The 41,059-nt window shown below is 58.3% G+C and carries 39 protein-coding genes; 21 read left to right on the forward strand and 18 right to left on the reverse strand.

Annotation, left to right across the window (positions count from 1 at the left end; genetic code table 11):
- Positions 1–79: 79 nt before the first annotated feature.
- The 4 genes from ytfR (at position 80) to LDK53_RS08950 (ending at position 5,271) form a co-directional block, all read left to right on the forward strand.
- Positions 80–1,582 carry a galactofuranose ABC transporter, ATP-binding protein YtfR gene (gene ytfR / locus LDK53_RS08935; protein ID WP_225285561.1) on the forward strand — a complete coding sequence of 501 codons (1,503 nt, stop codon included), beginning with the start codon at positions 80–82 and terminating at the stop codon, positions 1,580–1,582.
- 10 nt (positions 1,583–1,592) lie between these two features.
- Positions 1,593–2,618 (forward strand): galactofuranose ABC transporter, ATP-binding protein YtfT, encoded by a 1,026-nt coding sequence (gene ytfT, locus LDK53_RS08940; RefSeq protein WP_225285562.1) that lies wholly within the window; start codon positions 1,593–1,595, stop codon positions 2,616–2,618.
- Positions 2,605–3,606: a galactofuranose ABC transporter, permease protein YjfF gene (gene yjfF, locus LDK53_RS08945; RefSeq protein ID WP_021240694.1), complete on the forward strand. Its 1,002-nt coding sequence runs from the start codon at positions 2,605–2,607 to the stop codon at positions 3,604–3,606. Before ytfT ends, yjfF begins: the two co-directional genes overlap by 14 nt.
- 93 nt (positions 3,607–3,699) lie before the next feature.
- On the forward strand, positions 3,700–5,271 hold the full coding sequence (locus LDK53_RS08950; protein ID WP_225285565.1) for a methyl-accepting chemotaxis protein: 1,572 nt from the start codon (positions 3,700–3,702) through the stop codon (positions 5,269–5,271).
- Here the strand turns inward: LDK53_RS08950 and LDK53_RS08955 are convergent.
- Both LDK53_RS08955 and fbp read right to left on the reverse strand, forming a co-directional pair.
- Positions 5,243–5,599: a helix-turn-helix domain-containing protein gene (locus tag LDK53_RS08955; protein WP_059385672.1), complete on the reverse strand. Its 357-nt coding sequence runs from the start codon at positions 5,597–5,599 to the stop codon at positions 5,243–5,245. The two genes, LDK53_RS08950 and LDK53_RS08955, sit on opposite strands and share 29 nt — an antisense overlap.
- Before the next feature lie 150 nt (positions 5,600–5,749).
- Positions 5,750–6,748: a class 1 fructose-bisphosphatase gene (gene fbp, locus LDK53_RS08960; RefSeq protein WP_025759072.1), complete on the reverse strand. Its 999-nt coding sequence runs from the start codon at positions 6,746–6,748 to the stop codon at positions 5,750–5,752.
- Between the two features lie 197 nt (positions 6,749–6,945).
- Here fbp and mpl point away from each other — a divergent pair, with 197 nt between their 5' ends.
- On the forward strand, positions 6,946–8,325 hold the full coding sequence (gene mpl, locus LDK53_RS08965) for a UDP-N-acetylmuramate:L-alanyl-gamma-D-glutamyl-meso-diaminopimelate ligase (protein ID WP_045284444.1): 1,380 nt from the start codon (positions 6,946–6,948) through the stop codon (positions 8,323–8,325).
- A gap of 101 nt (positions 8,326–8,426) precedes the next feature.
- Here mpl and yjgA read toward each other — a convergent pair whose 3' ends face one another.
- A complete protein-coding gene (yjgA, locus tag LDK53_RS08970; RefSeq protein ID WP_008501414.1) occupies positions 8,427–8,978 on the reverse strand; it encodes a ribosome biogenesis factor YjgA in 552 nt (183 codons plus the stop codon).
- A gap of 95 nt (positions 8,979–9,073) precedes the next feature.
- On the opposite strand from yjgA, the gene pmbA reads away from it, so the two are divergent.
- Positions 9,074–10,426, forward strand: coding sequence for a metalloprotease PmbA (pmbA, locus tag LDK53_RS08975; RefSeq protein WP_225285567.1), 1,353 nt, complete (start codon positions 9,074–9,076; stop codon positions 10,424–10,426).
- A gap of 38 nt (positions 10,427–10,464) precedes the next feature.
- Complete coding sequence (cybC, locus tag LDK53_RS08980; protein WP_025759075.1) at positions 10,465–10,851, forward strand: cytochrome b562; 387 nt, start codon at positions 10,465–10,467, stop codon at positions 10,849–10,851.
- 70 nt (positions 10,852–10,921) lie between these two features.
- Here cybC and LDK53_RS08985 read toward each other — a convergent pair whose 3' ends face one another.
- On the reverse strand, positions 10,922–11,077 hold the full coding sequence (locus tag LDK53_RS08985; RefSeq protein ID WP_017383916.1) for a Hok/Gef family protein: 156 nt from the start codon (positions 11,075–11,077) through the stop codon (positions 10,922–10,924).
- Positions 11,078–11,495: 418 nt separating this feature from the next.
- Here LDK53_RS08985 and LDK53_RS08990 point away from each other — a divergent pair, with 418 nt between their 5' ends.
- The 12 genes from LDK53_RS08990 (at position 11,496) to LDK53_RS09045 (ending at position 20,658) form a co-directional block, all read left to right on the forward strand.
- Positions 11,496–11,834 (forward strand): glycine dehydrogenase, encoded by a 339-nt coding sequence (locus LDK53_RS08990; RefSeq protein WP_095441974.1) that lies wholly within the window; start codon positions 11,496–11,498, stop codon positions 11,832–11,834.
- A 10-nt stretch (positions 11,835–11,844) separates the two neighbouring features.
- Positions 11,845–12,207: an SFCGS family glycine-rich protein gene (locus tag LDK53_RS08995; protein WP_006810339.1), complete on the forward strand. Its 363-nt coding sequence runs from the start codon at positions 11,845–11,847 to the stop codon at positions 12,205–12,207.
- A 2-nt stretch (positions 12,208–12,209) separates the two neighbouring features.
- Positions 12,210–12,509, forward strand: a complete 300-nt coding sequence (locus LDK53_RS09000; protein WP_006810338.1) for a DUF4312 family protein — start codon at positions 12,210–12,212, stop codon at positions 12,507–12,509.
- A gap of 22 nt (positions 12,510–12,531) precedes the next feature.
- Positions 12,532–13,308, forward strand: a complete 777-nt coding sequence (locus tag LDK53_RS09005; RefSeq protein ID WP_025759080.1) for a DUF4311 domain-containing protein — start codon at positions 12,532–12,534, stop codon at positions 13,306–13,308.
- A gap of 12 nt (positions 13,309–13,320) precedes the next feature.
- A complete protein-coding gene (locus LDK53_RS09010) occupies positions 13,321–13,962 on the forward strand; it encodes a DUF4310 family protein (RefSeq protein ID WP_008501407.1) in 642 nt (213 codons plus the stop codon).
- A gap of 42 nt (positions 13,963–14,004) precedes the next feature.
- Positions 14,005–15,138: an amidohydrolase/deacetylase family metallohydrolase gene (locus LDK53_RS09015; protein WP_225285568.1), complete on the forward strand. Its 1,134-nt coding sequence runs from the start codon at positions 14,005–14,007 to the stop codon at positions 15,136–15,138.
- On the forward strand, positions 15,122–16,240 hold the full coding sequence (locus LDK53_RS09020) for a DgaE family pyridoxal phosphate-dependent ammonia lyase (protein ID WP_095450375.1): 1,119 nt from the start codon (positions 15,122–15,124) through the stop codon (positions 16,238–16,240). Before LDK53_RS09015 ends, LDK53_RS09020 begins: the two co-directional genes overlap by 17 nt.
- Entirely contained in the window at positions 16,237–16,977 is a 741-nt protein-coding gene (dagF, locus tag LDK53_RS09025; protein WP_059385677.1) for a 2-dehydro-3-deoxy-phosphogluconate aldolase, read from the forward strand. The genes LDK53_RS09020 and dagF overlap by 4 nt, the downstream gene beginning before the upstream one ends.
- A gap of 20 nt (positions 16,978–16,997) precedes the next feature.
- The gene (locus LDK53_RS09030) at positions 16,998–18,134 is read left to right on the forward strand and encodes a lactonase family protein (protein WP_225285569.1); all 1,137 of its coding nucleotides are present in this window, start codon (positions 16,998–17,000) and stop codon (positions 18,132–18,134) included.
- A 19-nt stretch (positions 18,135–18,153) separates the two neighbouring features.
- On the forward strand, positions 18,154–20,064 hold the full coding sequence (locus LDK53_RS09035) for a BglG family transcription antiterminator (protein WP_045284450.1): 1,911 nt from the start codon (positions 18,154–18,156) through the stop codon (positions 20,062–20,064).
- A 77-nt stretch (positions 20,065–20,141) separates the two neighbouring features.
- Positions 20,142–20,384 carry a type II toxin-antitoxin system RelB/DinJ family antitoxin gene (locus LDK53_RS09040; RefSeq protein WP_025759087.1) on the forward strand — a complete coding sequence of 81 codons (243 nt, stop codon included), beginning with the start codon at positions 20,142–20,144 and terminating at the stop codon, positions 20,382–20,384.
- Positions 20,374–20,658: a type II toxin-antitoxin system RelE family toxin gene (locus LDK53_RS09045; RefSeq protein ID WP_025759089.1), complete on the forward strand. Its 285-nt coding sequence runs from the start codon at positions 20,374–20,376 to the stop codon at positions 20,656–20,658. Before LDK53_RS09040 ends, LDK53_RS09045 begins: the two co-directional genes overlap by 11 nt.
- Positions 20,659–20,661: 3 nt before the next feature.
- Here the strand turns inward: LDK53_RS09045 and nrdG are convergent, their stop codons facing one another.
- The 5 genes from nrdG to treR form a co-directional block, all read right to left on the reverse strand.
- Positions 20,662–21,126 carry an anaerobic ribonucleoside-triphosphate reductase-activating protein gene (nrdG, locus tag LDK53_RS09050; RefSeq protein ID WP_225285580.1) on the reverse strand — a complete coding sequence of 155 codons (465 nt, stop codon included), beginning with the start codon at positions 21,124–21,126 and terminating at the stop codon, positions 20,662–20,664.
- Positions 21,127–21,231: 105 nt separating this feature from the next.
- Complete coding sequence (gene nrdD / locus LDK53_RS09055; RefSeq protein WP_025759092.1) at positions 21,232–23,370, reverse strand: anaerobic ribonucleoside-triphosphate reductase; 2,139 nt, start codon at positions 23,368–23,370, stop codon at positions 21,232–21,234.
- A 376-nt stretch (positions 23,371–23,746) separates the two neighbouring features.
- Complete coding sequence (treC, locus tag LDK53_RS09060; protein WP_225285582.1) at positions 23,747–25,390, reverse strand: alpha,alpha-phosphotrehalase; 1,644 nt, start codon at positions 25,388–25,390, stop codon at positions 23,747–23,749.
- 51 nt (positions 25,391–25,441) lie between these two features.
- A complete protein-coding gene (treB, locus tag LDK53_RS09065; protein ID WP_095449670.1) occupies positions 25,442–26,860 on the reverse strand; it encodes a PTS trehalose transporter subunit IIBC in 1,419 nt (472 codons plus the stop codon).
- 127 nt (positions 26,861–26,987) lie between these two features.
- Positions 26,988–27,935: a trehalose operon repressor TreR gene (gene treR / locus LDK53_RS09070; protein ID WP_225285592.1), complete on the reverse strand. Its 948-nt coding sequence runs from the start codon at positions 27,933–27,935 to the stop codon at positions 26,988–26,990.
- 391 nt (positions 27,936–28,326) lie between these two features.
- On the opposite strand from treR, the gene mgtA reads away from it, so the two are divergent.
- Positions 28,327–31,035: a magnesium-translocating P-type ATPase gene (gene mgtA, locus LDK53_RS09075; protein ID WP_225285603.1), complete on the forward strand. Its 2,709-nt coding sequence runs from the start codon at positions 28,327–28,329 to the stop codon at positions 31,033–31,035.
- 199 nt (positions 31,036–31,234) lie between these two features.
- Positions 31,235–33,619 carry a beta-N-acetylhexosaminidase gene (locus tag LDK53_RS09080; RefSeq protein ID WP_225285613.1) on the forward strand — a complete coding sequence of 795 codons (2,385 nt, stop codon included), beginning with the start codon at positions 31,235–31,237 and terminating at the stop codon, positions 33,617–33,619.
- A 52-nt stretch (positions 33,620–33,671) separates the two neighbouring features.
- On the opposite strand, the gene ridA is transcribed toward LDK53_RS09080, so the two are convergent.
- The 9 genes from ridA to arcA all read right to left on the reverse strand — a co-directional run bounded on the left by ridA (position 33,672) and on the right by arcA (position 40,956).
- On the reverse strand, positions 33,672–34,058 hold the full coding sequence (ridA, locus tag LDK53_RS09085; protein ID WP_008501391.1) for a 2-iminobutanoate/2-iminopropanoate deaminase: 387 nt from the start codon (positions 34,056–34,058) through the stop codon (positions 33,672–33,674).
- A gap of 73 nt (positions 34,059–34,131) precedes the next feature.
- A complete protein-coding gene (gene pyrI, locus LDK53_RS09090; RefSeq protein WP_025759901.1) occupies positions 34,132–34,593 on the reverse strand; it encodes an aspartate carbamoyltransferase regulatory subunit in 462 nt (153 codons plus the stop codon).
- A gap of 12 nt (positions 34,594–34,605) precedes the next feature.
- Entirely contained in the window at positions 34,606–35,538 is a 933-nt protein-coding gene (gene pyrB, locus LDK53_RS09095; RefSeq protein WP_025759900.1) for an aspartate carbamoyltransferase, read from the reverse strand.
- 34 nt (positions 35,539–35,572) lie between these two features.
- Entirely contained in the window at positions 35,573–35,677 is a 105-nt protein-coding gene (locus LDK53_RS09100) for a pyrBI operon leader peptide (RefSeq protein WP_022646880.1), read from the reverse strand.
- Positions 35,678–35,777: 100 nt separating this feature from the next.
- Positions 35,778–36,257, reverse strand: coding sequence for an arginine repressor (locus tag LDK53_RS09105; protein WP_225285623.1), 480 nt, complete (start codon positions 36,255–36,257; stop codon positions 35,778–35,780).
- Positions 36,258–36,332: 75 nt separating this feature from the next.
- Positions 36,333–37,736 carry a YfcC family protein gene (locus LDK53_RS09110; RefSeq protein WP_025759898.1) on the reverse strand — a complete coding sequence of 468 codons (1,404 nt, stop codon included), beginning with the start codon at positions 37,734–37,736 and terminating at the stop codon, positions 36,333–36,335.
- Between the two features lie 47 nt (positions 37,737–37,783).
- On the reverse strand, positions 37,784–38,788 hold the full coding sequence (gene argF, locus LDK53_RS09115; RefSeq protein WP_095449569.1) for an ornithine carbamoyltransferase: 1,005 nt from the start codon (positions 38,786–38,788) through the stop codon (positions 37,784–37,786).
- 26 nt (positions 38,789–38,814) lie between these two features.
- Complete coding sequence (gene arcC, locus LDK53_RS09120) at positions 38,815–39,726, reverse strand: carbamate kinase (protein WP_225285649.1); 912 nt, start codon at positions 39,724–39,726, stop codon at positions 38,815–38,817.
- A 9-nt stretch (positions 39,727–39,735) separates the two neighbouring features.
- Complete coding sequence (arcA, locus tag LDK53_RS09125; protein ID WP_050871229.1) at positions 39,736–40,956, reverse strand: arginine deiminase; 1,221 nt, start codon at positions 40,954–40,956, stop codon at positions 39,736–39,738.
- Positions 40,957–41,059: the final 103 nt, after the last annotated feature.

A 41,059-nucleotide genomic window follows, 5' to 3' on the forward strand; every position in this document is an offset into this window, starting at 1 on the left:
ACGCTTACCCGGCCTACGATACGCTCTTTTGTAGGCCGGGTAAGCGTAGCGCCATCCGGCTTGATGCAGGGGGAAAACCATGACCACTGAACAATACCAGGCAATCCTCCGCACAGAGGGCTTGAGTAAATTTTTTCCCGGCGTAAAAGCGCTGGATAATGTTGATTTCAGCCTGCGGCGCGGTGAAATCATGGCGCTGCTGGGGGAGAACGGGGCGGGAAAATCAACGCTGATTAAAGCCCTGACCGGTGTTTACCATGCCGATCGCGGCACCATCTGGCTGGAAGGTCACGCCATTTCACCGAAAAACACCGCTCATGCCCAACAGCTGGGGATCGGGACGGTGTACCAGGAGGTGAACCTGCTGCCGAATATGTCGGTGGCGGATAACCTGTTTATTGGCCGGGAGCCACGACGCTTTGGCCTGCTGCGCCGCAAAGAGATGGAGGCGCGTGCCACGAAGCTGATGGAATCATACGGCTTCTCCCTCGACGTTCGCGAGCCGCTGAACCGCTTTTCCGTGGCGATGCAGCAGATTGTCGCCATCTGTCGCGCCATCGATCTCTCCGCAAAAGTGCTGATCCTTGATGAACCCACCGCCAGCCTTGACACCCAGGAAGTGGAGATGCTCTTTACCCTGATGCGCCAGCTGCGCGATCAGGGGGTCAGCCTGATCTTCGTCACCCACTTCCTCGATCAGGTGTACGAGGTGAGCGATCGCATTACGGTGCTGCGTAACGGCAGCTTTGTCGGCTGCCGTGAAACCCGCGAGCTGCCGCAGATCGAACTGGTCAAAATGATGCTGGGGCGTGAACTTGAAACCAACGCCCTTCAGCGTGCAGGCCGCACGCTGCTGAGCGAAAAACCGGTCGCCGCGTTCAGCGATTATGGCAAAAAAGGGGTGATCTCGCCGTTTAACCTGGAAGTCCGCCCGGGCGAAATTGTCGGCCTGGCGGGCCTGCTGGGCTCCGGACGCACCGAAACCGCCGAAGTGATCTTCGGGATCAAACCTGCGGACAGCGGCACTGCGCTGATCAAGGGTAAACCGCAAACCCTGCGATCGCCGCATCAGGCCTCCTGTCTTGGCGTCGGTTTCTGCCCAGAAGACCGGAAAACGGATGGCATCATTGCCGCGGCCTCGGTGCGCGAAAATATCATTCTGGCCCTGCAGGCGCAGCGCGGCTGGCTGAGGCCAATCCCCCGCAAAGAGCAGAACGCGATTGCGGAGCGCTTTATCCGCCAGCTCGGCATCCGCACCCCGAGCGCGGAACAGCCCATTGAGTTTCTCTCCGGCGGCAACCAGCAAAAAGTACTGCTGTCACGCTGGCTGCTGACCAAACCGCAGTTCCTGATCCTCGATGAACCGACCCGCGGCATTGACGTGGGGGCGCACGCCGAAATTATCCGCCTTATCGAAACGCTGTGTGCGGACGGCCTGGCGCTGCTGGTCATTTCGTCTGAGCTGGAAGAGCTGGTGGGCTATGCCGATCGCGTCATTATCATGCGCGATCGCAAACAGGTGGCAGAGATCCCGCTGGATAAGCTGTCCGTTCCGGCGATCATGAATGCCATTGCGGCATAAGGAGTGAATCGTGATGTCCCGTTCGCTTTCGCAAACTGGCGCAACAAAGCGCCGCTTCAACTGGCCAACCGGCACGCCACAAATCGCGGCGCTGCTGGTGGTACTGCTGGTTGATAGCCTTGTCGCACCGCATTTCTTCCAGATTATTGTTCAGGATGGTCGCCTGTTTGGCAGCCCGATAGACATCCTGAACCGGGCTGCGCCCGTGGCGCTGCTGGCCATCGGGATGACGCTGGTCATTGCCACCGGCGGGATCGATCTCTCCGTCGGCGCGGTGAGGGCCATCGCCGGGGCCACGGCAGCCTCGATGACCGTGGCCGGGCACAGCCTGCCGGTCGTCCTGTTGGCGGCATTAGGCACTGGCGTGCTGGCAGGATTATGGAACGGCATTCTGGTGGCGGTGCTGAAGATTCAGCCCTTTGTCGCCACGCTCATTTTGATGGTCGCCGGGCGCGGTGTGGCACAGCTCATTACTTCCGGACAAATTGTCACCTTCAACTCGCCGAACCTGGCGTGGCTCGGCAGCGGCAAGCTGCTGTTCTTCCCCACGCCGGTGATCATTGCTCTGGTCACGCTGGTGGTGTTCTGGCTCTTCACCCGCAAAACGGCGCTGGGGATGTTCATTGAAGCCGTCGGGATCAATATTCGCGCGGCACGCAACGCCGGGGTCAATACGCGTCTGATGGTGATGCTGACCTACGTGCTTAGCGGTGTGTGCGCCGCCATCGCCGGGGTTATCGTCGCGGCAGATATTCGCGGGGCCGATGCCAACAACGCCGGACTCTGGCTGGAACTGGATGCGATCCTGGCAGTGGTGATCGGCGGCGGGTCGCTGATGGGCGGGCGCTTTAACCTGCTGCTCTCGGTGATTGGCGCGCTGATCATTCAGGGGATGAACACCGGCATCCTGCTCTCCGGTTTCCAGCCGGAACTCAACCAGGTGGTAAAAGCGGTGGTCGTGCTCTGCGTGCTGATCGTCCAGTCACCGCGCTTTGTCAGCATCATTAAGGGGATCCGTGGCCATGATAAAACGTAATTTACCGTTAATGATCACCCTGGGCGTGTTTGTGCTGGGGTATCTCTACTGCCTGACCCAGTTCCCGGGGTTTGCCTCGACGCGTGTGATTTGCAACATCCTGACTGATAACGCCTTTTTAGGGATTATCGCCGTCGGCATGACGTTTGTGATCCTCTCCGGTGGGATCGATCTCTCCGTCGGCTCGGTGATCGCCTTCACCGGCGTGTTCCTCGCGAAGGCGATTGGTTTCTGGGGGATCTCTCCTCTGGTGGCCTTCCCGCTGGTGCTGGTGATGGGCTGCGCGTTTGGTGCCTTTATGGGACTGTTGATCGACGCGTTAAAGATCCCGGCCTTTATCATTACCCTCGCAGGCATGTTCTTCCTGCGCGGGGTGAGCTATCTGGTGTCGGAAGAGTCAATTCCGATTAACCATCCGGTGTACGACACGCTCTCCAGCCTGGCGTGGAAAATCCCCGGCGGCGGTCGTCTGAGCGCGATGGGGCTTCTGATGCTGGGCGTGGTGGTCATTGGCATCTTCCTTGCCCACCGTACCCGGTTTGGCAACCAGGTTTACGCCATTGGCGGCAACGCCACCTCGGCAAACCTGATGGGGATCTCCACCCGCAGCACCACCATTCGCATCTATATGCTCTCGACCGGGCTGGCGACGCTGGCAGGCATTGTCTTCTCGGTTTATACCCAGGCGGGCTACGCGCTGGCAGGGGTAGGCGTCGAACTGGATGCCATTGCCTCGGTGGTCATCGGCGGCACGCTGCTCAGCGGTGGAGTGGGAACGGTCCTGGGAACGCTGTTCGGCGTGGCCATCCAGGGGCTGATTCAGACCTATATCAACTTTGACGGTACGCTCAGCTCCTGGTGGACGAAGATCGCCATCGGCATATTGCTGTTTATCTTTATTGCCCTGCAGCGCGGTCTGACGGTGCTCTGGGAGAACCGCCAAAGCTCACCTGTTACCCGCGTAAACACGTCGGTAACAGAGCGATAACATGCTGAATTTGCTTAAAGTCTAAACATTTTCCGGTAGCGGCCGATACTCTTTTTTTATGCCCAGAAATATCTCGCTACCGGAAATAATATCATGCTTAAAACGCTATCGATTCGTACCGGCTTGCTCTCTTTACTGGCCGTTATGACCCTTCTGCTGCTGATTGTCAGCGGCATTGGCATTTATGCCCTCACACAGAGTTCTTCTTCACTGCAGCGTATCAACCACCTTCAGGGTGAGCAGATGGTGCAGCTTAATTCTGGCTATACGCTGATCCTGCGTGCGCGCAATGAAGCGGGCCAGGCCGTCCGGATGATGGAAATCGGTATGCTGGACGATGCCTCCAGAGCGGTAAAAAATATCAATCAGGAAGTCGCCCTGGCCCAGAAAACGCTGAAAGGCGTGATCGACGGCGGCGTGGCTGACGAGCAGGGGCAACAGCTTCTCAATAACGTGGAGACCACGCTGGCGGCGTATAACCAGCAGGGGATCAACCCGATGCTGAAAGCCCTGAATGACCAGAGCGCTGACAATTACTACGATCTGCTGGAAAACGCCCTGATCCCGGTGGCGAAGCAATTTGATAACGCTATGCAGGCGTTTCAGAAATGGAGTGAAGCGCGAGGCCAGGCAGAAGTCAGTGCCGTGCAGGAGAGTAAAACCCGCGTACTGATCCTGATTATCGTCGCAGCGCTGCTGACGGCAGGCATTATCGTGCTGGCCTGGCTGGTGTTGCGCCATATGCTGCTCAAGCCGCTCTCGGCGTCAATCGCTCAGCTGGAGAACGTGGCGGCGGGTGATTTAACCCATACGCTAAATGCGCCCGCGAGCCAGGAATTTAACCGTCTCAATGCCGCCATAGAGGAGATGCGTCAGTCGCTGATGAACTCGGTGCTGCGGGTACGTGATGCCAGCGCGCAAATTGACACCGGCAGCCGCGAACTGACGGCGGGGAACCGGGATCTTGCCGAGCGCACTGAATCCACCGCCACGTCGCTGGAACAGACGGCCGCCAGTATGGAAGAGATCACCGCCACGGTGAAACTCAACGCCGATAACGCCGAGCAGGCGCACCAGCTGGCGAAATCGGTGTCTGATACTGCGGATCATGGCAGCGAAATGGTCTGCTATGTGATTGAGAAAATGCGGGATATCTCCGGCAGCTCGGCGCGTATCGCCGACATTCTGAGCGTGATTGACGGCATTGCCTTCCAGACCAATATTCTGGCGCTTAACGCCTCCGTGGAAGCGGCGCGCGCGGGCGAGCAGGGGCGCGGGTTTGCCGTCGTCGCGGGCGAAGTGCGAAACCTTGCAAGCCGTAGCGCCGACGCGGCGAAAGAGATCCGCTCACTTATCAGTGATTCGCAGACCCATGTTAACGAGGGCAGCGAGCTGGCTCAGCAGGCAGGTGAAACAATGGATGAGATCGCAACCGAAGTGCTGCGCATGACGAAACTGATGCGCGAAATTGCCACCGCGTCCCAGGAGCAGAGCCGCGGGATTGAGCAGGTGAATATTGCGGTGAATCAGATGGACGAAACCGCGCAGCAGAATGCGGCGCTGGTGCAGCAATCCTCCGCCGCGACCCGCTCCCTTGAGGAGCAGTCGCGTCAGCTGATGGACGCCATGTCCTCATTCAAAGTGACGACTCAGAACGCGGCATAATATTGCCCAGCCCCGGTACGTTTTGTGTCGGGGTTTTATTTCTTGCAGAATTGACTGCTGCGATATTATCGTGAATATCGCCCATTAATATTTCCAGTGAACTGGTTAGGGCTAATGCTTTTTCCGTCGGCTCGAGATATAAACCTTTGCGGAAAAATAGCGGCTCATCAAACAGTTGATTAAAACGTTTCAGGGCCAGACTCACCGCTGGGCGGGACATGTCGAGACGCACCGCCGCCTTTGCCATGCTGCCGCAGCGGACGATCTCAATAAAAACAGGGATAAGATTTAAATCAATACCGGTATTAGCACGAGAATAATTTTTCATTGCGATTCTGCTCCACGAAATATCTGTCAAACTGTTATGGAAATAATGCAGGAGCAGTGCTCAGGATTAAAGCGTGTTTTTTATAAACACTTATACGGTAAAATATATAAATGAGCAGGGGAGCCAGACGGGCTCCCCTGAAGAAAGGTATTACGCGTCCGGATACTCACGGATAAAACGTTCAACGTCTTCAACCATGTGGTTGTTGCCGACGAAGAATGAACGACGCTGGTGCAGGCTTTCCGGCACGATATCCAGAATACGCTCTTTACCGTCGCTCGCCTTGCCGCCCGCCTGTTCGGCCAGGAACGCCATCGGGTTGCATTCATACAGCAGACGCAGTTTCCCGTCCGGGTGGCTTGCGGTGCTTGGATAGAGGTAGATACCGCCTTTCAGCAGGTTACGGTGGAAGTCCGCAACCAGAGAGCCAATATAGCGGGACGTGTACGGGCGCTGCGTCGCTTTATCTTCTTCCTGGCAGAATTTGATGTACTTCTTCACACCGTTCGGGAACTTGATGTAGTTTCCTTCGTTGATGGAGTAGGTACTGCCCTTTTCCGGGAAGCGCATACGTTCCTGACACAGGCAGAAGACGCCCAGGGAAGGATCGTACGTAAAGGCGTGAACCCCGCACCCGGTGGTATACACCAGCATGGTGGAGGAGCCATACACGACGTAACCGGCAGCAACCTGCTTATTGCCCGGCTGCAGGAAATCTTCTTCGGTCACCGGCGTGCCAACAGGCGTGACGCGGCGGTAGATGGAGAAAATGGTACCGACAGAAACGTTAACGTCGATGTTGGAGGAGCCGTCGAGCGGATCCATCAGAACAACGTATTTCGCGTGTTCACACCCTTCGAAAACAACAATTTCATCTTCTTCTTCGGAGGCGATACCCGCAACGATGTCGCGCGCGCGCAGTGCAGCTTTCAGTTTTTCATTTGCGAACAGATCGAGTTTCTGCTGAACCTCGCCCTGAACGTTCTCGGCACCGCTGGCACCCAGGATATCGACCAGACCGGCCTTGTTGATATCACGGTGGATGATCTTAGCGCCCAGCTTTATTGCCGACAGCAAAGCAGTGAGTTCACCGGTAGCATGAGAGAACTCGTGCTGCTTTTCGACAATAAATTCACCTAACGTTTTCATAACACTTTCCCTGCATCTTTGTGAGTAAAGCGATTGTATGTTCACTAAAACGACTAAAGCCCAACAATCTTAACAAAGATTCAAATAGTAGCGCAGAGGTGAATCGCGCCAGCAGGATACGGATTTTCCTGAAATGCGTTTCACAGCCGCTAACATGTGAGTAAAATGTGCGCCACATTGAAGAAGGATAGTGACGTATGCGCATTCATATATTGGGGATTTGTGGCACTTTCATGGGCGGACTGGCAATGCTGGCGCGCTCGCTGGGCCATGAAGTGACAGGTTCGGACGCCAATGTGTATCCGCCAATGAGCACGCTTCTGGAGAAACAGGGCATCGCGTTGATTCAGGGCTACGATGCCAGCCAGCTGGATCCCGAGCCGGACCTGGTCATCATTGGCAACGCCATGACCCGCGGCAATCCGTGCGTTGAGGCGGTACTGGAACGCAATATTCCGTTCATGTCCGGCCCGCAGTGGCTGCATGATTTCGTGCTGCGTGACCGCTGGGTGGTTGCCGTTGCCGGGACCCACGGTAAAACGACTACCGCCGGGATGGCGACCTGGATCCTTGAAGCCTGTGGCTATAAACCGGGCTTCGTGATTGGCGGCGTACCGGGTAATTTCGACGTCTCTGCGCGCCTGGGTGACAGCCCGTTCTTTGTTATCGAAGCCGACGAGTATGACTGCGCCTTCTTCGACAAACGTTCCAAATTCGTCCATTACTGCCCGCGGACGCTGATCCTCAATAATCTTGAGTTCGACCATGCGGATATCTTTGACGATCTGAAAGCCATTCAGAAGCAGTTCCATCATCTGGTGCGCATCGTGCCGGGCCAGGGCCGTATCATCCTGCCGGAAAACGACATCAACCTGAAACAGACCCTGGCAATGGGCTGCTGGAGCGAGCAGGAGCTGGTGGGCGAGCAGGGCCACTGGCAGGCGAAGAAACTCAACGCGGATGCCTCGGAGTGGGAAGTGCTGCTCGACGGTGAAAAAGTGGGTGAGGTGAAGTGGGGCCTGGTGGGTGAACACAACATGCACAACGGCCTGATGGCGATCGCGGCCGCACGCCATGTGGGCGTTCAGCCTGCGGATGCGGCGAACGCACTGGGCTCGTTTATCAATGCCCGTCGCCGTCTGGAGCTGCGCGGTGAAGCCCACGGCGTCACGGTGTATGACGATTTCGCACACCATCCAACGGCGATTCTGGCGACGCTTGCGGCCCTGCGCGGCAAAGTCGGCGGTACCGCGCGCATTCTGGCGGTGCTGGAACCGCGTTCGAACACCATGAAGATGGGGATCTGCAAAGACGATCTCGCGCCCTCTTTAGGGCGTGCCGATGAGGTCTTCCTGCTGCAGCCGCAGCATATTCCGTGGCAGGTGGCGGAAGTGGCCGATGCCTGCATCCAGCCGGCGCACTGGAGCGCGGATGTGGATACGCTGGCGGAGATGGTGGTGAAAGCGGCCCAGCCGGGCGACCATATTCTGGTGATGAGTAACGGCGGTTTTGGTGGGATCCATCAGAAGCTGCTGGACGGTCTGGCGAAAAAAGCGGAAGTGGCCGCCGACGTGTAAAAAAAAGCCCGGTGGCGCTTGCGCTTACCGGGCCTGGATTTTGCAGGACCTTGTGGGCCGGATAAGGCGTTTACGCCGCCATCCGGCGCAAAACGCACGGATTACTCTTCGTTCTCAGACAGCTCGCGCAGATACTGGAAAATCAGGCGCGCAGACTTCGGCGGCTTATTCCCTTCTTTCTCTTTCTTCGCGTTACGGATCAGGGAGCGCAACTGCTGGCGGTCGGCATCCGGCCACAGGTTCAGGACTTCCGGTACGGCGTCATCACCCTGTTCAATCAGACGATCGCGGATCTGCTCCAGCTTATGGAACAGCGCAACCTGCTGGTTATGGCGGTTTTTCAGCTTGTCCAGCGCCTGGCGGATCGGATCAACGTCGCGCTGACGCAGCATTTTACCGATAAGCTGAAGCTGGCGACGACGGCCTTCTTTTTTGATTTTCTGTGCCAGTTCAATGGCATCACGCAGATCCTGGTCGAGCGGGATCTTGTCCAGCGCGTTTTTACCCAGTTCCACCATTTCTGCGCCAAGCTGTTTTAACTCTTCGGCGTCGCGTTTAATTTCACTTTTACTGACCCAGATGATCTCATCATCTTCGTCTTCGATGTCATCACCGGGAACGTCGTCGAGCCAGTCTTCGGGCTGCTTAGTCATGTCAGGCTCCTTAAAAAAAGAGGCTAATGTTACCAGTTAAGACGCGCACTGAAAAACGGTTCTCTGTTAGACTTCAGTTAACTCTCTCTTACAGTATGGCATTTGCGATGAAAGTAACCTCACAAGTTGAAGCGCAGCGTAAGATTCTGGAAGAAGCCGTCTCCACCGCGCTGACGCTCGCTTCAGGTAAATCAGATGGCGCCGAAGTGGCGGTCAGCAAAACCACCGGTATTAGCGTGAGTACCCGCTATGGCGAAGTGGAAAATGTAGAATTCAACAGCGATGGCGCGCTGGGGATCACGGTGTATCACCAGAATCGCAAAGGCAGTGCCTCCTCGACCGACCTCAGCCCGGATGCCATTGCCCGTACGGTGCAGGCGGCGCTGGATATCGCCCGTTATACCTCGCCAGACCCTTACGCTGGCGTGGCGGATAAAGAGCTGCTGGCCTTTGATGCCCCGGATCTCGACCTTTTCCACCCGGCGGACGTCACCCCGGACGAAGCCATTGAACTGGCTGCCCGCGCTGAGCAGGCTTCCCTGCAGGCCGATAAACGTATTACCAATACCGAAGGCGGCAGCTTCAACAGCCATTACGGCATCAAAGTGTTCGGCAACAGCCACGGCATGCTGCAGGGCTACTGCTCCACCCGTCATTCGCTCTCCAGCTGCGTGATCGCCGAAGAGAACGGCGACATGGAGCGCGACTACGCCTACACCATTGGCCGCGCGCTGGGGGATTTACAGTCTCCGGAGTGGGTCGGTAAAGAGTGCGCCGAACGCACGCTGTCGCGCCTGTCACCGCGTAAACTCTCCACCATGAAGGCCCCGGTCATTTTTGCCAATGAAGTGGCGACCGGACTGTTTGGCCATCTGGTGGGCGCTATCGCCGGGGGGTCCGTGTACCGTAAATCGACCTTCCTGCTCGACTCGCTGGGCAAGCAGATTCTGCCGGACTGGCTGACCATCGAAGAGCATCCGCACCTGCTGAAAGGCCTCGCCTCCACACCGTTCGACAGCGAAGGCGTGCGTACCGAACGTCGTGATATCGTCAAAGACGGCGTGCTGACCCAGTGGTTGCTGACCAACTACTCCGCGCGCAAGCTGGGGCTGAAAAGCACCGGGCACGCAGGCGGCATCCATAACTGGCGCATCGCCGGACAGGGTCTGAGCTTTGAGCAGATGCTGAAAGAGATGGGCACCGGGCTGATCGTCACAGAGCTGATGGGCCAGGGCGTGAGCGGCATCACCGGGGATTACTCTCGTGGTGCGGCGGGCTTCTGGGTGGAAAACGGCGAAATCCAGTATCCGGTGAGCGAAATTACCATTGCCGGCAACCTGAAGGACATGTGGCGCAACATCGTTACGGTCGGTAACGATATTGAAACACGCAGCAATATACAGTGTGGTTCTGTATTACTCCCGGAAATGAAAATCGCCGGACAATAGAGATAGCGTTTTGTTAATAATAAAAAAGGAAGTGAGCAATGCGTAAACATCTGTTAGCGATCGTCGCGGCTTCAACGCTGGTTCTTGGCTCTTCTGCGTTTGCTGCCGATCTTGAAGACGACATGGGCATCCTCGGGCAAAACCTGAAGGTGGTGCAGAAAACGGACAATGCGGCGGAAATGAAAGACGCGCTGACCAAAATGCGTGAAGCGGCGCTGGATGCCCAGAAAGCAACACCGCCTAAGCTTGAAAACAAAGCGGCAGACAGTGCCGAGATGAAAGACTACCGTCACGGCTTTGACGTGCTGGTAGGGCAAATCGACGGTGCGCTGAAGCTCGCCAACGAAGGCAAAGTGAAAGAAGCCCAGGCCGCGGCCGAGCAGTTTGTGACGACGCGCAACACGTATCATAAAAAGTACCGTTAATTGGGTGCCTGAGCTGTACGTCCTTCCTCCGTATGCGGAGGCGCACTGCGCGCCTCCACATCTTTGCTCCCTACTTGCCGGAGCGACAATCCATCCGCGCGGTCACTTCAAGCGAGCCGTTTCGAAAACGGATCTCGCACAGTGTTTTCCTCGTCACCAGCGTTAAGATGATTATCGTCAAAGAAATAATCATCAAAACCCCGATACTTGGGTTTCTGCGTTTCATGGATGCCTCCTTGCTGTAAAGCGGGCGAGGTAGCAAACATCACGTGGCTAGACGTGTCGTTTACAGCCCCGTCCTGATTTAAATTCAGGTAGGGGCTTTCCACTTTCCGTCCCTTGCCTGAGACGGTCAGTCTCAAGCACCCGTCGCCACTCTAGCGAATCCCCATAAGAAAACCTTATCCACATCACATTTCTACGAGCCGACTCGTAATCTTTTCCACTTCGCTGACCTGTTTCTTGCCGCGTAATAGCGTGATATTCATCACGTAAATACAGTGGTTTATCCAGATTCAGCGAATTTATGTGGCACAGATCACTGCTGCGGCCCGCCTTTCCACTTCGAAGTGGAAAACAACTCGCTACAAACCCTTTCCCCCCGCCGTTAGTTTACTTACAGAGCCATTAACGGGGTAAGACCAGTGAGTAACGGAGCGGTAATGAACGACATTGGGGAACAGGCAGTGCAAACAGAGCAGCTTGCGAACACGATGCTGCAGCAGGTTTATGCCCTGCTGGCCCGGCACAACATCATCCCCAATGCGGTACAGGAGCAGATGCTCACCTCCCACGTTCGTGCGATGGCGCACCGGTCCGTGACCGGCGAGCCGCTGCCGGAGGTTGAAGCGGAGCTGTTCGACGAAATTTCACCGGATTCAATGCGGCTGGCACGTGAAGTGGTGGCGCAGTTTGGCAACCTTCCTGATGAAGAGGCCTGGCTGCTCTCCGTTCACTTTGAAGTCGCGAAAGACAACCTTTAAGGAGCAACACATGGAACAGATTACAGTCGTGATTGGCGATCGCCTGGGTAAAGGTCAGAAAGTGGCCGCTGGTGTGGAAAAAGCGGGTGGACGCGCGGTGGTTGTGCCGGGCATGGCCGCGGATATGAAGCTGGGCGACGTGATGAAAGCGGAAAACGCCACCTTCGGTATCTCCTTCTGCGGCAGCGGCGGCGCGGGCGCCATCACCGCCCAGACCAAATATGGCTACAAAGCCAAATACGGTATGCGTTCCGTGGATGAAGGCGTGACTGCCATCAACGAAGGCTGCAACGTGCTGGGTTTTGGCTTTATGGATAAAGAAGAGCTGGGCGAGCGTCTGGTGCAGGCGTGGCAGAAAAAATACGGCGCATAAGCATGAAAGAACAGTTCACAACCACGGTGAGAGTGAAGGGCAAAGGCGACGCCAAAGCGCGCGCCTTTGCCGACGCGCTCAACCACGTTCAGGCCGCGGTGATGAAAGCCTCACCGCATATCTTACTGCGTATTGAGCCACAGGATGTGCAGGTCGTTCAGGCGCAAGAAGCGGTGCGAAAAGAAGCCTTTCTGTTCTTCTTTCTGCGCCGGGAAAGACGCACCTACAGCGTGGAGCTGGATGTGACCGTCAACGTGACCGCCATCAATCTTGACCAGGTGGATTTCGTCACGCAACGCTGATTATTCATAAAAGGGCAGACTGATGTTCTTAATTATATTAATAAAATCGCTCATCATCGGCGGCCTGGTAGGCGTCGGTGTCGGGGCCGGGGCTGCACGCATGTTTCATGCGCCTACCACACAGGGGATGGGCGCGTTTCGTACGTTGGGGGAGCTGAACTCCTGCGAAGGGGATCCGGCGTCTCACTTCTCCTTTGGGTTAGGTTTCTTCTTTAACGCCTGGGCCTCTTCCGTGGCTGCAGGGGCTTTCACACAGGACGTTGACCACCGCATCATCCCGAACTGGGGTGCGGCTGCACTGATGATCAAAAACCGTAACGTCGGCGAAACGCTGCACGACCCGCGCAAAATGGCGATTGCCTGCGGCGTGATCGGCATGGTCGTCGTGACCTTCCTGAACCTGACCGCCTCCTCGGTCCCTGCCGCACTGCAGGTCACCGCCGTGAAGGTGCTGGTACCAGCGGCGAACCTGCTGGTCAACACCGTGATGCCGGTGATTTTCTGGCTGGCGGCCATCGACGCAGGTAAAAAATCGGGCTTCTGGGCCACCATCTTCGGCGGCGCAGCGCAGCTGATTATGGGCAACGCCGTACCGGGCCTGGTACTGGGGATCCTGATCGGTAAAGGCGTGGAAGAGAGCGGCTGGAACCACGTCACCAAAGTGATGATGGCGGCGATCGTCCTGCTCTTCGTGCTGAGCGGCTTCTTCCGCGGCTTCGACATGAAGATGATCGAATCCTTCCATCTGACCGTGCCGAACTGGCTCGACATGATCCACAACTCGCTCAGCGGTAAATAACAGGAGCCTGCAATGGAACAGAATAAAGGTTTTTGGTATGCCGACTGGTCGTTCCCGATCTTCGTTGGCCTGCTCTCCTCCGGCGTGTTCGCCGGGACGCACATGTACTACCTCTATGGCATCGGCGCGTTTAACGAAGTGGCCTTCGTGGCGATGCTGAAAGCCGGGATTGATACCGGCGTCTACGGCGCGGTGGCGGCGTTTGGCGCGAGCTTCCTGTTCGCCCGTATTATCGAAGGGTCGCTGGTCGGTATTCTCGACATCGGCGGCGCCATCCAGACCGGCGTGGGGCTGGGGGTTCCGGCACTGCTGCTGGGGGCGGGCATCATGTTCCCGGTGACCAACTTTATTGCCGCGCTGATCACCGGCCTGGTGATTGGTCTGGCGATTGGCTACGTCATCATCCTGGCGCGTAAGTTCACCATCAACCAGAGCAACTCCACCTATGGCGCAGACGTCATGATGGGCGCAGGTAACGCCTCCGGCCGCTTCCTGGGGCCGTTGATTATCCTCAGCGCCATGACTGCCTCCATCCCGATTGGCGTGGGCTCCCTGCTGGGCGCGCTGCTGTTCTACATCTGGCAGAAGCCCATTACCGGTGGCGCCATTCTGGGTGCAATGATTTTAGGCTGGCTGTTCCCGGTCGCCCTTTAATACCTGCGGGCGCGCTGGCGCCCGCCTTATCAGGAGAACCCCATGTTTGATTTACTCCTGCGCCGCGCGCGCCTTGCCGACGATACCCTGACCGATATCGCCATTCAGGACGGTTCGATCGCGGCGCTGGGCGAGATTGATGCTCCCGCGCATAAGACGGTTGAGCTGAACGGTGACGTGTTCGTCAGCGCAGGCTGGATCGACTCGCACGTTCACTGCTACCCGAACTCCCCGATTTACCACGACGAACCGGACAGCGTCGGGATTGCCACCGGCGTCACCAGCGTGGTGGATGCGGGCAGTACCGGGGCAGACGACGTGGACGATTTCTATGAAATTACCCGCAAAGCCACCACCGAGGTGTTCGCGCTGTTGAACATCTCCCGCGTAGGGCTGATTGCCCAGAACGAGCTGGCCAATATGGCCAATGTTGACGCCGACGCGGTGAAACAGGCGGTAAAACGCCACCCTGATTTTATCGTCGGCCTGAAAGCGCGCATGAGCAGCAGCGTGGTCGGTGACAACGGCATTACGCCGCTTGCGCGTGCGAAAGCCATCCAGAAAGAGAACGGCGACCTGCCGCTGATGGTGCACATCGGCAATAACCCGCCAAACCTCGACGAAATCGCCGAATTGCTGAGCTCGGGCGACATCATCACCCACTGCTATAACGGCAAACCAAACCGCATTCTGACGCCTTCCGGCGAGCTGCGTGCGTCCATTACGTCTGCGCTGAAGCGCGGCGTACGGCTGGACGTTGGCCACGGTACGGCGAGCTTCAGCTTTGAGGTGGCAAAACGTGCCATCGCGATGGGCATTCTGCCCCACACCATCAGCTCGGATATCTACTGCCGCAACCGCATCAATGGCCCGGTCGGGTCGCTGGCGAGCGTGATGTCTAAATTCCTCGCCATCGGCATGTCATTGCCGCAGGTGATTGACTGCGTGACCGCGAACGCGGCTGATGGCCTGCGACTGGCGCGCAAAGGGCGCATTCAACCCGGCCTTGACGCCGACCTGACGCTGTTCACCGTTAAACGTCAGCCGACGGTGCTGACGGATGCCGAAAACGACAGCCTGCAGGCTGAACACATTCTGGTGCCGCTTGCCGCGATCCGCGCGGGCAAGGGCTACATGACCGAACAAGGGAGCACGGAACATGCCTTCGATTTATGAGAAATACAACTTAAAGCAGGTCATCAACACCTCCGGCCGCATGACGGCGCTGGGCGTCTCCACGCCGCGCCCGGAAGTGGTTCAGGCGGCGATGGACGGCATGAATCACTATTTCGAGATGAAGGATCTGGTTAACAAAACCGGGGAATACATCGCGAAGCTGCTGGACGTTGAAGGGGCGACGGTGGTCTCCTGCGCCTCGGCGGGCATTGCCCAGTCGGTGGCGGCGGTGCTGGTGAAAGACAGCGACTGGCTGCTGGAAAACCTGCACGTGACGCCCGTTGAAAACAACGAGATCGTCCTGCCGAAAGGGCACAACGTTAACTTCGGCGCGCCGGTGGGCACCATGGTGGCGCTGGGCGGCGGCAGGGTGGTGGAAGCGGGCTATGCCAACGAATGTTCCGCCGATCAGCTGGCGGCGGCAATCACCCCACGCACCGCGGCGATCCTGTACATCAAATCGCACCACTGCGTGCAGAAAAGCATGCTCAGCGTCGAGCAGGCGGCGGTGGTGGCGCGTAAACACGATCTTCCGCTGATCGTCGACGCGGCAGCGGAAGAAGATCTGCATACCTACTACCGATCCGGGGCCGATCTGGTGATCTACAGCGGCGCGAAGGCGATTGAAGGGCCTACCAGCGGGCTGGTGATCGGCAAGACCCGCTACGTCGAGTGGGTGAAGCGCCAGACGGCGGGCATTGGCCGCGCGATGAAGGTCGGCAAAGAGGGGATCCTCGGCCTGACCTGCGCCATCGAACACTACCTGACGGCGACCAAAGAGAGCGGTGCGGAAATGGTGGCGAAGATGACGCCGTTTATCGACGCACTCAATACCCTGAACGGCGTCACGGCGCGCGTGGTCTGGGACAGCGCGGGTCGCGATATCGCGCGCACCGAGATTAAGTTCGACGAAGCCATTACCGGCATCGGCACCGGCGAGCTGGTGAATGCCCTGAAGCAGGGCGAATACGCCATTTACTTCCGTGGCTACAAGGCCAACGAAGGGATCATCGAAGCGGACGTGCGCAGCGTGAATGCTGACCAGTTGAACATTGTGTACCGTCGCATTAGTGAAGTGTTAGGACAGGAGAATAAGGCATGAAACTGACCCCCAATTTTTACCGTGACCGCGTCTGTCTGAACGTGCTGGCAGGTTCGAAGGCTAACGCCAGCGCCATTTACGAGGCGGCGGAAGGTCATGTGCTGGTGGGCGTGCTCTCCAAAAATTATCCGGACGTAGCCAGCGCGGTCGCTGATATGCGTGAGTACGCGGCGCTGATTGACAACGCGCTCTCGGTAGGACTTGGCGCAGGCGACCCGAACCAGTCGGCGATGGTGAGCGAAATCGCCCGCCAGGTGCAACCGCAGCACGTCAATCAGGTCTTTACCGGCGTCGCCACCAGCCGCGCACTGCTGGGGCAGAACGACTCCGTGGTTAACGGTCTGGTCTCACCGACCGGCACCGTCGGCATGGTGAAAATCTCCACCGGCCCGCTGAGCAGCGCGGCACCGGACGGCATTGTGCCGGTGGAAACGGCGATTGCCCTGCTGAAAGATTTTGGCGGCAGCTCAATCAAATACTTCCCGATGGGCGGGCTCAAGTGCCGTGACGAATATCAGGCTGTAGCAGTAGCCTGCGCCCGACACGACTTCTGGCTGGAGCCGACCGGGGGAATCGATCTGGAGAACTTTGAGGAGATCCTGCAGATCGCCCTGGACGCAGGCGTGAGCAAAATCATCCCGCATATCTACAGCTCGATTATCGACAAAGCCAGCGGCGATACGCGTCCGGAAGATGTGCGTACGTTGCTTGAAATGACGAAGAAACTCGTTAAGTAATACCTTCAACAGGAGCCACCATGCATACCCGTAACCTGCTTGTCGCTTCACTCTCTTTACTTGCCAGCGCCGCTGTCGCCCAGACGCAGTACGCCTGGGTGGGTACCTATAACCCTAACGGGGAAGGGCTGTACCGCTTTACCATCGACCCGCAAACCGGCGCGCTCGGCAATAAAACGCTGGTGAGCAAACTGCCGAACGCCGCGCAGCTGACCGTCTCGCCCGACGGCAAAACGCTCTATCTGGCAAGCGAAGTGGAGCAGGGCGTGGTGCAGGCGCTGCGCATCGGCGATAAGGGTGAGCTGAGCGAGCTCAATCAGGTGGCGTCCGGCGGGGCCGGGCCGGTTTATCTTTCGCTGACGCCAAATGGCCAGCATCTGCTGGTGGCCAACTACGTCAGCGGGTCGATTGCCGTTCTGCCGGTTAAGGCAGACGGCAGCCTGGGGGAGGCCACGGACATCCATCAGGATCAGGGCGAACCGGGCGCGGCAAAACCGGAAGCGGCCGCTGAAGGCAGTTTTGCCATCAGCGATCACAACGGACCTCATGCGCACATGATCGCCGCCGATCCCAGCGGGAAATACGTGTTTTCCACCGATCTGGGGTTAGATCGCATCTACCAGTACCGCCTGGACGAGCGAACCGGCAAGCTGACGCCAAACGATCCGCCGTTTATTCGCGCCTCCTCAAAAGGGGCCGGACCGCGCCATTTCGTCTTCACGCCGAAGGGGGACGCCCTGTGGCTGATTAATGAAGAGGCGTCGACGCTCACCCACTATGCCGTGCAGGCCAACGGTACGTTGAAAGAGGGCAAAACGGTGTCTGCTCTGCCGGAAGGGTACAAAGGCACCAGTTTTGCGGCGGGGCTGGCGTTAAGCGCCGATGGTAAACAGCTGTATGTGGCTAACCGTTTGCATAACAGCATCGGGCACTTTACCGTAACAGCGGAGGGCACGCTGACGCATCAGGATGATGTCTGGACGCGAGGCGATTACCCGCGCACCCTGACGCTCGATAAACAGGGCCGCTGGCTGTACGTTATGAACCAGCGCAGCGACAACATTACCCGTTTCCGCGTCGGTCAGGACGGCAGGCTAAGCGTTGAGCCAGATTATACCCCGGTCGGCAGCCCATCCCAGATGGTTATTTCACCTTAAGCCGTAAGAGGACAACGACGTGCGATTCCCGAACCAACGTTTAGCGCAACTTTTCGATCTGTTGCAAAACGAGACGCTGCCACAGGACGAGCTGGCGCAGCGGCTGTCGGTCTCCACGCGAACCGTCCGTGCGGATATCACCGCCCTCAACGCGCTGCTGGCAGGCCACGGCGCGCAGTTCATTCTGAGCCGGGGCAACGGCTACCAGCTCAAAATTGAGGATGCCGAGCGCTATCAGCAGCTGCAGGCCTCCCACCCGCGTGCGCTGCGCATTCCGCGGACCGGGCCGGAGCGCGTGCATTATCTGGTGGTGCGTTTTCTGACCTCGGCCTTTTCCCTCAAGCTTGAGGATCTGGCGGACGAGTGGTTCGTCAGCCGCGCCACGCTGCAGAGCGACATGGCCGAGGTGCGCGAGTGGTTCCACCGCTATAACCTGACGCTGGAAACCCGTCCTCGCCACGGGATGAAGCTGTTTGGCAGCGAGATGGCGATCCGCGCGTGCCTGACCGATCTGCTCTGGGAGCTGGCCCAGCAGGACAGCCTGAATCCACTGGTGACGGAGGTTGCGCTGAATGCGGGCGTGGCGGAGCAGATGGTACCGGTGCTGCACGACGCACTGACGCATCATCACATCCGCCTGACCGACGAAGGCGAGCTGTTCCTGCGCCTGTACTGCGCGGTGTCGGTGCGCCGCATCAGCGAAGGTTACCCGCTGCCGGAATTCCATGCCGAAGACGTGGAAGAGAACGTGCGAGAGGCGGCGAAAGATATCGCCGTGACCCTCCAGCAGCTGGCGGGCAAAGCGCTTTCACCTTCGGAGGAGAGCTGGCTGTGTGTCCACATCGCCGCGCGGCAGATCCAGGAGATTGCGCCCAGCGCCATTAATGCCGACGACGACGAAGCGCTGGTTAACTATATCCTGCGCTACATTAACACCCACTATAACTACAACCTGCTCAGCGACGAACAGCTGCATGCGGATCTGCTCACGCACATCAAAACCATGATCACCCGCGTGCGGTACCAAATCATGATCCCGAATCCGCTGCTGGATAACATCAAGCAGCACTACCCGATGGCGTGGGATATGACCCTGGCGGCGGTGTCGAGCTGGGGCAAATATACGCCGTATGTGATCAGCGAAAACGAGATTGGCTTCCTGGTGCTGCACATCGGCGTCGGGCTGGAGCGCCACTACAACATCGGCTACCAGCGCCAGCCGCGCGTGCTGCTGGTGTGTGACGCCGGTAATGCCATGGTGCGCATGATTGAGGCGGTGCTGCAGCGCAAATACCCGCAAATTGAGATGACGCGCACCCTCACCCTGCGCGAGTACGAGCTGACCGAATCCATCAGCGAAGATTTTGTTATTTCCACCGTCCGCGTCAGCGAAAAGTCGAAACCGGTGGTGATGATTGCCCCGTTCCCGACGGATTACCAGCTGGAGCAGATCGGCAAGCTGGTGCTGGTGGACCGCACCCGCCCGTGGATGCTGGATAAATACTTTGACGCAGCCCATTTCCGCATTATTAACACGCCTGTTGACCAGCAGACCCTGTTCCGGGAGCTGTGCGAACAGCTTGAAGAAGAGGGCTTTGTGGGGGAAGCCTTTCTGGAGTCGGTCGTTGAGCGTGAGGCCATCGTCAGCACCATGCTCGGGGATGGCATCGCGCTGCCGCACTCCCTCGGCCTGCTGGCGCAGAAAACGGTGGTCTATACCGTCCTCGCCCCGCAGGGCATCCCGTGGGGTGACGAAACCGCGCACGTCATCTTCCTGCTCGCCATCAGCAAAAGCGAGTACGAAGAGGCGATGGCGATTTACGATATCTTCGTCACCTTCCTGCGCGAACGGGCGATGTCGCGGCTCTGTGGCTGCAGGGATTTTGCCGGGTTTAAGGCGGTGGCGATGGAGAGTTTGAGTCGGTTTTGAGAGGCGTTATCCAGAATTCGATGTAATGCGAATGTAATGCTAAAATGCATTACATATTCCGTTCTACTGGAGGCATAATGGCCACGCTTAACGTCCGTCTGGATGACAAACTCAAAAACGAGGCTTACGCCGTGCTGGAAAAACTCAACATCACCCCAACGGAAGCCGTGCGGTTACTGTTTCAATACGTTGCTGAAACGGGGCGCATGCCCGTGAAAACGGTCACGATTAGCGACAGTGAAGATGCGCTGATACAGACGGTCCGGGAGCGACTGGCTAATCCGCAAAAGGGCGTTAAGGTTAGTCTGGATGACTTATGAACTGGTATTTGACCCGAGGGCGTTAAAGGAGTGGCATAAGCTGGGTGATACGGTGAAAGCGCAGTTTAAGAAAAAACTTGCCGAGGTGCTGGCGAAACCCAGGAACGAATCAGCTCGTTTACACGGCCTGCCTGATTGTTACAAAATAAAACTTAAAGCGTCCGGCTATCGCCTGGTCTATCAGGTTCAGGACGAAGTAGTGAAAGTCGTTGTTATTGCCATTGGGAAAAGAGAACATTCGGCCGTTTATCATGACGCAAACAAACGGCTTTAGCGTTTACCGCAGATAATGCACGACCTGGTTACTGCTGCCTCGCCAGATAAGCGACGGGTCTTTTAAATCCTGCATAAACTTGCCGTCGACCAGCACGTTAATCAGGTCCACGACCTCCCTCTGAGCCGCATTCAGTTCATCCAGCTTATAGCCCGTCCAGACCCAGATGTCTTTTCCCGCGCACTCGCGGCGGATGCGTTTTACCAGCTTCAGAATCTCCGGCACGTTTTGCGGATGCAGCGGATCGCCGCCGGAGAGCGAAATCCCCTGGCGTTTGATGCGCGTGTCGTTCAGGTCGTTGATGATCCTGTCTGCCATCTCAGCGGTAAACGGCATGCCGGAATTGAGGCGCCAGGTGCTTTTGTTATAGCAGCCGGGGCACTCGTGCACGCAGCCGGAAACGAACAGGGTGCAGCGGGTTCCGGGGCCGTTAACGATGTCGACGGGGTAGTACTGGTGATAGTTCATTGCGAATAACCACGCCGGGTGGCGCTGCGCTTACCCGGCCTACAAAAGAGTGTGGTCCGTAGGCCCGGTAAGCGCAGCGCCACCGGGCATTAACGTGGCAGCGAATTAACCGATCTGCCCATTCCCCAGATGCTTCACGCGGCGCTTCACCTCTTCCTGCTTACCGGCGTTAAACGGACGCGCGTCCGGGCTGCCGAGGTAGCCGCACACGCGGCGGGTCACGGAGACGCGAGCCGCATCGTGATTACCACATTTCGGGCAGGTAAAGCCTTTGCTCGTACATTCAAACTCACCGGTAAAACCGCACTCGTAGCACTCGTCTATCGGCGTGTTGGTCCCGTAATACGGCACGTGCTGGTAGCTATAATCCCACACGTCTTCCAGCGCCTTCAGGTTGTGCTGAATGTTCGGATACTCGCCGTAGCAAATGAAGCCGCCGCTGGCGATAGGCGGATACGCCGCTTCGAAGTCGATCTTGTCGTACGGGTTCACCTTTTTCTCCACGTCGAGGTGGAAGCTGTTGGTGTAGTACCCTTTGTCGGTCACGCCTTCGACAATGCCAAACTCGGCGGTGTCCAGACGGCAGAAGCGGTCGCACAGGTTTTCGCTTGGCGTGCTGTAGAGGCTGAAGCCGTAGCCGGTCTCCTCTTTCCACTGGTCCACCGCGTCGCGCAGACGCTGAACGATAGCGATGCCTTTCTCACGCAGCGCGGCGCTGTCGTACATATGCGTATCGCCAAACAGCGCGTTGATGGTCTCGTGGATACCGATATAGCCCAGCGAAATTGACGCGCGACCGTTTTTGAAGATCTCAGACACGTCATCGTCCGCTTTCAGACGCACGCCGCAGGCCCCTTCCATATAGAGAATAGGGGCGACACGGGCTTTGACCCCTTCGAGACGCGCAATGCGGGTCATCAGCGCTTTACGCGCCAGCTGCAGACGCTCGTCCAGCAGCGTCCAGAAGGCGTCTTCGTTACCTTTCGCTTCCAGCGCGATGCGCGGCAGGTTCAGACTGATAACGCCCAGGTTGTTGCGCCCGTCGTGGATCTGCTCACCGTTTTCGTCTTCGTACACGCCGAGGAAGCTGCGGCAGCCCATCGGCGTTTTAAATGAACCGGTGACCTTCACCACCTGGTCGTAGTTCAGAATGTCCGGGTACATACGCTTGCTCGCGCACTCCAGCGCCAGCTGTTTGATGTCGTAGTTCGGATCGCCAGATTTGTGGTTCAGGCCGTCGCGGATGGCGAACACCAGTTTCGGGAACACGGCGGTTTTGCGGTTTTTACCGAGCCCGGAGATACGGTTGCGCAGGATGGACTGCTGGATAAGACGCGATTCCCAACTGGTGCCCAGACCAAAACCGAAGGTCACAAACGGCGTCTGGCCGTTGGCGGTATGCAGGGTATTCACTTCATACTCGAGAGACTGGAACGCGTCATAGCACTCTTTCTCGGTACGGGAGTGCGCGTAGCCGTCGGCGTCCGGGATTTGCCACTCTTCGGCCGTTTTACGGTGTTTATTGAAGCTTGCCGTCACGAACGGGGCCAGCACCTCGTCGATACGGTTAATGGTGGTCCCACCGTAAATATGGCTCGCGACCTGCGCGATGATCTGGGCGGTAACAGCCGTCGCTGTGGAGATCGACTTCGGCGGCTCAATCTCGGCATTACCCATTTTAAAACCGTGGGTCAGCATGCCTTTCAGGTCGATCAGCATGCAGTTGAACATCGGGAAGAAGGGCGAGTAGTCGAGATCGTGGTAGTGGATCTCACCGCGCTCGTGCGCCGACACCACGTCGCGTGGCAGCAGATGCTGACGGGCATAGTGTTTCGCCACGATACCGGCCAGCAGATCGCGCTGGGTAGGGATAACCTTGCTGTCTTTGTTGGCGTTTTCATTGAGCAGGGCGGAGTTGGTCTGCTCCACCAGGCCACGGATCTCCTGGTTCAGGCGGCCGCGCTTCTCACGTTGTACGTCACGATCGTGGCGGTACTCAATGTAAGCACGCGCCAGCTGTTTGTAGGGCCCCGCCATCAGCTGGTTCTCAACCGCGGTCTGGATCTCGTTAATATCGACCTGGCTGCGTTCATTCATCTGGCGGCTAACGACGTCTGCGACGGTGGCGCAGTAATCTGCGTCATCGACTCCCGCTGCTTTAGCTGCACGCAGAATGGCTTCCTGAATGCGCTCTGATTTAAACGGCACTTTACAGCCATCACGTTTCATCACATGCGGTGTCATGATCACTCCATTTTTTAAAAACAGGTTATCCACAGAGGCGGAGAAGTATTCACCGGACAGATCCTGAGACCGGCCAGTCACTTCCCTCGTTTCTGACCCTTGTTATCCACAATTCCGGAGAGCGGAGTCGCCGTCTTGTTGTTGGAATAGTAGACGATTAATACAAGATGTTGGGTCGGCGTGCATTTTAAGTGCTACATATAGTGATTTGCATCAAACATGTTTGCGATTTATTTGATTCAGAACAAAGTAAAAAGACGAGAGTACAAACGGCGGGCGCTGTAGCGATTGTAAATGCGGAAAGGAAAAATCTGATTAATTATTCAACAAAAACAGTAAAGTACACCGGGCGCAACGAATGCGCCCGGTGAAGGTATTACGCCTGTAGCCACCAGACGGCCTCAAACGGACGCAGCGTCGTTTTCTGCGGCGACGGGTAGTTGCTTATCACCGTTTGCCACGCGCCGCTCAGGAGGTCAGTCGTCCATTCATGAGGTTTATCGCTCAGGTTCGCCACTACCATCAGCGTCTGCCCCTGCCACTGGCGGCGATAGCACCACAGGGATGGGTGCTCCGGCAGCAGATCCTCATAATCCCCCCACGTCAGCACCGGCAGGGTTTTACGCAGGCTGATGAGAGACTGGTAGGTGTAAAACACCGAGTCCGGGTCATCCAGCGCCGCGCGGACGTTGACGGTTTCGTAGTTATCGCAGACGCCAATCCACGGCTCGCCCTCGCTGAACCCCGCGTTGTGCGAGGCATCCCACTGCATCGGCGTGCGGCCGTTGTCGCGGGACTTGCTCGCCAGGATCGCCAGTAATTCGTCCGGATCGCGACCGTTGGCCCGCAGTTCGGCGAACATATTCAGACTTTCCACGTCGCGATAATCGGTGATGCGGCTGAAATGCGGGTTGGTCATACCGAGCTCTTCGCCCTGGTAGATATACGGGGTGCCCTGCATGCCGTGCAGCACCATGCCGAGCATCTTCGCGGCGTGAACGCGGTATTCTCCTTCGTCACCGAAGCGCGACACAATGCGCGGCTGGTCGTGGTTACACCAGAACAGCGCGTTCCAGGCTTTGTTGTGCATCCCCTGCTGCCAGTGACGGAAGAGGGTTTTCAGCGCGACGAAGTCCGGCTTCGCCTTCGTCCATTTTTCGCCGCCGGGATAATCGACCTTGAGGTGGTGGAAGTTAAAGGTCATCGACAGCTCGCGGCCGTCGAGCGACGCGTATTGCTGGCAGTTCTCCAGCGAGGTCGAGGACATCTCGCCCACCGTCATCAAATTACGCGGGGTAAAGACGTCGCGGCTCATCTCCTGCAGATACTCGTGGATGCGCGGCCCGTCAGTGTAGAAACGGCGGCCGTCACCGGTTTCGTCATTCGGGAAATCCTGATCTTTCGAAATCAGGTTAATGACGTCGAGACGCAGGCCATCCACGCCGCGATCGGCCCAGAACTCGCACACTTTTTTCAGCTCGGCGCGCACGTCCGGGTTCTCCCAGTTGAGATCTGCCTGCTCAGGGGCGAACAGGTGCAGATAATACTGCTCGCTCTCGGCGTGCCAGCGCCAGGCGTTGCCGCCGAACTTGGAGCGCCAGTTGTTAGGAAGATGCTCCGGCGTGCCGTCGCGCCAGATGTAAAACTGGCGGTACGGACTGGCTTTGTTCAGCGATTCCCGGAACCAGGCGTGCTGCGTGGAGGTGTGGTTAAACACCATATCCAGCACGATGCGAATGCCGCGCGCGTGCGCACCGGCAACCAGCGCATCAAAATCATCCAGCGTGCCGTAGGCCGGGTCGATGGCGGTGTAGTTTGCCACGTCGTAGCCGTTATCCACCTGCGGGGAGATATAGAACGGCGTCAGCCATATGGCATCGATGCCGAGGGTTTTCAGGTAGTCCAGCCGCTGCGTCACGCCGCGTAAATCACCGGTGCCGCTGCCGGTGGTGTCCTGAAAACTCTTTGGGTAGATCTGATAGATGACACCGTTCTGCCACCAGTGAGGAAGGGTATTCATAATGCGTTCCTGCAAATGCGAAGGGGCGCAACTGCGCCCCGAAAGATAATGTTAAACAATCTGCAGCGCGCCCTGACGGAACTTACGCTGATAAACCACGGTGGTGAGCGCCATGGGGACGATGATCGCAATGGCCATCGCCAGGGCAAACACCTGCCAGAAAGCGGGCTGGATAGAGAGGATACCCGGCAGACCCCCGACGCCGATCCCGTTCGCCATCACGCCGTTCAGACCACACACCAGGCCTGCCAGACCGGAACCGATCATCGCGCAGAGCATCGGGAAGCGGTATTTCAGGTTGATGCCGTACATAGCCGGTTCGGTGACGCCGAGGTAAGCGGAGATGGCGGCCGGAACGGAGATCTCACGCTCGTTATGCTTACGGCTGACAAGGATAATGCCCGTGACCGCCGATGCCTGTGCGATGTTAGACAGGGCGATAATCGGCCAGACCGGCGTTCCGCCAAGGCTCTGGATCATCTGCATATCAATGGCCAGCGTGGTCTGATGTACGCCGGTGATCACCAGCGGGGCGTACAGGAAGCCAAACAGCGCGGCCCCAATCGGCGCAAAGCTGCCGGTCATCAGATGACGGACCGCGAAGGCCACGCCGTCGCCAATCATGCGACCAAACGGACCGATAAAGGCGTGCGCCAGGAACACGGCCAGAATCAGCGAGCAGACCGGCACCACCACCAGATAGAGATAATCCGGTACGATGCGCTTCAGACGCGTTTCAATAAAGCCCAGCGCCAGACCAGCCAGCAGGGCCGGAATGACCTGTGCCTGATAGCCCACTTTGGCGATGGTAAACAGGCCAAAGTTCCACACCTCCGGGACCTGCTGACCAAGTAAGTAAGCGTTCATTAACTGCGGAGAGACCAGCGTGACGCCCAGCACGATACCCAGAATCGGGGTACCGCCCATCTTGCGCACCGCGGACCAGCAAATCCCCACCGGCAGATAGAAGAAGATCGCTTCGCCAATCAGCCACAGGAAGTCGTATACGGTTTTCAGCGCCGGATAGATCTGCGCCAGGGTTTTACCGTCGCTCATCGGCACATCACCGATGACGTTGCGGAAGCCTAAAATCAAGCCTCCGCTGATCAGCGCCGGCAGCAGCGGGAAGAAGATCTCCGCGAAGTGGGAGATCAGTTGCTCGTGCCATTTCATATTCTGACGCGCGGCCTTCTTCGCCTGCTCTTTATCGGCGGAGGAGTGCCCCGTCGTCGCCAGCAGAGCCTGATAGTAATCGCCCACTTCGGTACCAATCACCACCTGGAACTGTCCGGCGTTGGTAAAGCAGCCTTTCACCATCGAGAGCTCTTCAATGGCTTTCGGGTTGGCTTTAGCCGGATCGTTCAGCACGAAGCGCAGGCGGGTAATGCAATGGCTGACGGTGGCGATGTTTTCGCGGCCGCCGACCAGGACGATCAACTGATCAATATCTGCTTGTTTGACTTTACTCATCATGAAACCTCATGACAGATGGGAGGGGTGTAATGACCTGAGCGCAAGCCTACTCCTTCAGCGTGACGGCGAAAATGGGAACGTTCCCGAAATCGGGCGAAGATCACAATAAACCGATTTATGGGGGTTATGAAAGGTGGGCGGGAATAACAATCTTACGCGGCTCAGCGCGTCCGTTGATCTGCTCGATCAACTGCGCGGCAGCCTGCCTGCCGGACTCGGCGTAGCCCGGATCGACGGTGATAATTTCCGGGTGTAAAAACTTCATCAGCGGTGTGCTGCCCACGCTCGCTACCTGCAGGTTATCGATGCGTTGTTCCTGTAAATACTTGCTCGCACCCAGCGCCAGGGTATCCGTGGCGCATACCAGCGCGGTGGTTTGCGGCGTCAGGACGCTGGCGACCTGCTCGTAGCCCTGCTTCATGCCGAGCCCCGGCAGGGAGGCCACGGCGGAGAGATTGTGTTTTTTGCAAAAGGCCAGGTAGGCTTCATGACGACGCTTGCCGGTGGTGACGTCCGCATGGGGAACGCCGAGGTAGCTGATGTGGCGATGGCCCTTGTCATACAGGCGCTGCATCAGGGTAATAATCGCCCCTTCGTCGTCATAGCAGACAGACGCAAAACCGTGGGCATCGCGCGCCAGCAGCACCAGCGACGGCTGCCAGGGTTTCAGCATCTCCTCTTTGATGCCGGTAAAGCCAAACAGCACCACGCCGTCAATGTTGCGCCGCTGAAGCATACCCAGGTGCTCTTCAACCAGCTGCACAGAGAACTGGCTCTCCATCATGATCGGGTCATAACCCTGCTCATAGAAGGCGGGCAGCATGGTCTGCACGGCGAGATTTTCAGAGAGCGAATCCAGACGCGAGACAATGATCGCCACCACTTTGTCACTCTGTCCGCGCATGGCGCGCGCGGAGCGGGAAGGGGAAAAGCCGTGCTGGTTCATGACCGCCTCAACGCGTTCGCGGGTGCGTTCGCTGACCCCACTTTCGTTGTTCAGCACGCGCGACACGGTGGATTTTCCCACGCCGCTTAAACGCGCGATGTCTTTAATCGTAAGGCGGTTCTGCATGCTGTATTCCCTGTAACAACGATAACGGTGTCAAATGAGCCTAATGCTATAGCGCCAATTCGCTATGGGCAAAGTCTGGTTTACGTTCGGTTTATTTGAGGGGGGGTATAATACCGCCCGAAGCGTCGCTTAGGGTACGGTTAAATCCTTATACTGCGCGGCGTACCCCTTATTTTTACTTACCGGAGGCTTTATGGATCCCGATCCCACACCTCTCCTGAACGGGAGAAGACGTTCTTTCCGGTAAGCCAGCCTGATGCTGACTCACCGGTGATGTGAGGCAGCAGCGTCATACACGTTCCTGCTTGAAAAATTGAGTGCCGCTCAGGTACGGCATTGCCACGCCTGAAGGAAAAGCTGCGTCCGCGCTTGCGGATGCGGAGGAATGACTATGTTTAAAAATATTACCCGGCAGCTGCAGGCCCTGCTGAGCCGCCACCTGCCACACCGTCTTGTTCAGCGCGACCCGCTGCCCACGGCCAAAAACATGGCGGGCACCGCGATCCCCGCGTCCCTGACCGAACGCTGCCTGAACGTGGCGGCTATGGATGAAAACGAAGTCTGGCGCGCGTTTGGTGGTCATCCGGAAGGGCTGAACGCGGCAGAAGTGGAAAAAATCCGCGCCGTGCACGGTGATAATCAGATCCCGGCGCAAAAGCCGTCTCCGTGGTGGGTGCATCTGTGGCTCTGCTACCGCAACCCGTTTAATTTACTGCTGACGGTACTTGGCGCGATCTCTTACGCCACTGAAGATCTGTTTGCCGCAGGCGTGATCGCCCTGATGGTGGGGATCTCCACGCTGCTGAACTTTATTCAGGAAGCCCGCTCCACCAAAGCGGCGGATGCCCTGAAAGCGATGGTCAGCAATACCGCAACCGTCTCGCGCGTGATCAACGATCTCGGTGAAAACGCCTGGGTTGAACTGCCTATTGACCAACTGGTGCCGGGCGATCTGGTGAAGCTGGCCGCGGGGGATATGATCCCGGCGGATTTACGTATCATTCAGGCACGGGATCTGTTCGTGGCGCAGGCCTCCCTGACCGGGGAGTCCCTGCCCGTTGAAAAAGTGGCGCGCAGCCGCGACCCGCTGCAGATGAACCCGCTTGAGTGCGACACCCTGTGCTTTATGGGCACCACGGTGGTCAGCGGTACGGCGCAGGCGATCGTCACCGCCACCGGAGGCAACACCTGGTTTGGTCAGCTTGCCGGGCGCGTCAGCGAGCAGGAGAGCGAACCGAATGCTTTCCAGAAAGGAATTGGCCGCGTCAGCATGCTGCTGATCCGCTTTATGATGGTGATGACGCCGATCGTGCTGCTGATCAACGGCTACACCAAAGGCGACTGGTGGGAAGCGGCGCTGTTTGCGCTCTCTGTGGCCGTCGGCTTAACCCCGGAAATGCTGCCGATGATCGTCACCTCCACGCTGGCGCGCGGGGCGGTGAAGCTCTCTAAACAGAAAGTGATCGTCAAACACCTCGACGCCATTCAGAACTTTGGCGCGATGGACATTCTCTGCACCGATAAAACCGGCACCCTGACGCAGGACAAAATCGTGCTGGAGAACCACACCGATATTTCCGGCAAAACCAGCGAGCGCGTGCTGCACAGCGCCTGGCTGAACAGCCACTACCAGACCGGGCTGAAAAACCTGCTCGACGTGGCGGTGCTGGAAGGGGTGGACGAGGAGGCTGCCCGCACGCTCTCCGGGCGCTGGCAGAAGGTGGATGAGATCCCGTTCGATTTCGAGCGCCGCCGGATGTCGGTGGTGGTGAGCGAGCAGGCAGATGTCCATCAGCTGATCTGCAAAGGGGCGCTGCAGGAGATCCTGAACGTGTCGACGCAGGTGCGCTATAACGGCGACATCGTGCCGCTGGATGACACCATGCTGCGCCGCATCAGGCGCGTCACCGATAACCTGAACCGACAGGGGCTGCGGGTGGTGGCGGTGGCGAGCAAATTCTTGCCCGCGCGCGAGGGGGACTATCAGCGAATCGACGAATCCGATCTGATCCTCGAGGGTTACATCGCCTTCCTCGATCCGCCGAAAGAGACCACCGCCCCGGCGCTAAAAGCGCTGAAGGCGAGCGGTATCACCGTGAAAATCCTCACCGGCGACAGCGAGCTGGTGGCGGCGAAAGTGTGCCATGAAGTGGGGCTGGACGCGGGTGACGTGGTGGTGGGGAGCGACATTGAACCGCTCTCCGATGACGAGCTGGCTCAGCTTGCCCGACGCACCACGCTGTTTGCCCGTCTGACGCCGATGCACAAAGAGCGCATTGTTACCCTGCTACGTCGCGAAGGGCACGTGGTGGGCTTTATGGGTGACGGCATCAACGACGCGCCCGCGCTGCGTGCGGCGGATATTGGTATCTCCGTTGACGGGGCGGTGGATATCGCCCGCGAAGCGGCGGATATCATCCTGCTGGAAAAGAGCCTGATGGTGCTGGAAGAGGGCGTCATTGAAGGCCGTCGCACCTTCGCCAACATGCTCAAGTACATCAAGATGACCGCCAGCTCTAACTTCGGTAACGTCTTCAGCGTGCTGGTGGCGAGCGCCTTTCTGCCGTTTCTGCCGATGCTGCCGCTGCATCTGTTGATCCAGAACCTGATGTACGATGTCTCTCAGGTGGCGATCCCGTTTGATAACGTCGACGACGAGCAGATCCAGAAACCGCAGCGCTGGAACCCGGCGGATCTGGGTCGCTTTATGCTGTTCTTTGGCCCCATCAGCTCCATCTTCGACATCCTGACCTTCTGCCTGATGTGGTTTGTGTTCCACGCCAACACCCCGGAACACCAGACCCTGTTCCAGTCCGGCTGGTTCGTGGTGGGACTGCTGTCGCAGACGCTGATTGTGCATATGATCCGCACCCGCCGCATTCCGTTCCTCCAGAGCCATGCCGCGTGGCCGCTGATTGTGATGACGGGGATTGTGATGGCGCTGGGTATCGCACTGCCGTTCTCACCGCTGGCAGGTTACCTGCAGCTGCAGGCGTTGCCGCTGAGTTATTTCCCGTGGCTGGTGGCGATCCTCGCCGGTTATATGGTGCTGACGCAGATGGTGAAAGGGTTCTATGCGCGTCGGTATGGGTGGCAGTAACGGCAAGCCCGGTGGCGCTGCGCTTACCGGGCCTACGATCAGAACGTAGGCCCGGTAAGGCGAAGCCGCCACCCGGCACTAGCTTTCCTCCCAAATTCAACAACCTGTGATCTCCGTCGGCGCATTCGCTTGACGACAAATTGAGCGCATGTTAACAGAATGTTTTGCCTTTATTTGGCCCGTCAGATAAGGAACATTCATGTTACGGTACAGCCTCTTAACCGCCGGGCTGCTGCTCGGCGCGTCGGCGTTTGCCGCCCCGGCAGGCGATCTCCCGTTGATGCCCTGGCCTGCGAAGGTCGAACGCCCAACCACCCAGGGCGCACTGGTGCTGAGCAACAACGTTTCCGTAAGCGTCAGCGGGGACGATCTCGGTGATGCGGTGAACCGTCTGCGTCAGCGTATCGCCCTGCAAACCGGCTGGACGCTGCAGCCGCAGGCTGATAAGCCGGAAAAACCGACCATTCGCATTGCCATTGCCAAAAAAGTGAAGCCGCAGCCGCTGCCGGACAGCGACGAAAGCTATAAGCTCACGGTGGATGCCAACGGGGTGGATATCTCCGCCAACACCCGCTTCGGCGCGCTGCGCGCCATGGAAACCCTGCTCCAGCTGATACAAAACGGCGCGGAAAACACCTCCCTGCCGTGGGTGTCGATTGAGGATTCCCCGCGCTTCCCGTGGCGCGGGCTGCTGCTGGACTCGGCGCGCCACTTTATCCCGCTGCCGGATATCAAGCGCCAGATTGACGGCATGGCCGCGGCCAAGCTAAACGTGCTGCACTGGCATCTCACCGACGATCAGGGCTGGCGCTTCAGCTCGACGCGCTATCCCAAACTGACCCGGCTTGCCAGCGATGGCCTGTACTACACTCCGGAACAGATGCGCGAGGTCGTGCGTTACGCTACCGAGCGCGGCATCCGCGTGGTGCCGGAAATCGACATGCCGGGCCACGCCTCGGCCATCGCCGTGGCCTACCCGGAGCTGATGAGCGCGCCGGGGCCGTATCAGATGGAGCGCCACTGGGGCGTGCTCAAACCGGTGCTGGACCCGACCAAAGAGGCGACTTATACCTTTGCTGAGGCGATGGTCAGCGAACTGGCGGCGATCTTCCCCGATCTGTATCTGCATATCGGCGGTGACGAGGTGGACGACAGCCAGTGGAAAGCGAACCCGGCCATTCAGCAGTTTATGCGCGATAAGAAGCTTGCTGACAGCCACGCGTTGCAGGCTTACTTCAACCGCAGGCTGGAAACGATCCTTGAAAAGCATCACCGGCAGATGGTCGGCTGGGACGAGATCTACCATCCCGATCTGCCGAAAAGCATTCTGATCCAGTCCTGGCAGGGGCAGGACGCGCTGGGGCAGGTGGCGCAGAACGGCTATAAAGGGATCCTCTCCACGGGGTTCTATCTCGATCAGCCGCAGTCCACCGCCTACCACTACCGCAACGAGATCGTCCCGCAGGGCTTAAACGGCGTGGATGTCATAGCAGATACCGACAGCGTCCAGAGCTGGGCCTTCTCTATGCCGCGCCTGAAGGGGAAGCCGGTGGAAGGAAGCTTCACGCTGGTGAAAGGGGAATCAGGCTGGCGCGGGTTTATTGATTTTGCCGGCAAATCCCGCCGCGCGGTGCAGGACATTGCCTGGCGCGATGACAACCAGGTGACCTTTACCGTCGACACCTGGATGGGGGAAACGCGTCCGGTGGTATCGGTGGATAACGATAAGCTCACCGGCTACTTCCTGGTGGGGAACGTCCGCTATCCGATTAGCGGCACGCGTCTGGACGAGGTCCCTGAAGGGGCGCCGCCGGTGGTGCCGGACGCCGCGCATCAGGTTAACCTACTCGGCGGTGAAGCCGCGCTGTGGGCAGAAAACGTGGTGGCGCCGGTGCTCGATATCCGCCTGTGGCCGCGTACGTTTGCGGTCGCGGAGCGCCTGTGGTCCGCGCAGGACGTCAACGACGTCGACAACATGTACACCCGCCTGCAGGCGATGGACAGCTGGTCGACGGTGTCGGTCGGGCTACAACAGCACACCCAGCAGCAGGTGCAGTTCACGCGCCTCGCCGGTAATGCCGACACCCTGCCGCTGCAAATCCTCGCCCAGGCCGTTGAGCCGGCGCAGTACTACACCCGGCAGCACCTGAAGTTCCAGGCCGGAAACTACCATCAGTTTGAACCCCTCAACCGCTTCGCGGATGCGCTGAACGCCGAAAGCGCTACCGTGCGGCAGATGAACAAATGGGTCGATCGTCTGGTGAGCGACGCGGAAGATGCGGAAAGCGCCGAGGCGCTGCGTCATGTGTTCAACCGCTGGCAGAGCAACACCAGCGACGCGCTGGCATTAAGTGAAAACAGCTATCAGCTGAAGGCGATCAAACCGGTGATTCAGGAGGTCGACAAGCTTGCGTCGATTGGCCTGCGGCTCACCGACCTGGTGGCGCGGCAGGGCACGCTGGACGATAAAGAAATAGCCTCGATTCAGGGCGAGCTGGATAACGCGGCGAAGGTGCAGGACGAGGTGGTGATTGCGGCGGTCTATCCGCTGGAGACGCTGCTTCGCGCCACGCGGAATCAGTAGCGGGCCATAAAAAAAGGCAGCCTGGGCTGCCTTTTTTCATCGCCAAAGCGAATTAGCGACGTACCGCAATCGCTTCGATTTCAATCTTCACGTCTTTTGGCAGACGGGCCACTTCCACGCAGGAGCGCGCCGGGAAGGTGGCGTTGTGCTCGGTGAAGAAGGCTTCGTAAGTGGCGTTAACGGTCGCGAAATCGTTCAGATCTTTCACGAAAACGGTGGTTTTCACAATATCGCCCACTTTCAGGCCTGCAGATTCCACGATAGCCTGCACGTTTTCCAGCGACTGACGCGCCTGTGCCGCTACGTCTTCCGGCACCGCGCCGGTTTTCGGGTTCACCGGGATCTGACCTGAAGTGATGATCATGCTGCCCAGATCAACGCCCTGAACGTAGGGGCCGATAGCCGCGGGTGCATTTTCCGTCGCGAGTACTTTGCTCATGTTTTCTCCAGAATGACAGCGTTAAGAATGTTCCCGGCCATTATAACAGCCGGGATTTCATTACCAACCTCAATTAGTTGGCCAGCACCACATAATGAGAAAACTCTTTTTCGCAGTATTTGCATTTGAGCGCGATGTCATCGGCGCGTTTTTTCACTGCAAAGCTGGAGGACACCGGCTCAGCGTGGCTGATGCAGTTGCTGTTCGGGCAGACCAGCACGCTCTCAATGCGTTCCGGCAGGCTCGGACGGGATTTGCCGACCACTTCATACTCGTCGATGCGGTTGACGGTGGCCTCCGGCGCGTACAGCGACAGCTGGTTGACCTGTTCGTCGGTCAGGAAGGTGTTCTCAATCTTGATCAGATCTTTGCGTCCCATCTCGCCCGACGGCAGGTTCAGGCCGATGGTGATGCGCTGGTCGGTTTCGGTCAGTTTGAACAGCGTCAGCAGCTTAAAGCCCACCTGCGCAGGGATGTGGTCAATCACGGTGCCACGCTTGATGGCTTCAACCTGGAGTTTGTTATCGTGTGTCATGGTCGTCTCCCCTTACAGAGCTAATTCGCGATTCAGAACCAGTGCCAGTAACGCCTGGCGGGCGAAGATGCCGTTCCCGGCCTGCTGGAAGTACCAGGCATGCGGCGTTTTATCCACATCTGTGGTGATCTCGTCGATGCGCGGCAGCGGGTGCAGGACCTTCATGTTGTCGCGCGCCCCCTCAAGGTCGCTGGCGCGCAGCACAAACTGCGCCTTCACGTTGGCATATTCGGACGGGTCCAGACGCTCTTTCTGCACGCGGGTCATGTACAGAATATCCACGTGGCTCATCACCTCTTCGATGCTCGCATGCAGGCTCCACTGAATGCCTTTTTCGTCCAGCATGTCGAGGATGTACTGCGGCATGGCCAGCGCGTCCGGGGCGATGAAGAAGAAGCGGTTACCGTTAAATTTCGCCAGCGCCTGGGTCAGGGAGTGGACGGTACGACCATATTTCAGGTCGCCGACCATGGCGATGTTCAGGTTCTCAAGCGTGCCCTGAGTTTCCTGAATGGTGAACAGATCCAGCAGGGTCTGCGTCGGGTGCTGGTTGGCGCCGTCGCCGGCGTTCAGCACCGGAATGCCGCCGGAAAACTCGGTTGCCAGGCGCGCCGCGCCCTCCTGCGGGTGTCGCATCACGATCGCGTCCACATAGGTGCTGATCACTGAAATGGTATCCGCCAGAGTTTCGCCTTTCTTACCCAGCGACGTGTTGCTGCTGTCCGAGAAGCCCACCACGCTCGCGCCCAGGCGGTGCATCGAGGTTTCAAAGGAGAGGCGGGTGCGGGTGGAGGCTTCAAAGAAGCAGCTCGCAATCACCTTGTGCTTCAGCAGCTCCGGTTGCGGATTAGCCTTCAGTTTTGCCGCGGTTTCCAGAACCAGTTCCAGCTCTTCGCGGCTGAGGTCGTTTATGGAAATGATGTGTTTTTGATAAAGCGGATTCATGTTTATCTCCTGACGCCGGGCAAAAAAAAGCCCCTCAAATGAGGGGCTCTGGGAATAGATTGAGCAACGGGAAGAAAAACGGCAGGCCAGCGTCTGATTTCAGACGCGGTAAGACGTTGTGTCGTACACGCTTGACCATGCTTCCTCCTGGCAAATTGTCGGGCATTATACGCAGCTCGCTTTGCGGATCAAGCGATTTAATGCACGCTTTACTCAATGCAAACGGTTCTTTGTGAATATTAATTCGTTCTGAGTAAATAATTAATTTGCTTATGCACCAGCGCGGTGCGCTTCACCACCCGGGGGGCGACCCAGACGATACTGCTGCCGGCCACCACGCCTAAAATCTCCGGAAGCTGGTGATAATCCAGAATGCGCGCCACCGCGCAGCCATATCCGGCCACGGTGTGCACAAGGATAAATTCGCTATTATGCTCGACGCTCACCACCATTTCCGAAACGGTGCGTGCGGCGTCGGGAGCAGGGCGCAGTTGAGGATTCAACGAATAAATCTTTAGCCCTTTAGCATTTCGAATTTTTATGACTCCGAGCAACTTCAGCAGACGCGAAACGGTCGACTGGCTGATGCTGTCAAACCCTCTCTCCTGCAGGTCGCGGCGGATCTCTTCCTGGGAGATATAGCTCTTTTCTGCAATCAGGCGCTGACAGACCGTCAACTGGAGTTGTTCTTTTGGAGAGTAATCACCATATTCCGTCATAACTATTTCCCATGTAAGTGGCTGAAACAAAACGCCCGGTGGCGCTACGCTTACCGGGCCTACAACGTCAACACATCACAACACCGCCCCCAGGCTTAACGCCACCATAATCACCACCGTCAGGATCGCCAGCAGCGGCGCCACCCATTTCAGGTAACGCACGTAAGGCACCCGGGCGATAGCCAGACCGCCCATCACCACGGCTGAGGTTGGCGTGACGAGGTTTACGATGCCGGAGGCAGACTGGTAAGCCGTCACCACCAGGTCGCGGTTGACGTTAGCGAAATCGGCCAGCGGTGCCATGATCGGCATCGTCAGAACGGCCAGGCCGGATGAAGAAGGCACAAGAAATGACAGCACGACCTCCAGCCAGTACATCACGTTGATAAACGCCACCGTGGATAACCCGCTGACCAGCCCTTCCGCGCTGTGCAAAATGGTGTGGGTAATCATGCCCTTATCCATGATGACTACGATACCGCGCGCAATGCCGATAATCAGCGCGACGCCCAGCAAATCTCGTGCGCCGTTGATAAACGTCGAGGTTAGCTCCTCTTCGCTCATGCGGGCGATAAGCCCCACGATGATGGCGCTGGCGAGAAATACCGCCGAGATCTCCGCCATCCACCAGCCCAGCACCGCCACGCCGTAAATCATCACCGCGAAGGCGAGGGCAAAAATCACGAGGATGATTTTGCGCACCGGGGTAAATTCCAGCGACTGCTCCCCTTTGTTGCCGAGGAAATGGGCGCGGTTCTCCTCCTGCTTGTCGGCGACGATCGACAGCGACGGGTCCTGACGCACCTTACGGGCGTAACGCATCACCCACGCCACGCAGATGACCCAGCCAATCACCAGCAGCGCGATGCGCAACATGATGCCGTTGGTGAAGGGGATCCCGGCGGCGTTGGCGGCGATCACCGTCGCGAACGGGTTAATGGTGGAGCCGAGCGTGCCGATCCCCGCGCCGAGCAGCACGGTAGAGGCGGCGACAACCGGGTCGAACCGGGCGGCCAGCATTACCGGCACCAGCAGGGTGTAGAAGGGCAGCGACTCCTCGGCCATGCCGTAAATCGTGCCGCCTGCGGCAAACAGCGCCATCAGGATCGGGATCATCCACTCTTCGCGTCCGCGCAGCCGGGTGGTGACGCGCTCGATCCCGGCGTCAATCGCCCCGGTTTTGGTGACGATCCCGAGAAATCCCCCGATGATCAGAATAAACAGCGCCACGTCGATCGCCCCGGCCTGGCCGGAAACCGGATCGTACAGCCCGGCGATGGGCGCCATCAGGACGGAAACGAGGCCCTGCGGATGGGCCGCCACGTGCGCATAGGTACCGGCAACCGGCACTTCTTTGCCTAATGCCTCGTTCATTGCCATCTGGTACTGACCGGCCGGGATGATCCAGCTCAGCGCGGCGACGACGGCAATCAGAAAGAAGAGAATGGTGTAAGCGGAGGGAAACTTGAACTTGCCCATGATGTTCTCCTTAAACCCGGCGCACCCCGCGGCGCGCCGGGCGGTGATTAGTCGCCGAGTGTCGCCACCATGACCGCTTTAATGGTGTGCATGCGGTTCTCAGCTTCGTCGAAGACGATGGAGTTTGGTGATTCAAAGACCTCTTCCGTCACCTCCAGCCCCTTCAGGCCGTAGGCCATCTCGATTTCACGGCCCACTTTGGTGTGCTCGTTGTGGAACGCCGGCAGGCAGTGCATAAACTTGACGTTCGGGTTGCCGGTGGCTTTCATGACGTGCGCGTTGATTTGATACGGCTTCATCAGGCTGACGCGCTCGGCCCAGGCCTCCTTCGGCTCGCCCATAGAGACCCACACGTCGGTGTAGAGGAAATCCGCTCCCTTCACGCCCTCTTCCACGTCGTCGGTAAGGGTGATGCGCGCCCCCGTCTCTTTAGCGATGGCGCGGCACTGCTCAACCAGACCCGCTTCCGGCCAGAAGGATTTCGGCGCGACGAGGCGGATATCCATCCCCATTTTGGCCGCGCCGACCATCAGCGAGTTGCCCATGTTGTTTCGCGCGTCGCCGAGATAGGCAAAACTCAACTCCGGCAGGGTTTTACCCGGCGAGTGCTCCAGCATGGTCATCAGGTCAGCGAGGATTTGCGTTGGGTGGAATTCGTCGGTCAGGCCGTTCCACACCGGCACGCCCGCGTACTCGCCCAGCTCCTCGACGATGGCCTGCCCATAGCCGCGGTATTCGATGCCGTCATACATGCGGCCTAATACGCGGGCGGTGTCTTTCATCGACTCTTTATGGCCGATCTGCGAGCCGCTTGGGCCGAGGTAGGTGACCTGCGCGCCCTGGTCGAACGCGCCCACTTCAAAGGCGCAGCGGGTGCGGGTGGAGGTTTTTTCAAAGATCAGGGCGATGTTTTTCCCGACCAGGGTTTGCTTCTCGCGCCCGGCTTTTTTGGCGGCCTTCAGCTCAATGGCGAGGTCGATCAGGTACTGGATCTCTGCCGGGGTGTAGTCCAGCAGTTTGAGGAAGTTGCGGTTTTTCAGGTTGATGGTCATGGGTTAATCCCTTTTAAAATGTGTGTTCAGTTACGAATCAACGTGCCTTTCTCGCCCGCCAGGATCTCCGCGCCGTCGGCCAGCGCGCCAATTCCGGCAATCCCGTTGCAGGCTTCAACGAACTCGCGACAGGCGGCCACCTTTGGCCCCATCGATCCGGCGTCGAACTGCATGCCTCTGAGCAGTTCCGGCGTCACCTGCGCCAGCGGGCGTTGGGTCGGTTTGCCCCAGTCGAGGTACACCGCGTCGGCATCGGTGAGGATCAGCAGGGCATCGGCCTCGATCTGGCGCGCCAGCAGGGCGGCGGAGAGGTCTTTGTCGATCACTGCCTCAATCCCGCGATAGCCGTTGGCGTTTTCCACCACCGGCACGCCGCCGCCGCCGTTGCAGATCACCAGGTGGTCGCGCTGGATAAGCGCCGAGATGGCGTCGCGCTCAACGATGCGCTTCGGCTGTGGAGAGGGCACCACGCGGCGGAAATAGCCGCCGTCGGCCCTGAACACCCAGCCTTTCTCCGCGGCCAGCGTTTTTGCCTGCGCTTCGCTGTAGACCGGGCCGATGTACTTGGTCGGGTTGCTGAAGGCCGGGTCGGCGGCGTCCACCTCCACCTGAGTGAGCAGGACGCTCACCTCGCGCTGGGGCAGGCTGTTTTTCAGCGCCTGCTGGAGCATGTAGCCGATCATCCCCTGGCTTTCCGCGCCGAGAACGTCCAGCGGATAAGGGGCGACCTTGTCGTAGGCGCTGTTCTGCAGCGCCAGCAGCCCGACCTGCGGCCCGTTGCCGTGCACCAGCACCACGCGCCACTGTGCCGTCAGCCCGGCGATGGTACGGGTGGCAAGCTCAATGTTCTGGCGCTGGATGTCGGCCTCTAACGGTTCGCCGCGCCTGAGCAGGGCGTTGCCGCCCAGGGCCACAACCAGAGTGGGTTTTCGTTCCATGATGGCTCCTTAAATTCCGTCGCGTTCCAGCGGGCAGCTCATGCAGCGCGCGCCGCCGCGCCCGCGTCCCAGCTCGTCGCCCGGGATGGGCAGCACGGTGATACCGGCCTTGTCGTACTTCTCGTTGGTCCAGACGTTGCGCTCGTAGCCGATCACCACGCCCGGGCGAATGGTCAGTACGTTATTGGCGTCGTTCCACTGCTCGCGTTCGGCCTCAAAGGCGTCGCCGCCGGTGGTGATCAGACGCACCTGGTTAATGCCGAGGGCTTTTTCAATGGCGTGCAGCAGGTCGGTTTCCTGGGTGCGCAGCAGGCCGCCGCGGCCGTCTGGGGTGAGCGTCCAGCACTGGGCGTCTTTGCGCACCACTTCCGGGTAGACGGAGAAGGTGTCGACATCGATGTGGGTCATCACGGTGTCGAGGTGCATGCAGGAGCGGTGTTTTGGCAGCTCAACGGCGATCACGCGCTCGGCCTGGCGGTGTTTGAACAGGCTGTTGGCGAGGAACTCTACCCCCTGCGGGGTGGTGCGTTCGGACATGCCGATCAACACCGCGCCGCGGCCAATCACTAATACGTCACCGCCTTCTAAAGTGGCATGGTCGTAATTAATATTTTCATCACCGAAATACTTAATAAATTCACCGTCGGCGAATGCCGGGTGCCAGCGATATATTGCCCGCAGGTTATTGGTTTCGCGCTGACGAGCCGGTTTGGCCATCGGGTTAATGGACACGCCGTTATAAATCCAGCACGAAGTATCACGAGTAAATAAATGGTTTGGCAGCGGCTTCATAATAAAATCATTCGCCGTGTGGGTATCGACGACCATATTTTTAATGGCCGCCGGAATTTCACCGTAGGTTAATCCGCCGCTTAATCTGCGCGCCAGTTCGCGGTGCGGCATATCCGCCAGCCAGCCGCGGACGTCGCCGGCAAAGGTGGGGCCGAGGCGATAGTCGGAGATTTGCGTCTCCAGCAACCAGGCTTTCGCCTCTGCGATATCAAGGGTTTGCGTGAGAAGGTCGGTCAACAGCAGGACTTCCACACCCTGCTCGCGCAGCGTGTTTGCGAAAATGTCATGCTCTTCACCCGCCCGTTCAACCGAGAGCACGTCATCGAAAAGCAGCTCCTGACAATTCGACGGCGTTAACCGTTTCAGACTTAAATTTGGGCGGTGCAGCATAACGCTACGCAATTGACCAATTTCAGAACCGACATAATGCTTTTCCATAATTATTCCTTTAACTGTTTTTCAGAATAAAAAGGGCATGCGCCATATTTGCTTAATTGCATGGCGGCTAAGCTCAATTGATTTCGTGGTCAATAGTAGGCGC

Source organism: Enterobacter sp. K16B, assembly GCF_020216105.1.
In the GTDB taxonomy this organism is placed as follows: Bacteria; Pseudomonadota; Gammaproteobacteria; order Enterobacterales; family Enterobacteriaceae; genus Enterobacter; species Enterobacter sichuanensis.

Coding starts and splice junctions, on each gene's coding strand:
- ridA (WP_008501391.1), bottom strand. CDS start 34,058: ATGAGCAAAGTACTCGCGACGGAAAATGCACCCGCGGCTATCGGCCCC.
- LDK53_RS09020 (WP_095450375.1), top strand. CDS start 15,122: ATGCCTTCGATTTATGAGAAATACAACTTAAAGCAGGTCATCAACACC.
- LDK53_RS09045 (WP_025759089.1), top strand. CDS start 20,374: ATGACTTATGAACTGGTATTTGACCCGAGGGCGTTAAAGGAGTGGCAT.
- LDK53_RS09015 (WP_225285568.1), top strand. CDS start 14,005: ATGTTTGATTTACTCCTGCGCCGCGCGCGCCTTGCCGACGATACCCTG.
- pyrI (WP_025759901.1), bottom strand. CDS start 34,593: ATGACACACGATAACAAACTCCAGGTTGAAGCCATCAAGCGTGGCACC.
- LDK53_RS08985 (WP_017383916.1), bottom strand. CDS start 11,077: ATGAAACGCAGAAACCCAAGTATCGGGGTTTTGATGATTATTTCTTTG.
- pmbA (WP_225285567.1), top strand. CDS start 9,074: ATGGCATTTGCGATGAAAGTAACCTCACAAGTTGAAGCGCAGCGTAAG.
- LDK53_RS09000 (WP_006810338.1), top strand. CDS start 12,210: ATGAAAGAACAGTTCACAACCACGGTGAGAGTGAAGGGCAAAGGCGAC.
- LDK53_RS09030 (WP_225285569.1), top strand. CDS start 16,998: ATGCATACCCGTAACCTGCTTGTCGCTTCACTCTCTTTACTTGCCAGC.
- mpl (WP_045284444.1), top strand. CDS start 6,946: ATGCGCATTCATATATTGGGGATTTGTGGCACTTTCATGGGCGGACTG.
- argF (WP_095449569.1), bottom strand. CDS start 38,788: ATGACCATCAACCTGAAAAACCGCAACTTCCTCAAACTGCTGGACTAC.
- LDK53_RS08955 (WP_059385672.1), bottom strand. CDS start 5,599: ATGAAAAATTATTCTCGTGCTAATACCGGTATTGATTTAAATCTTATC.
- LDK53_RS09110 (WP_025759898.1), bottom strand. CDS start 37,736: ATGGGCAAGTTCAAGTTTCCCTCCGCTTACACCATTCTCTTCTTTCTG.
- treR (WP_225285592.1), bottom strand. CDS start 27,935: ATGCAGAACCGCCTTACGATTAAAGACATCGCGCGTTTAAGCGGCGTG.
- treC (WP_225285582.1), bottom strand. CDS start 25,390: ATGAATACCCTTCCTCACTGGTGGCAGAACGGTGTCATCTATCAGATC.
- mgtA (WP_225285603.1), top strand. CDS start 28,327: ATGTTTAAAAATATTACCCGGCAGCTGCAGGCCCTGCTGAGCCGCCAC.
- LDK53_RS08995 (WP_006810339.1), top strand. CDS start 11,845: ATGGAACAGATTACAGTCGTGATTGGCGATCGCCTGGGTAAAGGTCAG.
- LDK53_RS08950 (WP_225285565.1), top strand. CDS start 3,700: ATGCTTAAAACGCTATCGATTCGTACCGGCTTGCTCTCTTTACTGGCC.
- ytfR (WP_225285561.1), top strand. CDS start 80: ATGACCACTGAACAATACCAGGCAATCCTCCGCACAGAGGGCTTGAGT.
- nrdD (WP_025759092.1), bottom strand. CDS start 23,370: ATGACACCGCATGTGATGAAACGTGATGGCTGTAAAGTGCCGTTTAAA.
- treB (WP_095449670.1), bottom strand. CDS start 26,860: ATGAGTAAAGTCAAACAAGCAGATATTGATCAGTTGATCGTCCTGGTC.
- dagF (WP_059385677.1), top strand. CDS start 16,237: ATGAAACTGACCCCCAATTTTTACCGTGACCGCGTCTGTCTGAACGTG.
- LDK53_RS09010 (WP_008501407.1), top strand. CDS start 13,321: ATGGAACAGAATAAAGGTTTTTGGTATGCCGACTGGTCGTTCCCGATC.
- arcA (WP_050871229.1), bottom strand. CDS start 40,956: ATGGAAAAGCATTATGTCGGTTCTGAAATTGGTCAATTGCGTAGCGTT.
- arcC (WP_225285649.1), bottom strand. CDS start 39,726: ATGGAACGAAAACCCACTCTGGTTGTGGCCCTGGGCGGCAACGCCCTG.
- yjgA (WP_008501414.1), bottom strand. CDS start 8,978: ATGACTAAGCAGCCCGAAGACTGGCTCGACGACGTTCCCGGTGATGAC.
- LDK53_RS09005 (WP_025759080.1), top strand. CDS start 12,532: ATGTTCTTAATTATATTAATAAAATCGCTCATCATCGGCGGCCTGGTA.
- fbp (WP_025759072.1), bottom strand. CDS start 6,748: ATGAAAACGTTAGGTGAATTTATTGTCGAAAAGCAGCACGAGTTCTCT.
- nrdG (WP_225285580.1), bottom strand. CDS start 21,126: ATGAACTATCACCAGTACTACCCCGTCGACATCGTTAACGGCCCCGGA.
- LDK53_RS09105 (WP_225285623.1), bottom strand. CDS start 36,257: ATGACGGAATATGGTGATTACTCTCCAAAAGAACAACTCCAGTTGACG.
- yjfF (WP_021240694.1), top strand. CDS start 2,605: ATGATAAAACGTAATTTACCGTTAATGATCACCCTGGGCGTGTTTGTG.
- LDK53_RS09040 (WP_025759087.1), top strand. CDS start 20,142: ATGGCCACGCTTAACGTCCGTCTGGATGACAAACTCAAAAACGAGGCT.
- cybC (WP_025759075.1), top strand. CDS start 10,465: ATGCGTAAACATCTGTTAGCGATCGTCGCGGCTTCAACGCTGGTTCTT.
- pyrB (WP_025759900.1), bottom strand. CDS start 35,538: ATGAATCCGCTTTATCAAAAACACATCATTTCCATAAACGACCTCAGC.
- LDK53_RS09080 (WP_225285613.1), top strand. CDS start 31,235: ATGTTACGGTACAGCCTCTTAACCGCCGGGCTGCTGCTCGGCGCGTCG.
- LDK53_RS09100 (WP_022646880.1), bottom strand. CDS start 35,677: ATGGTCAAGCGTGTACGACACAACGTCTTACCGCGTCTGAAATCAGAC.